This window comes from Novosphingobium sp., from assembly GCF_036803765.1.
Taxonomy (GTDB): domain Bacteria; phylum Pseudomonadota; class Alphaproteobacteria; order Sphingomonadales; family Sphingomonadaceae; genus Novosphingobium.
In genome coordinates this window covers 1-54430 of record NZ_DAIRTS010000013.1, presented here as the reverse complement: position 1 = coordinate 54430, position 54430 = coordinate 1, and the positions used below count along the sequence as shown (strand labels likewise).

Sequence of the window (54430 nt, the reverse complement as noted above, 5' to 3'; positions counted from 1 at the left end):
CAGGCCGGCGAAGACGGCGCGACCGGCTTCATCAAGCGTTCGGACCTCGGCCGCGACCGCGACGAACAGCGTCCGGACCGCTTCCAGGTCGGTCAGAAGATCGACGCCATGGTCACCGGCTTCGACCGTTCGAAGAAGCCCAACTTCTCGATCAAGGCCCGCCAGCTGGCCGAAGAGAAGGAAGCGGTGGAACAGTACGGTTCGTCGGACTCGGGCGCTTCGCTCGGCGACATCCTCGGCGAAGCCCTCAAGGCTCGCGGCTGATCCTGCTGGCCGGCGCGCCGGAGCATCGCGCTCAGACCGCACCGGCCACCGGTTCGCAAACCATCGAAAGGCCGTCCGGCGCATGCCGGGCGGCCTTTTGCTTGCCCGCACCGACAGGGCTGCCTATGCGCGCGGCCATGGTCCTGCCGCTCTCTCCCGCCGTAACCGAACCATCGCGCGCCCTGCGGCTGCGCGAGGCAACGCGCGAGGCCCATGCCGAGCTCGACCAGGCATTGATGGACCGCGGCAGCTTCGCCAGCGAGGCCGGCTATCGCCCGTTCCTCGCCATGCAGCACGCCTTCCACCACGATATCGACGCGCTCTATCAGGACCCGGCGCTGGCGCGCCTCATACCCGGCCTGTCCACGCGCCGCCGCCTGCCCGCGATCGCGGCCGACATGGCCGACCTTGGCCTTGATGCCGCGACGCAGGTCACACCGCTGTTCGGGCCGGGTCACATGCCGACGCCGGCGGCCGCGCTGGGCTGGCTCTACGTGGCCGAAGGCTCTACCCTCGGCGCGGCGGTCCTGCGCAAGCTCGTCGCAGGCTTCGGCCTCGGCGATCACTTCGGCGCACGCCATCTCGCCCCCGCCGGCGCCGGGCCGGCGCGCCACTGGCAGCAGTTCGTCGGCGCGCTCGATGCAGCCGAACTGGACGAGGATGGGGAAGCCGAAGCCATCTCGGGGGCCAGGGAGGCCTTTGCCCACGTGGCCGCGCTGGCGGACCGGGAAACGCACCGCTCCTGATGCGCCTCTTTTGCTTTGCAGCATTTGCGCTATGAGAGAGGCGGAGGAGCTTGGGCCATGATCGAAGTGCACCAGTTTGCGTGCCTGTCCGACAATTACGGGTACCTCGTGCACGATCGTGCGAGCGGCGAGACGGTGTGCATCGACACGCCCGATGCCGAGGCCTGCCTGGCAGCAGCCCGTGCGCGCGGCTGGACGATCACGCAGGTCTGGAACACGCACTGGCATCCCGACCATGCCGGCGGCAACCTGGCGGTCAAGGCGGCCACCGGCTGTACGATCACCGCGCCGGCCGGCGATAGCGCCAGGATCGAGGGCATCGACCGCACTGTCGATGGCGGCGACACCGTCACGATCGGCGCGCTGACTGCAGAGGTCATCGCCGTCGGCGGGCATACGCTGGGGCATGTGGCCTATCACCTGCCCGAGGCCGGGATTGCCTTCGTCGGCGATGCGCTGTTCGCGCTGGGCTGCGGGCGCATGTTCGAGGGCACGCCCGAACAGTTCTGGGCCAGCCTTGCCCGGCTCAAGGCCCTGCCGCCCGAGACGCGCATCCATTGCGCGCACGAATATACCCAGAGCAACGCGCGCTTCGCCGTTCACGCCGACCCGGACAATGCTGCGCTCGCCGCCTATGCCGCCGAAGTGACCGAACGCCGCTCGATCGGCCTGCCGACCGTGCCCATGCCGCTCGACCGCGAACTGGCGTGCAACCCGTTCCTGCGCGCCGACGACCCGGCGCTGCAGGCGCGCTGGGGCTGCGGCGACGCGGTGGCGACCTTTGCCGCCCTGCGCGCCGCCAAGGATGGTTTTCGATGAGCGCGTCGGACAGCCCCGCCCCCGCCCGTGCGGCTGCGTCGCGCGGCACATCGCCGCGGCGGCTGGCGCGCGTGACCTCGTTCGACGTGGCCGAGGCGGCGGGCGTCAGCCAGTCCACCGTCAGCCGCGCGCTGGCCGGCGATCCCTCGATCAGCGCGCCGACGCGCGAGCGGGTGACCGAGGCGGCACGGCGGCTGAACTACCAGGTCGACGAGAACGCCGCCCGCCTGCGCCGCGGCAAGACCGGGACGCTGGCCGTGGTCATGGTGTGCCGCCCCGGGCAGGACCGCAAGGATCTCAATCCGTTCTATTATGCCATGCTCGGCAGCACATGCGCGGCGGCTTCGGCGCGCGGCTACGAGGTGTTGGTGTCGTTCCAGGACAGCCAGGCCAATTTCTGGGGCCATTACCAGGAGCGCCGCAAGGCCGACGGCATGATCGTCATCGGCACGAGCGAGAACACCGAGGCGTGGGACTATTTCGGCAAGCTGCCCGAGGGCACCCACTGGGTCTGCTGGGGCGCGACGCACGACGACTTCCCCTGGGTGCGCAGCGACAACCATGCCGGCGCGGCGCTCGCCACCCGGCACATGCTGGTGCGCGGCTATCGCCGCATCGTCTGCCTGGGTTCGGAGACCTCGCCGCAGCGCCAGTTCAAGGAACGCTATGACGGCTATGCCGCGGCGATGGAAAGCGCCGGCCTCGAGCCGGTCCTGCAGCGGATCGAACGTGGCCTGCCGCGCGAGGAACAGGGCCGCCGCGCGACCGCGGCCCTAATCGACAGCGGCCAGCCGTTCGATGGCCTGTTCGGCGTCAGCGACGAGATCGCGCTGGGTGCGCTCAAGGAACTGGCTGTGCGCGGCATCGCGGTGCCCGACCAGGTCGGCGTGGTCGGCTTCGACGGCGTGCGTGCGGGGGCCTGGTCGACGCCGCCGCTCACCACCGTGGAGTCCGACTTCGAGGTCGCCGGCTCGCTGCTGGTCGATCGGCTGCTTGGCGTCATCGCGGGCGAGACCACCACGGCCCGGCGCGTGCCGGTGCGTATGGTCGTGCGCGGCTCGACCCGGCCCTGATCGCCAGCCGCCTGTGAGGATCGCCCCGTGACGTCCGCTTCCGACGCCCCGATCGAGCCGCTCGACCGGATCGACGCGCGCATCGTCGAGGAACTGCGCGTCGACGGACGGCTCTCAATCAGCGAGCTGGCGCGGCGCGTCGGTCTCAGCAAGACGCCGTGCCAGGCGCGGCTCAAGCGGCTGATGGCCGATGGCGTGATCCGCGGGTTTCGCGCGGTGATCGACCCGCAGAAGCTGGGCCTGGCGCATATCGCCTTCACCCAGGTCAAGCTGTCGGACACTCGCGAAAAAGCGCTCGAGGCGTTCCGCCGCGCGGTGCTGCAGGTCGAGGAAGTCGAGGAGTGCCACATGATCGCGAGCAACTTCGACTACCTGCTCAAGATCCGCACCGCCGACATCCTCGCCTACCGCCGCGTGCTGGGCGAGCATATCTCCAGCCTGCCCAACGTCGCCAGCACCTCCACGTACGTGGCGATGGAGACGATCATCGAACACGGCGCCTGAAGGCGCCAGTCAGCCGCGCTCGCGGTCGAGCAGCGCCTGTTTGATCGTGAGGCCATAGGCATAGCCGCCCAGCGTGCCGTCACTGCGCACCACGCGGTGGCACGGGATCAGCACCGCGACATTGTTCGCCCCATTGGCGCTGCCCGCTGCGCGCACCGCGCCCGGCCGCCCGACCGCCGCCGCGATCTGCGCGTAAGACCGCGTCTCACCGCGCGGGATCCGCTGCAATTCGCGCCAGACTGCCTCCTGGAACGCCGTGCCCTGCACATCGAGCGGGATGTGATCCATTGGCCCTGGCGTCTCGACCGCCGCGATCACCTGATCGAGCAGCGCAGCAAAGTCCGCACCGCCCTCCACCAGCGTCGCGCGGGGGAAGCGTTGGGCAAGCGCCTCGCACCCTTCGTCGAACGAGAGGCGGCAGACGCCCTTGTCGGTGGCCGCGACGAGCATCGGCCCGAGCGTGGTCGCAACCACCGCCCAGCGGATCGTCACCCCTGCCCCGCCGCTGCGCCAGGCCGAAGGCGCCATGCCCAGCCGGTCGGCTTCGGCATAGAACCGCGAGGCGGCGCCGTATCCCGCATCGTGGATCGCCGCCGTCACGCTCGGCGCGCCGGTCAGCTCGCCCGCCATCCGCTCGCGCCGCCGCGCGCGGGCATAGGCCGCAGGCGACAGGCCGGTATGGCGCGTGAACAGGCGCTGGAAATGTGCGGGGCTGTATCCGGCCGCCGCCGCCAGGGCCGAGAGCGCCGGGGCGACCTCTGCTGCGTCGATGGCCGCGATCGCGCCGGCAACGGCGGCGGCATCGCGCGCCAGATCGTCGGGGCGGCAGCGCAGGCAAGCGCGCAAGCCGGCGTTACGCGCCGCTTGCCCGTCGCCGAAGAACCGCACGTTGGCCCGCGCCGGGTGCCGCGCCGCGCACGAGGGGCGGCAATAGATCCCGGTGGTGAGTACCCCGGTGACGAAGTGCCCGTCCCACGCCCGGTCGCGCGCCTGCACCGCCTGCCAGCAGGTGTCCGGATCGAGGGTGGAGACGGGATCGAAAAGCGAAGCCTGGGCCATGGGGCATATCCTACACGGGTCTGGCCCCGTCATGCCACTGCCTTGGCGACGGTGCATCCCGCGCCTTGCGATCAAACCAAAACCCGGCAATGACCATGCCCATGTCGACGCCCCGCCGCTTCGTTGCCCTGATCCTCGCTTCCTTGTGCATTCTGGCCGGGGCCACGCCTGCGTGTGCCGACCCGGCGGACATCGCCGCCGCCAGCCGCGGCGTGGTGCGCGTGGTGATCGTCCAGACCAATGGCCGCAGCTCGACCATGATCGGCCATGGCAGCGGCTTTGCCGTCACGCCCGAATATGTCGTCACCAATGCCCATGTCGTCGAGGCGCTGCGCCAGGACGACACGCTGATCGCCGGCGTCGTCCCGCCCGAGGGCCGCGGGGGCTTCGAGGCGCGCGTCGTCGCCTATTCCCCGCGTAACGACCTTGCCCTGCTCAAGATCCAGGGCGGCGGACGCCTGCCGCCGCTGGCGCTCTATGCCGGCCAGGTCAGCGATGGCGCCGACGTCAGCGCCGTCGGCTATCCCGGCAATGTCGATCTGGCGCAGGGCCTGTCGCTGTCGGACCTGGTCAGCCCGCAGGCCGCGGTCAAGACGCGCGGCTACGTCTCGGCAGGGCGCAGTTCCAGGGAATTCGACACGATCCTGCACACAGCGCCCATCGGCTCGGGCAATTCGGGCGGGCCGCTGCTCGACGCCTGCGGCCGCGTCGTCGGGGTCAATTCGTTCGGCACGGTCAGCGACAACGGCACCGATTCGGCCTTCTACTTCGCCATCTCGATGCGCGAGCTGTCGCGCTTCCTACAGCAGGCGGGCGTACCCGCCCATGCCAGCGACCTCCCCTGCACCTCGATCGCCGACCTCGACCGTGCCGAGACCGAGCGCGCGGCGAGCGAACAAGCCCGCCAGAGCGCCGAGATCGAGGCGAAGCAGAACGCGCGGCTGCGGGCACTCGAACTGGCGCGGCGCCAGGCCGAGATCGACATCCTGACCGAGCGCGACAACGGCATGGCCATCGCAGTGCTGCTCCTCGTCGCCACGCTCGGCGCGGGCGGCGCGGCGTTCATCTATGCCCAGCGCGGGCAGACCCGCACGACCCGCATCGCCGGTGGCGCCGCGCTGGTCTTGCTGCTGGGGTCGGTTGCTGCCTGGGCGCTGCGCCCCGGGCTCCAGACGATCGACAGCCGCGCCGAGGCGATGGTCGCGGCAGCGCCCGCCCCGGGGGTCAAGCCGGGCACTGCGACGGCCCAGGCGGGAAGCGGCAAGTTCATCTGCGTGTTCGACCCGCAACGCAGCCGCGTCACCGTGTCGGACATCACCGATGTTCCGCTGCAATGGAGCGCCGATGGCTGCGTCAACCAACGCAGCCAGTACGGCCTTGCCTCCGACGGTTGGTCGCGCGTGCTGGTGCCCGGCACCGAGGACACGATCGCGGTCACGCATTTCGATCCCGCCACGCGCGCCTATACCGTCGAGCGCTACCTCATGGGCCTCGACGCGATGAACAAGGCCCGGGCCGCGCGGCAATCGATCGTCGCCCCGGCCTGCGGCGCCGGCGAGGCCGAAGCCCGCCGATTCGGCGAAGCCCAGCAAGCGATCCGCGCACTTCTGCCTGCCGAGCCCAACGAACGCATGCGCTACAACTGCCAGCCGCAGCCCTGACATCCGCCACCACCTAAGTGCCGATTCACGACGTCGGGAACCCGATGCGGGTTCGTGCGTAGCGAGGCCGGTGGAACCGATCCGGTTCCCACCACAGGGGGGCCTGTTGACGTGAAGAAGGCGGTCTGGCCGGTCGTGCTTGCTGCATCTGCCATGCCCAGCGCGGCGTGGGCGCAACAGGCCGATTCAACGCCGATGGCATCGCCCCCCTTGGCATCGGCGCCTGTGCAATTGACCTTCGCCGATGCCCAGGCCCGCCTCGACCGGACCTCGCCGGCCATCTCCGGGCTCGAACATGGCGTCGACGCCGCGCGCGAGGCGCAGGCGGCCGTGGCGACGCTGCATCGCCCGATCATCAGCGCCTCGGCCCAATACATCGCCTACCAGAAGACCCTGAGCGTCGACCTGAGCGGCCCGAAACAGCAGGCGCGTTCCGACGTCGACGGGTTTCTCACCGCACTGCCCGGGCAATTGCCGCCCGCATTCCAAGACATCGCCAGCGGCATCGTCGGGCGCATCTCGCAGGCGCTGCCCGGGCTCTTTGCCGCGATCCCCGACACCCTGTCGTATCGCTATCGCGACGAGCTTTTCCATCCGACCGTGCAGGGCGTGCTGCCGATCTATTCCGGCGGCGCCTTCCCCGCGGTCCAGCGCGCCGCGGCGGCGGGGGTCGACCTGGCGCAGGCGCGGGTCGCCAGCGCGCGCGACACCGCGCGGATCAACCTCGTCCGGCTCTACTTCGGCCAGCTCGCCGCCGCCGCCCTGGTGGATTCGGCGCGCGAGACGCGCGAGGCGTTGGGCAGCCTCGCCGACGATGCCGCCAAGTCCGAGCGCGCCGGCGTGACCCCGCATTCAACCACGCTCGAGGCGGCCGTGGCGCGCGACACCGCCGAACGCGCCTATCAGCGCGCCCTGCTCGAGGAGAGCGCCGCGCGCGACGAACTGGCCCTCGCGCTCGACGCCGATGCGGTGCAACCGGTCACGCCGCTGTTCGTGCGCAGCCGGCCGCTCGATCCGGTCGAGGCCTATGTCGATGCCGATCGCCTGCCACGCACGCGCGAGGCCGATGCCGCGACCCGCCTGGCCGGAGCCGGCGTCGACCTGGCGCGCTCGCGCTATCGTCCGCAGGCCTTTGCCTTCGGGGAATACAACCTCAACCGCGATCAGGCGCTGCCGACCGAGCCGGACTGGATCGTCGGCGTCGGCGCACGCATCACGCTGCTCTCGAACGTCGATCGCGGCCACCTGCTGGCCTCGGCGCGTGCGCAGGAGGCCGCCGCCCGCGACGGGGCGCGCGAGGCGCGGCGGATCGGCGAGACGACCGTGCATCGGGCCTGGACGCTTGCCGAGGGCGCGCGTCGCTCGTTCCTGCTGCTCGAGACCAACCTTGCCGCCGCGCGCGAGAACCTGCGCGTGCGCCGCGTCGCCTTCCGCGAGGGCGAGAGCAACCTGACCGCGGTCCTCGGCGCCGAAGCCGCGCTGGCGACGGCGCGCACCCAGCGCATCGCCACGGCCTACGAATACGACCTCGCGCTGGCCGGGCTGCTCGCCGCCGCCGGGCGCCTCGACCGCTTCGACGAGGCCATTGCCGGGGCCGACATCCGCCTGCTGCCCGAAACCGCATCCGCCGGGAACACGACGCCATGACCGACCACCCCGCCCAGTTTGACGTTGGTCCGGTCGCCCCGCGCACCCGACGCCGTAACCGGCTGTTCCTGCTCGGCGGGCTGGTGGTGGTCATCGTCCTGCTCAGCATCGGCCTGTGGCTGGCGGCGCGGCCCTCGGACCCGCCGCTGCAGGGCGAGGTCGATGCCGACACCATCAATGTCGCGACCAAGGCGCTGGCCCGCGTCGAGGCGATCACCGTGGAGGAAGGCGACCGCGTCACCGCAGGGCAGGTTCTCGCACGCCTGTCGAGCCCCGAGATCGCCAATGGCCGCCGCCAGGCCGAGGCGGCGCTGGATGGCGCCCGTGCGGCACAGGCGCTGGCCGACGAAGGCGCCCGCGCCGAGGACATCGCCTCGGTTCGCGCAACATGGCTCGCCGCACAGGCCGCCGCCGACCTCGCCCGCACCTCGAGCGCGCGCGCCGACCGGCTCTTTGCCGAAGGGGTGATCGCCGCGCAGCGCCGCGACGAGGCCCACGCCGCGCGCGACAGCAGCGCGCAGGCCGCCGCCGCCGCACGTTCGCAATACGACAAGCTGCTGGCCGGCCCGCGCCCCGCCACACGCGCCCTTGCCGCCGCACAGGTGCGCATCGCCGCTGCGGGTGCCGCCACGGCCGGAGCGCTGGGAGCCGAAACCCAGCTGGTCTCGCCGATCGGCGGCGAGGTCGTGCGCCGGCTGGTCCAGCCCGGCGAACTGGTCAGCCCGGTGCTGCCCGCGCTGCAGGTCATCGACATCGACCATCCCTGGGTCAGCGTGAACCTGCCCGAGACCGTCTATCGCGGCATGGCCGCCGGGCGCATCCTCAATGGCGAGGTGCCGGCGCTCGGCCGGACCGTGCGCTTCCGCGTCGCACGGATCGCCCCACAGGCCGAATTCGCCACCTCGCGCGCCACGCGCGCCACCAGCGGCTACGACGTCCGCGCGATCGAGGTTCGGCTGCGCCCCGCGGAAAAAGTCGCTGGCCTTCGCCCGGGCATGACCGTCCTGTTTGCCTGGCCGCAATGAACGGCCGGCCACAATGAACGGATGGCCGACGTGAGCTGGGCTGCATGAGCGTGCTGGCGGGGCTCGACGCCGAGATCGCGCGGCTCGGGCGCAACCGGCTCGACCTCGCGCTGCTCACGATCGTCCCGGTGATCATGCTGGCGCTGATGGCAGCGATGCTGTTCGGCGGCTCGCCCAAGGGCCTGGGTGTGATCGTGGTCGATCGCGATCACGGACCGCTCGCCCGCGCCATCACGCGCGAGCTGGGCGCAAGCGAGCAGCTCCGCCTCGTCGGCGTGACCGGGCAGATCGCCCCGGCCCTCTCCGCGCTGCGGCGCGAGGAGGCCATCGCCATCGTCGTGGTGCCCCGCGGCGTGGGAGACCGCCGCCCCGGGATGCCGCCGGTCGAGGTGTTCTATTCTGCCCAATTCCTCGCCACCGGCGCTTTGGCGCAGACCGCCGCCGAACTGGCCGTCGCAGGCGCGCTGGCGCAGCGCCCGGTCGAGCGCCTCGGCCTCGACCCGTCGCGCCTGCCCGGAGTCCACGTCGCGCTGCTCGGCAATCCGGGTGCCAGCCTCGAGTGGTATCTCGGGCTTCTGCTCGGCCCCGGCATCCTGCACCTCGCCATCGCCGTCACCGCGATCGGCGCACTCGCCCCGCTGCTGCGCGACGGCTCGTTCGCATCGTTCGTGCGCGAGACCCCCGGTGCGGCACGGCAGATCGTCGGGCGCCTGATACCCCACGTCGTGGCCGGCACGATCCTCGCGACGGCGTGGATCCTGTGGCTGACACTGGCGCGCGGCTATCGCGTCGAGGGCAGCCTCCTGGCCCTGGTCGGGGGCTATGCCCTGCTGTTTGCCGCCACAGTGTCCATCGCCCTGTTCCTGCTGGCGCTGGTGCGCGAGCCGGCGACGGCATTGTCGGGCGCGGTGATCGTCGCGGGATCCGCCCTCGCCTATTCAGGGGCTTCGCTGCCGATCGAGGGGGCCCCGCTGTTCGCGCGCATCTGGAACGCCGCGCTGCCGCTGACGCATGGGCTGCGCCTGCAGATGGACGCGGTGATGGGGGCCGCCCCGCGTCCCCTGCTGGTCGAGGCCGGTGCGCTGCTGCTCTATCCTCTGCTGCCCGGCGCGCTGGGGCTCTGGCTCGTGGCGCGTTCGCGATGAGGGCGTTCCTGCGCGCCGCCGAGGCGACCCTCTGGGAGATCCTCACCACCCGCGAACTGCTCTCGCTCGCGATCGTATCGGTGCTGTTCTACGCGTTCTATTACCCCGCCCCCTATTCGCGCCAAGCCGCCGTGGCCGTCCCCCTCGTGGTGGTCGATGCCGACGACAGCGCCCTGTCGCGCGCGGTCGTGCGGCGGCTCGACCAGACCGAAGCGGTCAGGGTCGTGGCCCATGTGCCGAGCATAGCGGCAGCCCGCGTTGTGGTCGAGGAGCGCCGCGCCGTGGGCATGCTGGTCCTCTCGCGCGGGCTGTCATCCGCGCTGCAGACCCAGCGCCCCGGCGCCGGGATCGCGCTGGTGGTCAACGCCAGCTATTTCGTGCGCGCCGAGACGATCGCCAAGGCCCTGGCCGAGGTCGCCGCCGGCGTCGCGCGCGATCTTGGCCTGTCGCGCGGCCTCAGGGAAACAGCCGTGCCGATCAAGGTGCAGGCGCTGTTCAACACCACCGGCGGCTACCGCGACTATGTGTTCCCCGCCGTCGCCAACGTCATCCTGCAACAGACGCTGATGTTCACCGCCGCGCGCCTCGCCGCCGAGCGCCGGCGGCGGGGGCATCGGTGGGGCGGCCCGGCGGGGACGCTGGGAACCTGGGCTGCCCTCGTCCTGGTGGGCCTGCTGGCCGGCGCCTTCGTGTTCGGATTCGCCTATTGGCTGCAGGACGTGCCGCGGGGCGGAAACACCGTCGGCCTGCTCCTCGCGCTGCCGCTGTTCGCCGCTGCCGTGGCCGCGCTCGGCCTGCTGCTGGGGAGCGTGTTCCGTAACGGCGATGACGCGCTCAAGCTGCTCATGCCGACGTCGGTGCCGCTGGTCTTCCTCGCTGGATTTGCCTGGCCGCTCTCGGCCATGCCGAGCTGGCTGGCCACGCTCGCCTGGCTTTCCCCGGCAACGGCGGCGATGCACCTGTTCATCCGTTTCAACCAGATGGGCGCGTCTCTGGCCGAAGCCGCCATGCCGCTGGCCGTGATGGCGCTGCTCGCACTCTGCTATGGCGGGGCATGGCTCTGGCGCGGGTCGCGGATGCCCGTGACCCCGGCCTGAGCATCATAGAACAGGCCCGATCGTCCCGCCCGCGATACGATTCCGGTGGCCCTCGCGCATACGTTTGCGGATCGATCAACAGGGCTTGCCATGTCTTGGCTTGTCATATGGCGGTGACGTTGCTAGGCGCGCCGGGACTGCGGGCCGTCACGTGCAATTATTGCGCGTCATGTGCCTTGCTTGCAATCCTTGGACGAAGGGGACTGAGGCGCGTGGAGAATTCCGGCGGCATCACGGCCAGTTTGGCGGGGCGTTACGCTTCCGCGCTTTACGAACTGGCGAATGAACAGGGCCAGGTGGCAACTGTCGAGGGCGATTTCGAGCGCCTTGCCGATGCCCTGCGCGAATCGGCCGATTTCGGCGCACTCGTCCGCAACCCGCAGATCGGCCGCGACGAAGCGGCTCGTGCGGTCGCGGCGGTCGGCCAGGTCCTCGGCGTCTCGCCGCTGACCGGCAACTTCCTCGGCGTGCTGGCGGGCAACCGTCGCCTTGCCTCGCTCGCCGATGTCGCTCGCGCATTTGCCGCGATCGCGGCTGCCGCGCGCAACGAAGTCACCGCCGAAGTCACCAGCGCTCACCCGCTGGACGACGCGCAGGTCACAGCGCTTACCGAGAAGCTGGCCGCTCGCGCCGGCAAGTCGGTCAAGCTGCGCACGTCGGTCGATCCCGAGATCCTCGGCGGGCTGGTCGTCAAGATCGGCAGCCAGATGATCGACAGCTCGATCCGCACCCGTCTCAATTCGCTCGCCCAGGCCATGAAGGGCTGAAGCCAAAAAGTTTGCACGAAAGGCTGAACGATGGAAATCCGCGCCGCTGAAATCTCTAAGGTCATCAAGGACCAGATCGCCAGCTTCGGCACCGAGGCCCAGGTCTCGGAAGTCGGCTCCGTGCTCTCGGTCGGTGACGGCATCGCCCGCATCCACGGCCTCGACCAGGTCCAGGCCGGCGAGATGGTCGAATTCGCCAATGGCGTGAAGGGCATGGCCCTCAACCTCGAAGCCGACAACGTCGGCGTCGTGATCTTCGGCTCGGACGCCGAGATCAAGGAAGGCGACACCGTCAAGCGCACCGGCACCATCGTCGACGTTCCCGTCGGCCGTGGCCTGCTCGGCCGCGTGGTCGACGCGCTGGGCAACCCGATCGACGGCAAGGGCCCGATCGAGGGCGCCGAGCGCCGCCGCGTCGAAGTCAAGGCTCCGGGCATCATCCCGCGCAAGTCGGTGCACGAACCCGTGCAGACCGGCCTCAAGGCGATCGACGCGCTCGTGCCCGTCGGCCGTGGCCAGCGCGAGCTGATCATCGGCGACCGCCAGACCGGCAAGACCGCCGTCGCGATCGACACCTTCATCAACCAGAAGGCCGCCAACGCCGGGACCGACGAAGGCAAGAAGCTCTACTGCATCTACGTCGCCGTGGGTCAGAAGCGCTCGACCGTCGCGCAGATCGTGCGCCAGCTCGAGGAAAACGGCGCGATGGAATACTCCATCGTCGTCGCCGCCACCGCGTCGGAGCCCGCTCCGCTGCAGTACCTGGCGCCCTACACCGGCTGCACCATGGGCGAGTTCTTCCGCGACAACGCGATGCACGCCGTGATCGTGTACGACGACTTGTCCAAGCAGGCCGTCGCCTATCGTCAGATGTCGCTGCTGCTGCGTCGCCCGCCGGGCCGCGAAGCCTATCCGGGCGACGTGTTCTACCTGCACAGCCGCCTGCTCGAGCGCGCCGCCAAGATGAACGATGACAACGGCAACGGTTCGCTGACCGCCCTGCCGATCATCGAGACCCAGGCCGGTGACGTGTCGGCCTACATTCCGACCAACGTGATCTCGATCACCGACGGCCAGATCTTCCTCGAAACCGGCCTGTTCTACCAGGGCATCCGCCCGGCCATCAACGTCGGCCTCTCGGTCTCGCGCGTCGGTTCGGCCGCACAGACCAAGGCGATGAAGAAGGTCGCCGGCTCGATCAAGCTGGAGCTGGCGCAGTACCGCGAAATGGCGGCCTTCGCGCAGTTCGGTTCGGACCTCGACGCCTCGACCCAGAAGCTGCTCAACCGCGGTGCGCGCCTGACCGAGCTGCTCAAGCAGCCGCAGTTCGCCCCGCTGGGCTTCGAGGAGCAGACCTGCGTGATCTTCGCCGGTACCCAGGGCTACCTGGACTCGGTGCCGGTCAACCAAGTGACCGAGTACGAGGCCGAGCTGCTCAGCTTCCTGCGCACGCAGAAGGCCGACCTGCTCGCCGAGATCCGCGACACCAAGGACCTGGGCGACGGCCCCAAGGCCAAGCTGAAGGAAGCGCTCGACGCTTTCGCCAAGCAGTTCGCCTGATAACGCATGACTCGTCCCCCCTGCCGGCGCGCCACGCGTCGCAGGGGGAGATGAAGTGGAGATAGACGAGTGGCCTCGCTCAAGGAACTCAAGCTGCGGATCAACTCGGTCAAGTCGACCCAGAAGATCACCAAGGCCAAGCAGATGGTCGCCGCGGCCAAGCTGCGCAAGGCGCAGGCCGCCGCCGAGGCCGCCCGCCCCTATGCCGGTCGCCTCGCCGACGTCATGGCCAGCCTCGCCAGCAAGGTGCAGGTCGGCGAAGGCAGCCCCAAGCTGCTCGCCGGCACCGGCAAGGACCAGGTTCACCTGCTGGTCGTCGCCAATTCGGACCGCGGCCTGTGCGGTGCGTTCAACGCCAACATCGTCAAGGCCGCCAAGGCCGAGGCGCATGCGCTAATCGCCCAGGGCAAGACCGTGCTGTTCTACCTGATCGGCCGCAAGGGCCGCGCGCCGATCCGCCGGGAATTTCCCAACGCGATCGTCGGCGGGTTCGACACGACGACCGTGCGCGAGGCCGGCTTCGCCGAAGCCGAGAAGATCGCGAACGAGCTGCTCGCCATGTACGAGGCGGGCAAGTTCGACGTGGCGCATCTGTTCTACGCGCAGTTCCGCAGTGCGCTGGCCCAGATCCCGACCGATCAGCAGATCATCCCCGTCCCCGCCCCCAAGGCGGTTGCGGACAAGCCCGATGGCGGCGCCGTGGTCGACTACGAGCCCGACGAGGAAGCGATCCTCGCCGACCTGCTGCCGCGCTACCTGCGCGTCCAGCTGTTCGGTGCGCTGCTCGAGAACATGGCTTCGGAACAGGGCGCGTCGATGACCGCGATGGACAACGCCACGCGCAACGCCGGCGACCTGATCAAGAAGCTGACGATCCAGTACAACCGCAGCCGCCAGGCCGCGATCACCACCGAACTCATCGAAATCATCGCCGGCGCCGAAGCGCTTTGACGACGACACAGCAGGCAAGGAAAGACTAGAATGGCAACCGCACCTGTCATCACTTCGACCGGCAAGATCAGCCAGGTCATCGGCGCCGTCGTCGACGTCAGCTTCGACGGCGAACTTCCGGCCATCCTCTCGGCCCTGGAAACCACCAACAACGGCAACCGCCTGGTTCTCGAAGTGGCCCAGCACCTCGGCGAGAACACCGTGCGCACGATCGCCATGGACTCGACCGACGGCCTGACCCGCGGTCAGCCGGTGACCGCCACCGGCGCGCAGATCTCGGTGCCGGTCGGCCCCAAGACGCTCGGCCGCATCCTCAACGTCGTCGGTGACCCGATCGACGACAACGGCCCGGTCGGCGCCGACATGTTCGCACCCATCCACGCCAAGGCGCCCGAGTTCATCGAGCAGTCGACCGAAGCGGCGATCCTCGTCACGGGCATCAAGGTCATCGACCTTCTCGCTCCCTACGCCAAGGGCGGCAAGATCGGCCTGTTCGGCGGCGCGGGCGTGGGCAAGACCGTGCTCATCCAGGAACTGATCAACAACATCGCCAAGGGCCACGGCGGCGTGTCGGTGTTCGCGGGCGTGGGTGAACGCACCCGCGAGGGCAACGACCTCTACCACGAATTCCTCGACGCCGGCGTCATCGCCAAGGACGCCGAGGGCAACGCCACCTCGGACGGTTCGAAGGTTGCGCTCGTGTTCGGCCAGATGAACGAGCCGCCGGGCGCCCGCGCCCGCGTCGCGCTCTCGGGCCTGACCATGGCCGAGTACTTCCGCGACCAGGAAGGCCAGGACGTGCTGTTCTTCGTGGACAACATCTTCCGCTTCACCCAGGCCGGCTCGGAAGTGTCGGCACTGCTCGGCCGCATTCCCTCGGCCGTGGGCTACCAGCCGACGCTGGCGACGGACATGGGCGCGCTGCAGGAACGCATCACCTCGACCACCAAGGGCTCGATCACCTCGGTCCAGGCGATCTACGTTCCGGCCGACGACTTGACCGACCCTGCGCCGGCCGCCTCGTTCGCTCACCTCGACGCCACGACCACGCTGAACCGCGCGATCTCGGAACTCGGCATCTATCCGGCGGTGGACCCGCTCGACTCGACCAGCCGCGTGCTCGAGCCGCGCATCGTCGGTGCCGAGCACTACGAGACTGCCCGCCGCGTCCAGGAAACCCTGCAGAAGTACAAGTCGCTGCAGGACATCATCGCCATTCTCGGCATGGACGAACTGTCGGAAGAAGATAAGCTGACCGTGGCTCGCGCCCGCAAGATCCAGCGCTTCCTCTCGCAGCCGTTCCACGTCGCCGAAGTGTTCACCGGCATCCCCGGCAAGTTCGTGCAGATCGAAGACACCGTCCGCTCTTTCAAGGCGGTTGTCGACGGCGAGTACGACCACCTGCCCGAAGCCGCGTTCTACATGGTCGGCGGCATCGACGAAGCCGTCGAGAAGGCCAAGAAGCTGGCTGCCGAAGCCTGATCGGCGCACACCTCCCCTCCCGCTCGCGGGAGGGGTCGGGGGAAGGCTTGTAAGGGGCACCTTCCATCCGATGTGGTTACAGCCCCTCCCCAGCCCCTCCCGCATGCGGGAGGGGAGCTGAGAGATAGCCATGCTGCACTTCGAACTCGTCACCCCGGCTCGCCTCGTCCGCTCGGAAGCGGTGTGGCAGGTCGTCGTTCCCGGCACCGAAGGCGAATTCGGCGTGCTGGAAGGCCACGCGCCGTTCATGTCGACGGTCAAGGACGGCACCCTCAAGGTCTATCGCACCCAGGGTGCGGCGCCTGAGGAAATCCAGGTCCAGGGCGGCTTCGCAGAAGTCTCGGCCAAGGGCCTGACCGTGCTGGCCGAACACGTCGAAGGCTGATCGTCCTTCGTCACGAACGCCTGAAAAGGGCCGGCTCTCGCAAGGGGGCCGGCCCTTTTCGTTTCTTGCAGCTTCGCAGCTTCTCCCCTCCCGCATGCGGGAGGGGAGGTTGATTGTATGTAACACAAACTTTTTTACGCAATTCGCGCTTGTGAACTTTTCATGGAGGCGAATTTCGGGCATGGAGGCTCCCACAACCCATCGGGAGAGTCCTTGCCATGAGCGATAGCCTTGCCGGCGTGATCGGCGCCCAGCCCAACCTCGTCGATTTCCTGCGCAACCAGCAGGTTGGCCCCAACGTCTATCCGGGCGTTCCGGCCGAATACTCGAACTGGCGGGCCGAACAGTGGGCCTGGGGCCACACTGCGGTGCTCTACAACCAGAGCTATCACATGGTGGACCTGGCCGTGCGCGGTCCCGATGCGTTCAAGATGCTCGAGCACCTGGGCATCAACAGCTTCAAGAACTTCCAGCCCGAGCGCGCCAAGCAGTTCGTGCCGGTCACGCCCGACGGCTACGTCATCGGCGACGTGATCCTGTTCTATCTCGACGAGAACGAATTCAACCTCGTGGGCCGCGCGCCGACGATCGAGTGGGTGGAATACCACGCCGCCACCGGCAACTGGAACGTGACGGTCGAGCGTGACGAGCGCTGGGCGATGCGCAGCGACGGCAAGCGCAACAGCTACCGCTTCCAGATCCAGGGCCCCAACGCGATGAAGATCATCGAGAAGGCCACCGGCACCACCCCGCCTGACCTCAAGTTCTTCCACATGACCCGCATGACCATCGGCGGCAAGGAAGTGCGCGCACTGCGTCACGGCATGGCCGGCCAGCCGGGCTTCGAACTGTTCGGCCCCTGGGAAGATTATGGCGCGGTCCATGCCGCACTGGTCGAGGCGGGCAAGGAATTCGGTCTCGCCCTCGTCGGCGGCCGGGCCTACTCGTCGAACACGCTCGAATCCGGCTGGATCCCCTCGCCGCTCCCGGCGATCTACACCGGCGAAGCGCTGGCTCCCTATCGCGAGTGGCTTTCGGCCAACGCGTATGAGGCCAAGTGCTCGGTCGGCGGCAGCTACGTCCCCGAAACCGTCGAGGGCTACTACACCACGCCGTGGGACCTCGGCTATGGCCCGTTCGTCAAGTTCGACCATGACTTCATCGGTCGTGCCGCCCTCGAAAAGATGCACGCCGCCGGCAACCATCGCGTCAAGGTGACGCTGGCGCTCGACAACGAGGACGTGATGCGCGTCCAATCGTCGGCGCTGAGCAAGGGCGACCGCGCCAAGTTCATGGAATACCCCAGCTCGGTCTATGCGATGCACCCGTTCGACCAGGTGCTCAAGGACGGCCAGATGGTCGGCCTGTCGACCTGGATCGGCTACTCGGCCAACGAGGGCAAGTTCCTGACGCTGGCGATGATGGAGCCGGGCAACGAAGTCGTCGGCACCGAAGTCAGCTTGCTGTGGGGCGAGCCGAACGGCGGCACGACCAAGCCCACCGTCGAACCGCACGTCCAGACCGAGATCAAGGCCGTGGTCAGCCCCGTGCCCTACTCGGAAGTGGCGCGCGACAACTACGCCGACGGCTGGCGCACCCAGAAGTAAGCGTATGAACTAGCGAGCCGCGGCGCACCTGGTGCGCCATGGAACGCAGGCGCCGGTCTCTCCCCGACAGAGGCCGGCGCCTTTGCGTTTTTAAAGTGCAATTACAAAAAGTGGGAACCGGTTTTTGTCAAAAATTGCACGACCACAAATATCTAGAGCGTGATGGCGTTTCCTTGAAACGTCATCACGCTCAAAGGCAAAATTCGTTTGCCTTGCTAACAATTGATGGCATGATCGCGGCAGCCAACGAGAGGATGCCGTCATGGCCCAGAACAACACCATCACATTCTACGATCTCGCCATTTCCACCGGCGCGACGATCAGCCCGTTCGTCTGGGCGACCAAGTACGCACTCAAGCACAAGGGCTTCGACCTCGACGTCGTGCCCGGCGGCTTCACCGGCATTCTCGAGCGCACCGGTGGGAACACCGAGCGCCTTCCCGCGATCGTCGACGACGGCAAGTGGGTGCTCGATAGCTGGGGGATCATCGAATACCTCGACGCGACCTATCCCGACCGCCCTGCGCTGATCCCGCACGAGAGTGTGGCCGCCACGGTCAAGGCGCTCGACCACTGGTTCTGGGGCGCCGCGGTCGGGCCGTGGATGCGCTGCTTCTGCGCCGACTATCGCGACCTGTCGGTGCCTGCCGACCATGAATACATCACGCATTCGCGCGAGAAGATGCTGGGCCGCAAGCTGGAGGACATCCAGGCCGGCCGCGAGGATCGCCTGGCAGGCATCTCCGCCGCGCTCGAACCGCTGCGCTCGGCCCTCGGCCAGCACCAGTGGCTGGGCGGCAGCAGCCCCAACTATGCCGACTATCGCATTCTCGGCGGCTTCCTCTTCACCAGCTCGGTCTGTAAGACCCCGGTGCTGGTCAACGACGATCCGTTGCGCGACTGGCTCGACCGCTGCCTCGATCTCTACGGCGGCCTTGGCCGTCATCCCGGCCTGTTCCCGCTGTTCGGCCTGGTCGAGCGCGAGGGCGATGTGCCGGCCTTCAACCGCCAGGCCGGCCTCGGCGGAATCTACAAGCGCAACACCGGCCCGGCCTCGACCTCGGCCGAGACGCAGAAGATCACCGAAGGCATGAAGCAGCCGGCCTGACGCCCGCCAGATCAGGGTAGCCCCCGTCCCTCAGCTGCCACGCTTTCGCCCCCGCCCCCGGGTCATCGGATCGGGCTTGGGCGGTGGGCGCCAGCCGGGGGGCGGGGTCACGGCCTGCTGACTGGTGCCAAGACCCATCGCACCGGGTTTTTGCCGCGTCAGCCCCGCCGTGTCGGCCTGTGCCGCCGCGTCGGGCGCGGCACCGCCCCGCAGCAGGTTGATCCGGTCGCGCAGCCGCCGCGCCTCCTCGAAATCGAGCGCGGCGGCGGCAGCCTCCATCCGGGCGGTGAGCGTGTCGATCGTATCGGTCATGCCGCCACCTCGAGAAGCGCGAGCAGTCCGCGCTCGTCGCGGCTCAGCCAGCGGGTGTCGCGCGGCAGCTTGAGCGACGCGCGCCATGCGGCCTGGTCGGGCACCAGCGCGAGCACGGCAGGGTGGATATAGCTCTGGCGCGCGACGGTCGGCGTGTTGCCCAGCCGGTCGGACACCTCGGCCAGCAATTCCTTGAGCGAGACGTTTTCCTTGGCATGCGCAAGCAAGCCGAAGGCCAGGACGCTGGCGTGCCAGGTGCGGAAATGCTTGGCGGTGACCTCCGCGCCGCTCGTCTCGCGCAGCCAGGCGTTGACCTCGCCCGAGCCGACCGGGCACGGTGTGCCGTCGTCATCGAGGTACTGGAACAGGTGCTGGCCGGGTAGGTCCTGCATCTTGCGTACGAAGCGCACGAGCCCTTTGTCGGTCAGGCGCATGTCGCGGGCGATGCCCGACTTGGCCTTGAAGCGCAGACGCAGGGCATTGCCCTTCACCTCGGCGTGCCGCATGCGCAGCGTGGTGGCGCCGAAACTCGCGTTCGCGCGCGCATAGGCCTCGTTGCCCACCCGGATCGCACCGGTATCGAGCAGGCGCACGATCGAGGCGATGCACCGCTCTTCCCCCAGCCCGCGCTGGGCCATCGCCTCTTCGACACGCGCGCGGATGCGGGGCAGGACCAGCCCGAAGGCCGTGCAGCCCTCGAACTTCTCCGCCTCGCGCGCGCTGCGGAACTCGGGGTGATAGCGATACTGCTTGCGGCCGCGCGCATCGATGCCGGTTGCCAGGATGTGGCCGTGCGGCATGGGGCAGAACCACGCCTGCTGATAGGCTGGCGGCAGCGCGACCGCATTGAGACGGGTGATCTCGTCACGGTCGCAGATGCGCACGCCATCGGCGGTGCGATAGCACCACCCGCGCCCCGCCCGCCGGCGGGTGATGCCGGGCACGGAATCATCGACATAGACCAGACGGGACTTGCCCAGCGGCGACGGAACGGCTTTCCTCTCCATAGGCCGGGCAACGCCACAGGTGGCCTTGCAGTTCCGCGCGCGGCCCGGCACAATGGTAGGCAACCTAACAATTCATTGCAGAGGAACGATCATGTCCGAAGACTACGTGCCGCCCAAGGTCTGGACCTGGAGCAACGCCAACGGCGGGGCCTTCGCCAGCGTCAACCGCCCGGTCGCGGGTGCGACTCACGACAAGGACCTGCCGGTCGGCGAGCACCCGTTCCAGGTCTATTCACTGGCCACGCCCAACGGGCAGAAGGCGACCATCATGCTCGAGGAACTGCTCGAGGCCGGGGTGCGCGAGGCGGAGTACGACGCCTGGATCATCCGCATCATGGACGGCGACCAGTTCTCCTCGGGCTTCGTCGACATCAACCCCAATTCCAAGATTCCGGCGCTGGTCGACCGCAGCGGGGCCGAGCCGTTCCGCGTGTTCGAATCCGGTGCGATCCTGATGCACCTGGCGGAAAAGTTCGGAATGTTCCTGCCCACCAGCAACCCCGCGCGCGCCGAATGCCTGTCGTGGCTGTTCTGGCAGGTCGGGTCCGCGCCGTTCATGGGCGGCGGCTTCGGCCACTTTTACAACTACGCTCCGTTCAAGATCGAATATGCAATCGACCGCTATGCGATGGAGACCAAGCGCCTGTTCGACGTCGCCAATCGCCGCCTTGCCGAGGCGCGCTATCTGGGCGGTGACGAGTACACGATCGCCGACATCGCCGCCTATACCTGGATGGGCAACCTCTACCGCGGCGAGGCCTATGGCGATGCGGCGACATTCCTGTCGATGCACGAGTACGAGCATGTCGGCCGCTGGGTCGGCGAGATCGATCAGCGCCCCGGCGTGCTGCGCGGCCGCCTCGTCAACAGCGGCAAGGGCCTGGCCGAGCGCCACAGCGCGGCCGATTTCGACACCCTGCCGCCCGAGGCGCTGAAGGGTATCGTCAAGGGGTTCTGAAACCCGCAAGGCACCGGCCCGTCACGCCCACGCGCGACGGGCCAGACCGTTTTTACCAGCCGCAGTCCTGGCCGGCGTTCTGCTTCTTGAGCCAGGCCGAAAGCGGCGCGAAATAGCGCAGCATGGCCCCGCCGCTCATCTCGCGCGTGCCGGTGAAGACCTGCAGCGCATCGGGCCAGGGCTTGGACGCGCCCATCGTCAGCATCGCGTCGAGCTTCGCGCCGACCTTGGGGTTGCCGTAGAAGCTGCAGCGGTGCAGCGGCCCCTTCCAGCCGGCTTCCTTGCACGCCGCTTCATAGAACTGGAACTGCAGGATGCGCGCGAGGAAGTAGCGCGTGTAAGGCACGCTGGCGGGCACGTGGTACTTGGCGCCCGGATCGAACGCGTCGGCCCCGCGCGGCCCCGGCGGGACGATGCCCTGGTACTGCAGGCGCATGTCGTTCCACGCCTTTTCATAGGTATCGGGCGTGATCTTGCCGGCAAAGACGCCCCAGCGCCAGCGGTCGATCAGCAGGCCGAAGGGCAGGAAGGCGACCTTGTCCATCGCCTGGCGCAGCAGGAGGCCGATGTCCTTGTCGGGGCCCGGCACCTTGGCCTTGTCGAGCAGGCCCAGCTTCACCAGGTAATCGGGCGTGATCGACAGCGCCATGGTATCACCGATGGCCTCGTGGAAGCCGTCGTTGGCGCCTTCCTGATACCAGCGCGAGGGCTGGACGGCGTAGGCACGCTGGTAGAAATTGTGGCCCAGTTCGTGGTGGATCGTGACGAAGTCGCTCGCCTCGACCTTGATGCACATCTTGATGCGCAGGTCATCGCGGTTGTCGAGGTCCCAGGCCGAGGCGTGGCACACCACGTCGTGGTCCTGCGGCTTGGTGAACTGCGAGCGCTGCCAGAACGTCTCGGGCAGCGGCTTGAAGCCGAGCGAGGTGTAGAAGCCCTCGCCGGTCTTGACCATCTTGATCGGGTCGTAGTTCTGCGCGGTCAGCAGGCTGGTGAGGTCATAGCCGATATCGCCCGCGCCCTGCGGCTTGACGATGTCGTAGATGCCGCCCCATTCCTGCGCCCACATGTTGCCCAGCAGGTCGGCACGGATCGGGCCGGTCTTGGCCTGGACGGCATCGCCGTATTGCGCGTTGAGCTTGCCGCGCACGTAGCAATGCAGCTGCTGGTAAAGCGGGCGCACCTCGCCCCAGACCTTCTCGGTCAGCGCGGCGAAATCATCGGGCGACATGTCGTAGTTGGCGCGCCACAGCGCACCGGTATCGGCATAGCCCAGTTCGCGCGCACCCGCGTTGGCGATGTCGACCATCTTGGCATAGTCGGCCTTCATCGGCGTGCCCACGCTGTCATGCCACGACAGCCACATTTCCTTCAGCTGCGCCGGGTTGCGATTGGTGGCCATCGCCGCCTCGATGTCGCTGCCGTTGATCGGCTTGCCGTCGAGCGTGCCATGGCCCTTGCCGTAGATGCCCTGGATCTTGGCCTGGAGCGCGGAGAACTGCTCCGCCGCGCCGGGGGTCGAAGGCGCCGGGCTGGTGATCTGGGTGCGGATCATCGTCAGCTTGCGCAGCGTCTCGGGGCTAAGGCCCGGGACCTTGGCATAGTCGGCCGCCTGGGTCGCCTGCTGCACTTGCAGCTTGCTGAGCGCGGCGCCGGTGTCGGCGGTGATCTGCGCGGTGTCGTCGGTGATGAAGGTCTCATAGACCCACTCGGCGCGGCCCGACGTGACCGTCTGTGCGGCATAGGCCTTGTCGGCGGTGGCAAGCCAGGCGTCGACGTCAGCGGCTGTGGGGGCCGCAGCGGTGGTCGCGCCGGTCGCGGGGGCAACAGCGGCGGCGGGGGCCGCGAACGCCGGGCTGGCCAGCGCGGCCGTGGCCAGCGCGGCCGTGGCCAGCGCCAGCGAGGAAACGAGCATCTTCATGGGTCGGAACACTCCCTGATCGCAATGCCGCGCGCTGCATGGCGCGCGGATCGTGGCGCAGGGGTGCCGTCCTATCGGGGCGAGGTCAAGCTCAGCTGGTCAAAAACGAAACCAGTTCAGCGCCCATCTCGGGCCGCGTCACGCTGCTCATGTGCGTGCCCGGCACCGTGGCGCGCCGGGCATCGGGCAGCACCTCGGCCAGGCGATCGGCCGAGCCGTTGTCGTTGTCGAGGTCGCCGCACAGAACCAGCGTGGGCATGGTGATCGCCACGAGATCGGCCGGCGCCGTATCGGCCATCGAGCCGAGCAGGTGCCGCAGCGCGTGCTGATCGAGCCCGCTGCTCTTGAGGAACTGCTGCGAGATATAGTGCGGATCGCCGTGCCGGAACGTGCCGAAACCGTCGATCACCTCGCGGAAGAACGCGGCGCGATGGTTCCAGCCGGCCAGCCCTTCCAAACCCATGCCGCCCAGCACCAGCCGGCGCGGGGACAGGCCACCGATCACGCCGCGCGCCGAAGTGCGCGAGCCGAGCGAGAAGCCGACGAGATCGTAGTCGGTGACGCCGAGGTGCGTGACCAGCGCGCGCAGGTCCGCTGCCAGGGCATCCGGCGGATAGGCCGCCGCATCGTGCGGCGCCGCGCTCTGCCCATGGGCGCGCAAGTCCGGCATCAGGCACTCGAAGCCGGCGGCGGCGAGCTGTGCTGCGGTGCCGAACTTGATCCAGTTGACTTCGGCCGAGGAAAACAGCCCGTGCAGCATGATGACGGGGCGCCCTGCCCCCATGCGGTGCAGCGCGAGCCGGGCCCCGTCGAACCCTGCGTAAAATTCGGTCGTCTTGTCCATCACGTCAGCAACTTGATCCCGGAAACGAGCAGCACGGCGGCGAGCGCCGGGCGCAGGATACGATCGGGCGAGCGCGTCGACAACAGGCTGCCGACGATCACCCCGGGGACCGATCCGAGCAGCAGCGCCAGCAGCAGCGCGAAGTTGACATCGCCGATCACCCAGTGCCCGAAGCCGGCCACAAGGGTCAGCGGCACGGCATGGGCGATGTCGCTGCCGACGATGCGCGCGATGCGCAGGCCGGGATAAAGCAGCAGCAGCGCGGTCACGCCGATCGCGCCCGCGCCGACCGACGACAGCGTGACGGCAACGCCCAGCACGGCGCCGAGCAGGACGGTCGCCCAGGGTGCCCGCGCCTCGGCGGTGGTGCTGTCTTCGCGTGCCTGGGCGAAGGCGGCAATCTGCTTCTGGAACAGCGTGGCGACCGCGGTGACGATCAGCATGATGCCCAGCACCATCAGGACCACGCGGCTGGTGCCTTCGGGCGGGCGGCCGAGCTGCGACATGACGACCAGCGTCAGGACCGCCGCCGGCACGCTGCCCAACGCCAGCCGGCGCACGATCTTCCAGTCGACGCTGTTGCGCTTGCCGTGCACGGTCGAGCCAACGACCTTGGTGAGCGAGGCGAAAAGCAGGTCGGTGCCGACCGCCGTGCCCGCGTTGACCCCGAAGATCAGCACGAGGATCGGCGTCATCAGCGATCCGCCGCCCACGCCGGTCAAGCCGACCAGCAAGCCGACCAGCAGGCCGGCAACCGCATGCAAGGCGTCGAAATGTTCCAGCATCAACCCTCCGGCCGGCAAGGGCCCAACTCAGCCCGGTGCGCACGGCCATAAAGGCCAGCGGCACTGCTCGGCAATGCCTGATGCGCCAATCTCTAGTTTGGAACTAGGCATTCTTTCTTTTCGATCGGGCCGTGAAGGCCGCCTTCGCCTTCCGTCCACCGCAACGGCTGCACAGCGCCGGGATGGTGCGAGCCTGTGCGGCGCTGGAGCGAGTGGAGCGCGGAACGGGCTCCCAAGACGCGGGTTGCCGCAGCCAACAGGCCACATCCTAGGCCGCCTGACCCGATAGAACAGGAGCAATCCGATGTCACAGATCAAGATCGTCGCCCCGCTGCTCGCCGCCACCATGCTGGCCGCCGGCATGTCCGCCCCCGCCCACGCCGAGGGCAAAGCCGACCGCGCCCGCCAGGCGATCGCCGCCGCCGAAGCCAAGCTGCAGACCGCGGACTCGCTCGGCACCGCCGAAGCGCAGCCGGGCGAAACCGCACAGGCCCGCGCCGCGCTTGCCCACGCCAAGGAAAACCTCGCGGCCGGCCACAAGCCCGAGGCAATCGATGACGCGATCCATGCCTCGGCGCTGGCCGACACCGCGATCGGCACGATGCAGAAGCACAAGGAGCAGATGGCCAACCGCACCGCAGCCGATCACGCCGCCGCGGTCGCCGATGCCCAGACGCAGGCTGCCATGGCGCAGCAGCAGGCCGACGCCGCAAATGCCCGCGCTGATGTCGCCACGGCAGCCGCACAGTCGTCGGCCGCCGATGCCGCCGCGGCGCGTGAAGCCGCCGCCGTCGCCGCTGCCGCGCCCCAGCCTGCCACCGTGCAGACCACGGTGACCACCCAGAACGCGGCGAAGGTCCCGGTCCGTCAGACCACCGTGCGCAAGGTCACCCCGCGCAAGGTTGCCCGCCACACGACGCGCACCCCGGTCCGCACCGCTTCGGCCAGCGGCTCGGTCACCACGACGACGACCGTCACGCAGTAACTGCTCCGCACACAACCCCAGGGGCTCCCGGAAGACCGCCAAGGCAGTTTTCCGGGGGCCTTTTGCCGTCCACAACCTGCGCCTTCCTAGCCCCGGACTTATCCCCAAGTACCCCCTTCCCATTCACCACGCGCCCGCTATAAGCGCGCCTCCTGTTGGGGCGTCGCCAAGTGGTAAGGCACCGGTTTTTGGTACCGGCATTCGCAGGTTCGAATCCTGCCGCCCCAGCCAAGGATTTCCGCCGATTCGCGGACTTCCTCGACCCAGCACAGGTTGTGTTTTCCGCAGCATTTTCCGCAGTCACTGTGCCTTAGCCTCCAGTTTTGCCACCGCAGAATTGCTCTGGGTGGCGGTCATCGCTTGATAACGATCCATCATCTCCATGACCGTTTTTACGGTCCAGCCCAGCACCGCAGCAATCTCCGACGGGGTGCATCCGGCGTCGGCCAGCATGGTGCATGTGGTGCCGCGCAGATCATGGAAATGGAGACCATCCAGACCGGCCTTTAGTGCCACGTCGCGCCACTTGTGCATGAAGTAGATCGGCCGAGGCTTCACTGTCCAAGGCTTACCCTTGTCGGTGACCAAGATAGTGGCGGCACGCTTCGGCGTCGCGTCGAGCAGGACCTTGAGTGGCGCCGGCAGGGGCATGTCGACCTTGCGCCGGCGTTTGCCTTGGCGGAATGTGAGGCGGCCGTTCTTGATCGAGGTCCATGCCAGTTGCAGCACGTCGGACTGCCGCTGACCAGTCCATAGCGCCAGCTCGAGCGCCAGCCTCATTTCGGGCGTGGCATGCTGGCGGAACGCATCCAGATGCTCGGGCAGCCACAACTTGTCCGATCGGTCGGCCTTATAGACCTTCTTGGGCCGGGTGGCATGGTTGTGGGCGATCATCCCGCGATCGCGCGCCCACTCCAAGATGATGCGCAGCACGCCGAACGTAGCATCCGCCTGCCTGGGCGATGACAGCGCCATGTCGTCGCGCCAGTCGAGCAGGCGCTTACGGATCTTGGGATCCTCGATCACCGCCAAGGGATAGGTGCCGAATGCTGGCGCCTTGGGCGTGAGCTTTGCCGCGGCGATCTTGTCCAAGTGTCCGAGATAGTCGCTCTTGGTCCGGTCGGCCAAGGATTGGAACTGCGGGCTTTTGCGATACCCGTCGATGACCTCTTGCAAAGTGCCAGTGACGCGGGCGCGACGGGGTGCATCAATCGCAGCCTGGTACGAGCGCATGAAGGCCTGGCTACCGAGCGAAAAGTCCTCATCCTCGTCGCCCGGCAGCGGACTCAGCGCGCCGAAGCCGCGCAGGTAAAAATAGGTCTTCAGCCTTCCGAGCCGGTCCTTTTTCCGGCTCTGGTAGACGCCCTTCAGTTTAAGCTGCATGCCCGCATTCCCATTGCTCCAACGGCGACAGATGCGTCGCCGGCCCGGCAGCCCGATCGATGCCGGCGATGCGATCGAGCACGGCGTCATGCGCGCGCAGATCATAGCGATTTGTTCCAGGCACCGGGCCGGGCACGATGCCACGGTTGTGCCAGTTGTCATAAGTGGCGTGGCTGATCGCGCCGAGGTAGGCGCAGATGCCGTCCTTGGTCACAAGCCTGTTGGTCATACCGTCACCATTTCGAATAGGGGCCCTGCCGCCATGCGCTGGCAGGCTGCCGGGTTGAGCCAGAGGCATTCGGTGCGTTCAAGCGCGCCATCCGCAAAGGCTTTGCGCTCGATACGGGTCCACTTGGGCGCGAGAAGTCGGTCATAAATCGGCGCCGGATAGGCGCTGAGCACCACCATGCCTTCAAGCGAGTCGAGAGCCTGGATCAAGTCGACGTGGTCCTGCTCAGTCATTTCGTGCCGGTAGACGCCACCATTGTCAGGACGGCGCGCGGCGCGGGAGCGCGTAGAAACGAGATATGGCGGATCCACGTAATGGAGCGTGTCGGGCGCATCGTGCCTGGCCATGACCTGCAATGCCGGGCGATGCTCGATCACCACGCCGCGCAGGCGGTCGATGATTGCTCCAAGCGCAGGCGTGAAGTTGACCCAATCATGCGCTGGCGTGGTGCCGGAGCGGTTGGAGGCAGCACGGAATCCAGTCCGATAGACGCCTGAGCCGCCATCGCTGCCGTGGCCCATGAACGAACGCACCAGCAGCCGGCGCGCCCGCTCTACGGAATTGCGGCTTGAGCGATAGGCCTGCTCAAATTCCGCGCGCGAGAACGGGGTCAGTTCCAAGGCATGCACGAGGCGCTGCGCGCGGCGCGGATCCTTCAGGACCTGGAACAGATTCCAGAGTTCGTCATCGAGATCGTTCCAAATCTCTGCATAGGCGCGCTCCTTCTGGAAGCCGACAGACCACGCCCCCCCGAACGGTTCGACATAGACGCGGTGCGGAGGGAAATGGCTGATGATCCAAGGAGCAAGTAGCCACTTGCCACCGTGCCAGCGCAGGACTGGGCGCTCGGGCTTGGTGTCTCCTGTCATAGGAACATATCCCCCTGCTGTTCTTGCGTGACCGGGAATGGAGCAACGTGCGCTGCCAGCATCTCGGCGGGGTCAAGCCCAAGACGCACTGCGATGTCGCGGATGTGATCGGGGCTTGCCTCGATCGAGAGTGACTGCATTCCAAGTTTGCTGGCCGCCGCAGCCGTTGTGCCTGTACCTGCAAACGGATCGAGCACGAGGCCACCGGGCGGTGTGACCATGCTAACCAGCCATTCCATTAGGGACAGCGGCTTCACCGTGGGATGGGTGCGCATATCGGCATGGCCGCAATTCAGTTTGCCGATCTGGTGTGCGCCGCATTCGCGGCACTCAAAGATGCGTTCGCCCTGGCTGGCCTTGCTGCTGTAGAAAAAGCGCGCAGCTGTGCCGGTATCTCCCTGAAAGGTAGATCCGGCTTCATCAATGTTGCCCGCAAACGATCCGCGATAGACGTTGCGCAACTTGTCGGCGCTGCGCTGGTGGACAGGAGCTAGGGCGCCACGCTCACCATATTCAGCGAACGCCGACAGCACTTCGTCGCTGCCGTCGTGGCACACATTCGCCGGCCAGCGGCCTTTTTCATCGCCACCACGCGGGCCTGGTTTTGCTGAGAAGTTGGTTGCTCCCCGGTCAGCATAGCGGCGATCTGCAGAAGCCTCGCCGTCTCGGCCGCGGTAATGCGACCAGAGCTTTCCAGCGCCAACCTTGCCCTTTTCGCTGCCCGGTATCCGGCTTGCATCAATGTTGATGGCGCCGACACCCCAACGCGCAACATTTGCCGCGACGCTATCCTCGCTGCAGGGCTTCTGCGCGAACACGATCGGCTCGATCGCCGGCTTGAGCGCGGTCCCCCAGCCTAGCCATGGCCCTTCGTCGTCAAGGTTGTGAGACTTTGGAAAGCCGGTGCCATAGAGCCACGCAATCATGTCGCGGATCTCAAAGCCAGCATCCTCGATGGCGCAGGCCATGCGGTGGAAGCCCTTGGTCGCGGAAAATGCAACAAGGTGCGCACCGGGCTTCATCACATCGTACACGCGGCGCCACGTTTCAGCGCGAAAGGCGACATCCCCGCCGTCCCATTGCTGGCCCATGAAGCCCTGACTTGATCGAGCATAGACACCGGTGGCTCCCGACTGGATTGGCGCGGCACCCGGATGGCCGAGCCGAGCGACGATTGAGGCCAAATGATAGGGCGGATCGGTGCAGACGGAGTCGACCAACAGCCCTTCGCTTGCCAATTCGCGCAGCTTCACGATGCAGTCGCCATGGATGACGCGATGGGTCACAGCAGCCCCTCCCGCCGCAACTGCTCGGTCATCGCCGCCGGCACGCCATCCCGCATCATGCTCTCCGGCTTGCTCAGCAGGCGCACCGCCGCGTCCCACCGGCGCCAGAGGCAGCGCGTGGGTCGAACCTGATAAGCGTCTCCCAGGTGGAGGGTGGCTGGGCCGATGCTCACGATCATAGCCCTGCCACCCTCAGGAGTGAAATCCCACAAGAGGATCCACCAATCGGGATGGGCAAAATGGCGGCATGGCTATGAGAACCGCCCCGATCGACGATGTGGGTTGAGGTACCGGCATAGCCTCTCGAAAGGAGCAAAGCCCCCATGCCGAAATACCCGACCCGCCGATGGATAAAGCGCCAAAGTGAGCTCCAACGCTCGTGGACCCACTGCGAAATTCCAGTCATTGCTTCAGACCTCCTAAGAGACCCGCGACCGGATCAGGAGGAAGAAGCCTCCGGGTCTGGGTCTTGCGCCCGTCGAGCAGGGCGCGCACCATCGGCGCGCTGAAAATGATGAGGCGATCAGCCATGACCGATTCTTTCTTCGATACCCAGGTGAAGCTGGTCCGCGTGCCGGATGCGAAGCTGTCGCAGGGTTCGGCGAGCAACGCGCAGATTGTTCCGTTGCCGGAAACTTCCATTGCGCTTGGTTTCGCGATTGCGGAGATGCTCCGCGACGACCCGGCCAATGAATGGCGCTATCACGCAGTCGCGGAAGACAAGATCTTCGGGTTTTCCGAATTGCAGGATTTCGCCAAAACTGCGGAGTTTGCCGAGTGGGCAGCCAATAATCAGTGAACTGCAACTCGCGGCGCGTATGCCGTGTGTAAACGCGATCATGCGGCTTGCACCCCCAGTGCCTCAATCTCGTGCGCCATGTTCGCGCGCACCAACGCTTCGGCGATCGGAGGGCATACGCTGTTGCCGCAGCGGGCCACCTGAGCCGTCTTCGTGACGGACAGACCCTGGGCATCCCGGTCGATGATGTAGTCGGCCGGGAAGCCCTGTGCGGCAAAGAGCTCGCGCGGGGTGAGCATCCGCATTCCGATGTCGACGATGACGTATTCCGCGCCGGTGATCGTGACGGTGACCAAGCCGAACCGGTCTTTCGTGGTCACCGAGTGGAGCGGATCGTCAAGGCGCGGGTCCTGATCGGTGCCATAGTATTTCAGCAGGAAGGCCCGGACCTCGGCCATGTGGTTGCCCTTGGCGCTGACTGTTCCGAGCGGCTCGTCGGCGCCTTTCGCGCTCGCCTCTATGTGCGCGGCGCTGGTGCCGCGCAGCTTCACGAGGTTCGACGTTACGATGCGCTGCTGGCTTCCTGACGCGGTAGCGGTCGAGAGCGGCGTATCCGCCGCGCGTCCGGCCAGCGCTTCGTTGTTCGGGCCAGCGTTGGCCTGCTCAATGTGAGCGGCCATCAGCTTTGTCACGGCAACGCAGTTCTGGTCCTTGGCGTTGGCGCACACGGTGTGCAGCGGATTCTCAGCCGAACGGTTCGCGCCACCCTGCTGGGCATAGGTCACGATCGGCGCCAGTTCGGCCTCGACCACGCCGAGTGGCGCAGCGCCCCCAGGACGCTTCACGAAGCTGTTGGCGGTGACCGTCGCAAGAGGCTCGTCTGCGCCATGGCCGACTGCTCCATTTCGGAACTTGGTGATGTGCGGGACGATCAGGGCGCTATCCCCTGATTGCGTCACGGTCGGGAAAGGCTCTTCCGGCCCATGACACGGCTGCCCCCGCCGTTTGCCAGACTTGCTGACATCGCCATGCGCGGTTCGCGCAAAATAGGGCGTCACCATCGCATGCTCGCCACGGTTGGCCCCGGTGACAGTTGGCACAGGCTGGTCGATCGGCGTACCGCGGGCGCCAGCCTGGTGGTGCGTCAGCGGCACAATGAACGGCGCTGGGTTGTTGACCACAAACTTCATGATGCCGTGTGCGATCCGGCGCAGGGTCTTTTCGGCCAGCGGCTTCGGGCGCTCGAAGATCGACGGGCATGGGATCGACCAGTCGATAATCTCGGCCGCCGTGCGCCACGGCTTGCGCTTGCCGGAAAGAACCTCGGGAGACCCTGGCTTGCCGTGAGTTGGTTCCGGCCAGACGATCGGCCGGCCGTCGCAGCGCGCGATCATGAAGAACCGCTTGCGGATCGTCGGCGCGCCATAGTCGCAGGCGCGCAGCTCGCGGAACTGGAGCTTGTAGCCGGCCTTCCGCAGTTCCTTGCACCACTGCTCGAATGTCTCGCCGGCACGCTCCTTGATCGGACGACCCTCTTCGCAAAGCGGGCCCCATGTCCGGAACTCCTCGACGTTTTCGAGCATTATCACGTCCGGGCGGACGCGCTGCGCCCACAGCACCACGACCCAGGCAAGGTCGCGGATCGACTTCTCGCGGGGCTTCCCGCCCTTGGCCTTGGAGAAGTGCTTGCAGTCCGGCGAGAACCACGCGAGCGAAACCTTACGCAAACCCGACGGGTGCGATGCCACCGCGTCGCGGGGATCGATCTGCCAGATGTTGTTGCGAATGTGCATGGTGCATGGGTGGTTCGCCTCGTGCATGCGGATCGCTTCTTCGTCGTGGTTGATCGCGAGATCGACCGCGCGGCCAAGAGCTGCTTCGATGCCGGTGCTGGCACCGCCGCCGCCGGCGAAATTGTCGACAACGAGGCCCTTCATGACCAAAGCACCTCCTTCATCCGCTCGACCTGTTCGATCGGCAGGCCGGGGCACACCGCAACGCGCGCATGGTTCAGCAGCAGCGTCAGGGCGCCGGCGACATCTGGATCCTTGGCGTCGATGAAGTGATCGCCATTGCGGAGGACCTGCTTGCCGCAGTTGGCGTATGCGGGCCCGCTCACAGCAGATATGCCCGGATCACGAAGCCAGCGGCGGCACCGAAAGCCAGCATGAAGCAAACGGCAGATACGGTTTCGAGCCAGGTCAGGCCCAGCAATGCGCAAGCACGGGCCGCCAGAACGCACACCACCACCACCGCGGCAAAGATGATGAGCGGAATATCGAGTTGTTCGCGTGTCATAGTCAGATGACCTCGTAGAACTGGATGTCGGAATCGTGGGGTGGCGTGCTGATCGCCCAATTGGTGGGCGGCCTGCCCCCGCCCGCCGGCCACGGTGCATGGTCAGCTGCGCGGGTACTGAACCCGCGGAAGGTGACGACATGCACCTTGTGGAAGCCGGTGACGTTGCCCTCCTCGTCGAGAATGACGCAGTCGTCAGGCAGCCGACCAGGATTGGTCTGGAGCGGCATGTCACGCGCCCTGCCCTCGCTCGGCGAGCAGCTTCATGACCTCATGGCGGAATGCCCAGCCGAGATCCTGAAGCCCCTGTTCGAAGCGGACCGCCGTCTCGTGGTCGCCGCGGTCACGGCTGCGCTGGGCGCAGTTTGCCCGCGCCGCCGTGACAATATCGTCCGGCGCGTCGAGCGGTGGCAGAGCTGGAATGGGCCCGTGTGCCATTTCAGTCGACCAGCGCCTTGAAGGCCTTGTCGATTTCGGCCTGCATGGCCGCGCGTTCCTTTTCGGGGAACGTGCTGGCGAGCGAGAGGAATTCATCCTCGACGGCTTTCAGGGCAGCCTCATCGCCGGCCAGGAAGATCGCGTCACTCAGGCGGGTGGAGTGATCCATCCAACCGAGGTCCTGCTGGGCTGGCTGAGGCGCCGCATTGGCGGGTGCAGCATCCGGCTTGGCGTCATTAGCCTTGGCGCCCTTGCTGCGCGCGACGGACTTGCGCACCTCGTCCGTGACCGCTGAGGTCGTTTCAACCGGCGGGAATGCCTCGTCGGCGCTGTTCTCGCCCCGCTTGATTGACCGGAAAGCAATTTCCAAGTTGGCGATCTCGACGCCTGTCCACTTGCTGGTAGCGCCATGCTTGGCGATCAGCCGATCGAGATTGATGCCGATTCCGGCAAATGCCTCGATCGCGTGGGCAATGCGCTGCGGCAACGGAACATCGCCTTGCCCGCGCTCGAGGACCTCCCGACAGCGATCGGCGGCGGCATTCTTCACGTACGAAGGCAGCACGCGGAAAATGCATTCGCGCAGCCGGCGCGCGCCATTGTTGGCGTTGTTCTCGTAGATGTCGCGCATGTCGGTGAGCGCGCGCTTGCCGCTGCGCGTATCGCGAGCGTGCGGCACGATGAAGGTCTGGCTCGATCTCGTGTTCGTTTCGAGATCGCGGGCGAATGCCAGCATTTCGGTGTGGCCGGCACCGTCATCGCGGGCCAGTTCCATTATGCCGTAATCGATGTTGCCCCAGCACCGAGCGAGTTCGGTGGCCAAGACGATTGACTCGCCGGTTACGCTCTCGTTGCCGCGGGGAAACGAGAAGAAGGCCCGCGAAGCTACCGAGAATTCGGCGCATGCAGCCATAGCCCGCTGCATCGCTTGGCCTTCGTCGCGAGGCGCCTGCTTTGCCACCAGGAACATCGCCTGCACTTCGGCAATGGCGCGGGCCTGCTCGATGTTGGTGGCTTGGCTGCCGACCGGTACGCGGCCTGCCTGTTGGTGGATCTGCTGAGGGGTGACGGCGTTCATCGGACGAGCCTTTCCTTGATGGCAAAATAGACCCGCTTGCTGGCGCGAACGTCGGCCAGGGCGTCGTGGGCTTGGCTGTGGTCCTCATCGAAGAAGAACCGCATGCATTCGGTGAGATTGGGCGCCTTGGGCTTGAGGAAGCCGGCCGCCCGCATCCGCTCCGTCGGCGGAAGGTTCATGATCGGCGTAGCCATCTTCATCGTGCAGCGATGCGGCAGCGGGCAGTCCCACTTGATGCCAGTGGCGCGCGATCCAGCAATCCGCATGATGCGGATGTCGAACGGCACGTTGTGGCCGATCACGCCGTTGGCCGCTTCGACCATGCTGACAAAACGATCCCAGGCGTCAGCAAGGGTGACGCCCTCATCCCAGGCGCGCTCCAGCGAGATGCCATGCGCCTCGAAAGCCTTGGGGTGCATAACTGCGCCGACGCCGGGCGCCACCAAGGTCGACCACTCGTCGACCATATTGCCGACCTCGTCAGTCAGCATGCCGGCGATCTGCACTAGGTGCGGCTGTTCGGGGGCATCGGACGGAAGACGAAACTCGGGGAGCCCGGTCGTTTCGGTGTCGAAGAAAAAAAGGAGCATGTCAGCCCTCCCACGAGAGTTCGCCGGCATCGATGCGGCGGTTGATCTGGGCCTTTGCCCAAGGCGACATTTGAAGGGGCAGGATCGGGCTTTCGGCCGTCGAATATCCGGGCCAGACGCCGGTCCGCAGGCAGCGAGCGAACTTGTTCAGCGCGCTGCGATTGAGCATCCGGCCCATCTGGATGTCTTCGTCATCGAGATGGTAGATCTGCACGAGATGCGGCGGCGTGCTTTCGACCACGATCAGAACGAAGCGCCGCTTCCCGCCGGCAGGGCCGTAAAGCAGGTCGACGATGTCCATGTAGTGGGCAGCCGACTGGAAATAGCCCAAGCGCGTCGCCGCCTTTTCGAACGCTTCCGGGTGCGCCGAGATTGCCGTTTTCACATCGGGAATGATGTCCGTGGTGTCAGGCAGAATGTCGGGCTTGGAGCGGATCCAAACGCCGGTCTCGGGATCCTTGGCGGCCAGCGTCATTTCCGGGATGCCGGAGACGATGAGCGCCTTCGCGAGCTCATCTCGTTCGACCTGCTCGGCCATCGCATAGACAAGCCGCGCTTGCTCAGCGCTCAGCACCGGCACACCGGATCGCATCGCCTCGGCGCGCTCGTCCTTCGCGTCCCGCCACCGCGCCAACCGGCCGTCGTAGCCGTCCGGCAGGATCAGGTAGTGCTTCGGGAACAGGCCCTGAAGCAGAAGCAGGTCATGAACCCCCTTCCCCACGTTGAAATGGGTCTTCTGCTCCTGGACGGGTCGGTTAGGATTGAGCGGAGACTGGTGCCAGTAGTGCGCGCAGCTCTTTTCCTCGATCAGCTTCAAACCCGTGGAGCTGATCGACGGGGCGTCGCAGATCTCGACCCGGTGGTAGAGGTCGCCATCGATGTCGGGATACGCGCCGGGCTCGGTTATGAGCGGCAACTTCACCGATGCAGCAGGCTCCGGCTCTACCCATCCCTCATCGAAGGGCGAAAGGTTGTCCCCGCCGCCAAAGGGGAAAGGCGGCGGGGACGCCGGCGCCGGAGGCGTGGCGGCCGGATCGAAGTCTTCGGCAAAAGGGTTCTTGACGGCCACGGTCAGAATTCCACCATTGAGTGCGGAACCTGGCCGCCGACCAGCGCCTTGACGATGGCGGTGGCCTGGCCCTCGTCGATCGAGGCGACCTCGATCAGCTTGGTCTTGATGGCAGTCATCACCGACTGGCGATGCTTGCGGCTGCGCTCGCGGCGTTCCTGCTCGGCGCGCTCAGCCGCGGCCTGCTGCTCGCGCTCGGCCTTCTCCTGCTCCAGGGCACGCTTTTCATCGCCGCGGCGTTTGGTTTCGATCAGGTCAGCGAGTGCGTCCTTGCGAGCCTGTTCGACCTCAGCTGCAAATTCGCCGAAATCCTCTTCCGAAACGCGAACCTTGTGCTCCAGCTCGTGCTGGAGAAGGGCAAACGGATAAGGCTGCCCGCCGATAAAACCCCTGGCGCAATCGCGGCAATGCTGGATCACATTGCGAGCATATTCAGACTGCTGCTGAACACGCTTGGCCTGGGCTTCGGCTTCGTCAGCACGGGCGTTTGCCGCATCGATCTCGGCTTGCTTTGCAGCCTCGATCTTCTTGCGTTCGGCGTCGGCAGCATCTGCTTTCGCTTTCTCAATACGCTGGGCCTCAAGGGCTTCAGAGGCCTCTTGGTCTGCCTTGCGCTTAGCCTCGGCGGCCTCGGCCTCGCGCGCCTCCTGCTCGATACGGTCCTGCTCAGCGCGCGCAGCGGCTTCCTCGCGCAGGCGCTGCAATTCGGCCTGCTCGTCTTCGCGCTGAATGGCTGTCTCTAGCGCCACGCGCAGCGCCATCACGGCGACGTCCTTCAGCGCTAAGGCCTCGTCGTAGCGCTTGCCGAACTCGGCCTTCGTGATCTCAAGGCCGAACGCTTGATTGCCCCGCTTGCGAATGTCGGCAGATGTCTCGGCGATCCCGACAACGCTGGCATTCTGCAGCCATGTCAGGATCTCGGTGCAGCGCTGTTCGCGCGCCTTCTCTGCCGTTTCCCACTCAGTCAGCGGCAGGCGCACTTCGTCAGCCAGTGCATCGAGCTGGTCGACCACAACCTTGCCTGCCTCGTTGATGTCGGCCGTCTTCTTGCGATACTCAGCGGTCAGGTCCTTGCGGGCCTGATCGAGCATCGTCTTGGTGCGCGTGACCTTCGATGCCGCCTTCCGGATCTCGTCACGGCCCTTAGCGGTGCCGGCGTCCGGTTCGGCGATCCGCGATGCCTCGCGAACCTTCGCGACGAACGCGGCGCGGCGCTCGGGGTTTAGCAGCGCAATTTCAGGGTTGTCGAAAACGGCCTGAATGATGTCGGTCGCCGGGGGCAGAACCTCGGCTTGGGTCGTTTCGATCACCGGTTCGGCGGTGGCGACGGCGCTCATGCCCGGCCACCCTTGGCCATGCGCTGGTAGCGCGCCGCCCGCTCTCGCGACTGCGCGGCTGCCTCTTCATGAGCCTTCGGATCGGCCGCGCGCTCGGCCGAGAGCGTATCGTGAGCGCGCTTTATGGAAGCCTTGGCCTGGTCTTCCCGGTGGGTCTGTGGGGTGTAGGAATGCATGTCGCCTCCAGCGGATTGCTGAAGACGAAATTACGGAATGCGCAAATTTGCGCAAGACTATTTTTTACGTAACCCGCAATTTCTGCGGCTCCGACATCAGAGCGCGTTCCTCGCTGCGGAAATTTCTGCAGCCCGAACATCCATCAGCCTGTTAGAAACCGCGTCAAAATCTTCATTGGCCAGATAATCGATCGAGTGGACCATGCGATGAATACCGGTTCCTTCGCATGCCCGCGCTTCATCGCCATAGTACCCCAAGAGCGCTCCGGCTAACGGAGCAGCGCGAGGGGCGACGTAGGCCGGGAGTGGCCAGACCGCTCTGGTGAATGACTGGCGGTACATCACGGTCACGCCATTCCCGCGGAAAACTCGCCCTGCGATGGCTGGATGCTCGTCGGTCCCGTTTGCGTATGCGTCTGAAACCTGCTGCTCGTCCGACACCCCGAATTTGACCGGCGTTTCCGGGTACTTTTGACTCAGAATCAGCGCGAATTGTCTGAACTGTTGCCTGGCATAGTTAGCGCAGACAGACTGCGTCTGCAGGGTAACTCGCTGAAGCACACCCTTCTCAAAGACTGGCGTAACTTGAAAAGTCTGGTCGAGCACCTGAATGCCATAACCCGTATATTTTATATCGAGATGTACGTCCCCGGTCCGGCTCACCCGCTTAACCTTGACTGATTTTATCTCATTCTCGGACAATAGCTTCTGCGACACCTCTTCGGGGGTGTCTCCGACTGCAAGATGGTGCCAAATCTCCAACTTCGGCTGAGCTGCCGCAGGTTGTGAAAAGGCGAATACGAGTCCAGCAGCCAGCAGACGCATTTCCTTCTCCGATTATGAGAGCAGTTCAGTGTAAGGAATTACCCGATGGTATTTCAGAACGTCGGCGGTCGTCACTGTGAACTTCGCGCGAGGATTAAACTGCTCAAGCTCCAAGAATGAAGCCGATCGCTTCGTCAGGCGCTTAACAAGCACGGTCCGGGCAGACTCGCCATCATCGCCTTCCTGGTCCCCACCATTACGGCGCAGATAAACCAGCACGTACTCACCGACGCGGGGCTGCCTACGTCCTTCTACGAAGATCAGTTGTCCGTCTTCGAATGCGGGGTCCATCGATGAGCCTTGAACGTAAATGCCATACACATCAGCCCGGCCATCTAACACGACTGGCCGCTTTGCTCGGCCAATCACATCGTCGCTGTACAGGTACGTTTGCTCCACTGCGAGATCATCCACCATTCGATCTGATCCGAGCGCAGTGCCGAGAATTGGAACGTCTTGGTGCATGCGCTCATTCGATGCCCCTTCGAAATGAACTACCCTCGCGTTACTCTCAGGGGGAGACGCTTCCGGCACTGCCTCGTCGGCATTGAAGATCTCAGCGATCGTCACCCCATAGGCTTCGCATATGGAGCTAACGCGATGGCTCGGGATCCCATCATCGCCGGTTTCCCAGCGTGACACCTGGGCAATGGATATGCCCAGCCGCTCAGCCATCTTCTCCTGAGTGAGCTTGAGGCGCTTTCGCGCTTGGATCAGGCCGATTCGCTTCATCAGAACTCGATTGCGCGCTGCGCAACTATTTTCCATGCCCCAGTGCGTAAATTTCTTATTGCGCAAATTTGCGTCATGCGTAAATTTACGCTCCATGACCGACCTCAGATCCTACCTCGACGAGACTGGTGAGAAGCAGTCTGATTTCGCCAATCGCGTTCAGACCTCCCCCGCCACGATCTCTCGGTTTTGCGCCGGCACTTTGCGGCCTTCGCTGGATATGGCTCACCGCATCGAGCGGGCAACCAACGGTCGCGTTCCAACTGAAATATGGCTCCCGCCTGGCAGCGGCCAACCCGCTGTCGAGCAGCAGGTGCCCGCTTAGCACAGCCCGACGGGTCGCACCACGGGCCGGGGGCGGCGATCTCCTTCCACGAATTTGCCGTCCCCGCTTCCATTCCAATCACTCCTTCTTCGGATCGAACTAAACCATGTTGCAGAGCAAAAACGTCTCAACTGATGGGCTTGTCTCGGACGAGCGGCTTCAGGAATGGCTGCGGTCGCAGATCCACCGCGTCATCAACGTCGAGCGCGCGATGACGCGTGACGAGTTGGCCCGGGCAGCCGGGATCACCACGTCCGTTCTTGACGCCATCCGAAAAACTGACGGCGGGCGGCGCAAGGTCGGCGCCGGCGTCGCCCTGTCGCTCTGCTACGCCATGGGGACTTCGCATGTGAACGGCCTGTTGGCGCTGATCGGCTACGGCGGTGCGGCGCGGATCGACGATGTCGAAGAGGGCGACATCCGCAACCTAGTCGCCGACCTTCTGCCCGGTCTGAGCGTGATCGGCGAGGCGGCGAAGGATGGCCGCATCGATCACACCGAAGAGCCTGTCACGACCAAGGCGGCCGACGAAATGATCGCCCGCCTTCTCCCCCTTTCCAGTTTGCACAAGAGCTGAAGGAGCCAAACGATGATGGCACTTTACGTCGTGAGCGCTGCAGCTGTCGGCTTCACTCTCGCCGCCAGCTTCCGAACCGGCCGGCTGATCGAAGCGCGGCGGCAGAACCGATCGCTGCGCGCCGAGCACTATACGAGCCAGATCCACGTCAGCAACCTGCAGCAGGCCTTGGCCAAAGCGTACCAGGAAGTCGATGACAAGCGGGCGATCGTCTTCGAGCTGACACAAGAGATCGAAGCTCGCGATGCGCGGCTGGCTCAGCCGTCCGCGGATGCTGACGCCCGTAAGGCTGCGCGTCGTGCCGCGGCGCAGGCAAAGAGAGAAGAGATTGCGCAGGCGCGACGGATGAACACCGTCGCCGCGCTGGACAAAATCGTGCTGCGACCGCGCAACGAAGTGGTCGCCGGCACGCGCCGACACGCCATCACCTGAGATCCTGCGCGCGCGGGGGCGCGTCAAAGAGCGGCTGTGGGAAGGCGATACCCCATTGCAGCACCGGCTGGATCGGACCTCCCGAGGGTCCGCGGTGAAAGCCTCTCCCCCGAACCCTCTTGCAGAAGGAGGCCGAGATGGCCCGACCGAAGAAGAACGACCACGACAGCGGCGGCGAATTGAAATCGATGGACTTCGACAAGGCCGTCAGCCTTTACCGCCAAGACATCAAGCCGGCGATTTCCAAGGTGGGCGAGCATGCCCAAGAAGTCTCCACGGCCTACAAGGCTATCAAGAAGCACTGCAACATTCCCCCCTCGATCGCGCGCTTCTGCTTCCGCCTCGCGGAGGAAGAAGACACCAAGCGTGATGTCCAGCTGCGCGCGCTGAACGGCCTGCTGCAGAAGCTCGGCATCGGCGTGATCGCTGCGGATCTCGTCGACCAGGCACAGGGCAGTGCCGGGACTTCGGTGATTCCCAGCGCCCAGGCGAAGCCGCGGCCAAACCTGGTTGTCGTGCCGGCAGCGGATGCTCCGGTGGCAGACGGCACCGAAACCGACCTGACGGATGCAGCCAATACTGTGCCCAACCCGATCGGCACCGAAAACCCGTTCGAGGCGACGCCGGAAGAGCTCAACAAGCAGGCCGGGCGCGGCAAGGCGCGCAAGGCCAAGGACGATGGGGCCGAGCCCGCATACGGGAGCGGCGCGGCGGCGGTCAAAGCCATGAAAGATGCCGGCAAGACCAAGTGACCCTCGCATCCCAGCGGCGGTGGTGGGGCCCGTCCCCTCCACTGTCCTGATGACGCGAGGTACACCATGACCAAAATCTTTGCATTGGACCCGAGCAAGCGGAACACCGGCTGGGCCTTCTATGGCGCAGGCGACGTGAAGCCGCATCACGGGGTCTGGGATCGGATCGCCAGCGAATACTCATCGCGCGGCTCGATCTTCTACAACACCTACAAGGCGATGCTCGACGCGCATTCCGTGTTCGGCTTCGAGCAGGTTTTCGCCGAAGAGCCGATCAACCTGCTGCCGGGCACCGTGGCAACGCAGGCCGAAAACATCTGGACCGCCATCGGCATGGGCGCGTCCATCGAGCTGTTCTGCCACACCATGAGCGTCCGTCTAACCTGGGTCCATCAGGCGCGCTGGCGCCGAGAGTTTCTCGGCCGCATGCCGCGCGGCACGAAGTCGCCCGACCTCAAGCAGATGGCGCTGCAGCGTTGCCACCAGCTTGGGCTGAAGCCCCAGCGCCACGACGATGCGGAGGCGCTGGGGATCCTGACCTATGCCTGCCTGCGCGAGCAGGTGTTCATGCCTTGGATGGCGCAACTGCCAGTGGCGGGGGCGGTATGATGCGCGGGCCGGTGGTCATGGAGCATGTGGCGCGGACGAGGCGTCGCAAGGCGATCGCCGAAGCCTTGCGGGGCGGAATGTCGCGACGCGAAGCAATGGCACACTTCGGGGTGAGCTACAGCGTGGTGCACGAATCCGCGCGGGAATACGGTCTGCCCTTCACGGGACAGGGCCGACGGCCCAGGGCATGGCCTGACATTCCGGATCACCTCCGCACCAAATTCCGTCATCTGCGCCGGCATATGTCGGCCGCTGACGCTCGCGCCCTTCTGGAGGGCCAAGCCAATGGCCGTTGACATCGACCAGCGCCAGGATGGCTGCTGCCCAGACGAAGAACGCCTGGAGGGGCGCAAGACGGTCAATGGCCTGACGGTGGTGGATCTGCATCGTCACAGGGGGCTGTATCGCGGCGTCGTTCTCGAGACGGGCGGAGCAACCGGCATACGGCAGCGCGTGGTGTTCTGGCAGCGCGGTGGGAAGCTGAGCCGAAATGCTGATCATGCTTACGATCTCAGGAGGCGGGAACGGTGAACATTCCGGCGCCTTTTGAGGTGCACCGGCATCATGACGGCTGGCGCTGGCATCTGATCTGCTCGTGCGGTCGATCTTTGGCCTACTCGACTGATCCCTTCCCCACCGACTTGGCAGCTGCTGAGGCAGCTAAGGCCGCTCGCATGGACATGGCTCAGCGGGCCGCATTGATCGACGATCATGGTGATCCGCCATGGGCGTAATTGCGGCGGCCGTCGAACATCTCATTGCAGCCGGTGTGACCGGCAGCGCACTCGTGCAAGCCATTGCCGATATGGAGGCAGCTGGGTGCGATGCCCCACGAATTCAATTTGACGATCGGCGAAGGCATCCCAAGCCTTCCGGACCGCTTGAGCGATGGGGATACGCCGGCCCCCAAACCCCCAGGCTCCCGCATGAGGAATGGTTAGAATTACGCGCGAAAGTCTTGCGCCGCGATCACTATACCTGCGGCTATTGCCTGGCGAGCGACCCGGTCATGTGCGTCGACCATATCATTCCGTTGAGCCGTGGCGGCTCAAATCTGGATAGCAACCTCGTCGCCTGCTGCATCCCATGCAACTCCAGCAAGTCAGATCGGCTGCCCAGCGAATGGCACGGGCGGTGCCCATGACAACGTCCGAACTCATGGAGGCGATGGCGAAGGCCGGAGCGCCCTTTGAGGCCATTCTGATTGCAGTGCGCGCGATCGAGCATCGTGATGCCGCTTTGGCTGAAGCAATGGCCGCTATGCCTGTTTCGGAAGCGCGGAGGCGCTCCGCCGGGGCGTTACGCCAGCAGCGTTACCGCGAGAAGAAAAAGGCTGAAGAAACAGGGGTTGTGACGGTCTGTGACGTCACGCGTGACGCTGAAAGTGACGGTGGGTGTGACGCTGAGCATAACGGCGGCGCAACACCCGTCACGCCGGTCGCCCTTTCCCTCCCCCCCAATGAGAAAAACTCTAACCCCCCCACCCATACCCACCCGGATATTCTACCCGCACGCGAGGAAGTTCCGCTCGGAAGCGAATTCGGGCCGCAGCAGGTGCTCGAAATGTGGAACCGCGCAGCGGTCCAAATCGACCTGCCGAAGGCCGCGAAGCTGTCCGACGCTCGGCGTCGCCACGCTGCCAAGCTGATCCGGGAACACGGTGAGGAAGGGTTCAGGGCCGCGATCAGGGCGATCATGCGATCCCGGTTCCTGCGGGGTGAGAACGACCGAGGCTGGAAAGCCGACCTGGATTTCCTGCTGCAACCCAAATCCTTCTTGAAGCTCATCGAGGGCGCATATGACCGAAGCAACCGGGCAAGAACTGACCGCCGCCACGAGCCGGATGCCGCAATGGCCATCCTCCAGCAGCGTCTGGGGCTTGCGGGAGATCCGGACCCTTCCGGAGAGGCTGGACGATGGGATGATGCAGAAGCTGGAGGCGGTCATTTCCTGCCCGGCTATTCAGCCTGAGGCGTGCCCGCCGCAGCACCTGGATAAAGCGCTGATGGCCATGATGGCAGCTCTCCCCCGTCAGGGGAAGGACGCGGTCAGCAGCGCCGTCATGCTTCGCCAGTACGTGCTGAAGCTGTCGAAGCACCCCAAGGAAGCGATCGACCATCTCTGGAGCGCATCGATCGACCGGCTCAAGTGGTTTCCCACCGTGGCTGAGTGCAACGAAATCATCGCGGAATGGACTTCGCGCGCCGCGGAGCAGCGCCACGCCAAGGACATCGCCGGCAGCAGGATCAAGCGCGAGAAGCAGGCGCGGTTCGAGGATGCCATGCGGTCCTTGCGTAAGGGCGAGCTGTCGCAGGCCGAGATCGACGCCCTCCCCGACAAGTGGAAGCGTCACGCCGTCACAGCTGGCCATCTCTGGTTGCTGAAGGACGGAGCATATCGGGCCAGGCCCGACTTTCTCTGGATGAGCGACGAGCAGGTCGAAGAACATCGCCAGCTGGTGGCCGGCTGGCAGGCGGAGGGCTTGCTGTGAGCCGGGGCCGCACCAGCCTGACCCGCTTCGCGCATCTTATGGCGGAACCGGATCCTAACGGCGCAACGAAGGCGGCGCGCGAGGCCTGGGTCCACCATGGGATCGTCGTGCTCTTCCCAGAGCAGCTGAAGAAGATGGATGGCCTTGAGCGCCAGCTCATCCACGCGATCGCAGACAAGAAGTACGGCAAGCGAGCATAATACCCAGGGGGTCGACGATGAACGAGAACACCAAAGCACCCGATGAAGAGGCCTTCATCGAGCATTTCGAGGCCGTTTCGCTCCAGCGCGTCAGCGGGGAGATCGGCAAGAAATTCGTCGATGCGGGCTTGGTCGGCGTTACCGAGCCAGCGGGGATCGCCGCCGAGAAGGCCCGCGTTGCCGATCTCATCAAGCGCGACAAGGCCGAGCGCATCGCCGAGCAGGATCGCAAGGCGGCGGAGCTTGATGTGGCGTCCGGCCTGACGGTCAATATTGGCGAGGCCATCATCGATCCGACGCCCGAATGGATGTCGAAAGGTCCGGTCCGGACCTTCACGCCCCGCCTGGAAGATGGGACCGTCCGAACGGTGAAGGCATATCGCCGCGTCAGCGTGCCGATGGTGATGAAGTTCTGGTCGGCCGGCAGGATGAACGACGATCAAGTCGCCGCCTGCATGTGGTACCGCGACACGTGGGAAGCCGCGGGCCTCGTCGGCCGCGTCAATTCGAGCCACATCAGTCTCACCGGAAACACCGGCGGCGGCGGTGGCATGGGTCAGGCTCCGATGGCGATCCAGCAACGCGAAGCGGAGGCCCGTGACGCGTTCCGCCAAGCGTCGGCAGCCGTGGCGCCAGTCTTGCTGAAGATGTTCGATTCGATCGTTCTCCACGATATGCCGCTCAGCCGCGCACGACGGTTCATTCGGTGCCGCAATGGCCAAGAATTCCAGCGCTTCCTGGCAGCATGCCAAGACCTGCTGTCGCACATCGAAACTGCCAAGGTGGAGTTAGAGGAACGAAAAGAGGACATTGGCGTTTGACACGGGGAGAAAATCGATTCATTTGTGCCGACGGAACAGGTATGCCCAACGAACAGAGCCCCGCCACATGCGGGGCTTTTTCGTTCCGGCAAACGGCTGAAATCAGGGGTTTCTGATGGGTAGGCCAGGAACAAGCATCAACGCCCGCATCGCCAAACTGGAAGCCGCCAGCGAACGTGCGAAAAAAATTCCGAGGGGCAGCGTCCTGGCCTCTCGCCCGATGTGTGAGGTGCTGGGCGTCAGTTGGCCGACGTTGCGCGAATGGTGCAACGAATTCCACGAGCTTGAAGCTTCTGGCGCTGTCGTCCGCGGCGGCAACGGAATCGAGTGGGAATTTAAGCCGGCCCCGACCGTGCGCATCATCCTGAAGGCGATGAAGAGCCAGAGGGACGGACAGGCGCGCAAAAGCCGCGAAATCAGCAGGGCGATCGGCGTCAGCCTTTCGCCGGATGAGGCCGCGCCCAGCCTGGCTGAGACGAAGGATCTGGTGAACCTGACGCTGGCCGTGGTGGCCGCGCAGGAAAAGCAAGGCCGATACACGCCGACCGAGCAGATGCTCGACTTCATCGACCGCTACAACCGGCGCGTGGTGGAGGGGATCATGGGGGTGCGCACCCGCATGGATCCGAATGGAAAGCTGCCGCCCCAGGTACGGGCGGAAATCGACAAACACCTGCGCGCGGTTGCAACCGAAGTCCACGGTGAGGCCGAGCGCTTCATCGAGGAAAACCGTGCGGGTACTATCCAGGCAGGAGCTATCTGAGCAGGCACGAGTGCTGGCTGCAGATGGCTTTTGCAGGGCTCCGGCCGATCTGGCCAATACCAAGCTGGATAGCCTGCTGCCGCGCGAAAGCCTCAGAACGCTTGAATATTCGGAGAGCCGCCGCGTCATCCGGAAGCCGGATGGCACAAAGACAAACTGGTCCAAGGATCTGACGCCGTACCTGGTGCCGATCATGGACGCGCATGATGATCCCGAGATTCTTGAGATTATCGCGCCGAAGCCGGGTCGCTGCGGCGGCACGGTCGTAGCAGAGAACCATGCATTGAAGCGGCTCGAGAATGGACCGGCTGGCGATATCATGTGGTATCTGGCGGGGCCGGGAGAAGTCCGGTCCTATGCCGACCGAGTGCTCACGCCGCTGTTCGAGGACCACAGCGGCGTGGCGAGCCGGCTGGGCACATCGGCCAGCGACAACAAGAAAACCATGAAACGGGTTGCCGGTGCCACGCTCGAATTGATGGTCATGGGCAAGGCAACGACGACGAACCGGCAGGCCGCCTACATCGTCTTCGATGAGCCTGACAGCTACCACCGAGACTTCCGCTCCAACTTCCTGGAGCAGGGCCGGCAGCGCCAGCGCATGCTGGGCAATGACCGCCTGATCTATGCTTGCGCGCACCCCGACATCGGGTGGACGGGAGGGATAGCCCAGGCGTGGACGCTCTCGACGCAGGGCATATTCGTGATGCAGTGCCCGGAATGCGGCGACCACGCCTCGCCCTACCCGACCAAGTATTGGCCGGAAGTACGGCGGTTCCGGCTGGGCTACACGAAGGCCCCTGAAGGCACGCCGCTCGATGAGCGCCTGGCACTGGCAGAGGGTACGGCGTGCATGGCCTGCCCTCATTGCGGTGCCGGGCTGGACGAGACGCAGCGTGCCAAAATGGTCGATGAGGGGCGCTACATGCACAAGGGCCAAGCGCTCGACATTCGCGCAGGCATTGTTGGCGATCCGAACCGCAGCAAGACCTGGGGCTTCTGGATCCACGTCCTGATGTCGAAGCAGGTCGGCCTGGGCGAGCTAGCCAAGGAACTTGAAGGGGCGATCGAGCACAAGGATCGCACCGGCAAGACCGACAAGCTCAAGCAGGTCATGGTTCGCACCTTCGGCGAGGTGTTCGAGGGCGCCGGGGAAGCGCAGGGCCTGGACGCCCAGAACCTGAGCATGCGGACCAAGGACCTGGCGCACGCGCGGGATGGTGCCGAACCGGTCGCCTACCGCATGGGTGAAGTGCCCGATGGCGTGCTTTTCATCACGGTTGCGATCGACGTTGGCGATCACAAGTTCGACATCCTCGCCCGAGGTTGGGATCTGCAGAGACGGTCATGGTTGATTGATCGCCGTACGATCCGGCAGCGGTGGGACGGGCCCGTCCTGCGCGATATTGCGCCGGCCCACTCGCAGGAAGACTGGCAGGTTCTGGCCGACGAGATCGAACGGCTTTACCCGCTGCAATCCGATCCCGGCTTGGCGCTGCGGCCGGCGGTGGTCACGATCGACGCATCGAGCGGCAAGCACACATGGAAGGCCTACGAGTTTGCCCGCCGGATGGACGGCATGCGCTGGGCTGCCTGGAGGAAACTGCGCTGCATCAAGGGATCGACCAGAGCCACTGCGGAGCCGCTGCCGCCGGCGCCCGCCAAGATTTCGAAGGACAGCAACGGCAAACCAGTGTTGCCGGTGGTCACTCTCCACACCCTAGGCGTCCACAAATTGAAGGAAGATACGGTCGCTGACCTGGCCATCGAGGATGGCAGCCCCGGCCAGTGCTACTTCGCGCTCAACACGCCGGACGCAGCCTACCAGGAGCTGTTCAACGAAGTTCTGATCGACGGCAGTTGGGTCCGAAATGGGCCGAACGAAACGCTCGATCTTTACGGTTACACCGAAGCCGGCCGCCTGATGCTGCAGCCGGATCGGAAAGGTATTTGCTGGGATGACCCGGCAAAGTTCCCGCCATGGGCACGTCCGGTTTCCCTCCATTCGGAAGGAGGTGATCCAGCGGTCGAGGCAAAAGCGGCGCAGCCACGAGCGGGAACGAATGAGCCGAAGCCGAAGGGCTTCTTCGCCAAGCACAAGGCACTGGAAGGAGACGATTGATGGCGCAGTCAGCCGCGGAGATCCAGTCGGAGCTGACCGACCTCTACGCCGCGCGTCAACAGCGTGCGACGGGCAAGATGGTCGAGCAGGCTGGCCGCGGCAACCGGTTCATGCGCTTCGCCGTGATGACGCTTACGGAACTCGATGCCTATATCCAGCGCCGCGAAGAGGACCTGGCCCAGGCCCAAGCCGCCGAGAACGGCAAGCCGCGCCGGCGCGCGATCGGGACGTTCTTCTGATGCAGCCGCAAGACTATCAACGCCAGTTCGGCGCCAGCAAGCGCCCGATGGCATTGGCCACCGGCGGCACCGGCCGGTGGGGCGCCTATGATGCCGGCCGGGCGAGCAGCCGTGAAATGGCCTCGTGGCACCCCCCGCATTCCTGGGTGAACACCGACATTCTGGACAACCGGGACAAGGTGCAGGACCGGGCGCGTGACATGGCGCGCAACCATCCGGTTATCGCCGGGGCGATCGACCGCCGCGCCGAGACGGTCGTCGGACCGGAGATCCGGCTCGAGGCGCAGCCCGCCTTCGAGGTTATGGGCAAAAGCCCGGAATGGGCCGACGATTGGGCCACCAACACGGAAGAGCAGTTCCGGGTCTGGGCACAGAACCACCGCTTCACGGCCGACGTCGAAATGACGACGACGTTCGGTGGTGTGGTGGAGACCGCCTATCGACATTGGTGGACCGATGGCGACGCGCTTGGCGTGGTCAAGTTGCTCGAGCGCGGCGCAAACTACCAGACCTGCGTCGAGGTCATCGATCCGGATCGGCTGTCGAACCCCGACGGGGTGGCCGATAACATGACGCTGGGGAACGGAAACCGTGTCATCGGCGGCGTCGAAATCCACCCCGATGGCTACCCAGTCGCCTACCACATTCGCTGCGCGCACCCGGCCGAGTGGGGCCGTGCCGATGCCGAGACGATGCGGTGGGAGCGGGTTCCGCGTTACGACAAGACCGGGCGTCCCGTCGCGGTCCATGCCTTCAAGCGCAACATTGGCGGCCAGCGCCGTGGCATCAGCCGCTTTGTAGCCGCGATCAAGCGCATGAAAATGTTCGATCGCTACGATGACGCTGAAGTGGAAGCGGCGCTGCTCAACGCCGTCATGGCGGGCTTCATGGAAAGCCCCTTCCCCACTGGCGATGTGCAGGGGGCAATGCAGGCGCCGACAGGTGCCGAGGGCAGCGACGATGCCTGGTCTTTCGACAAGCAGCTCAATTACCGGATGGAGAATTCGGTCAAGGTCGACGGCGTCCGAATCATTCACGGGCTGCCCGGCGAGAAGCTGACTTTCGCGCGCGCCGAGCGCCCAAGTGCCAACTACCCCGAGTTTCAGAAGACCGGACTTCGCAGCATGGCGGCCAATTTCGGCCTGTCTTATGCCCAAGTGTTCCAAGACTGGTCCGACATCAACTATTCCTCTGCCCGTGCGATGCTCAACGAGATCTGGCGCGGTCTGCTTCACGATCGCTACGAGTTCGTCACTCGCTTCTGCACCCCGGTCTATGCCGCGTGGCTGCAGGAAGCTGTCGCCATCGGCCGAGTGAAGGTGCCGGGCGGGCCGCTGGCGTTCTTCCGGTGGCGAGACGAGCTGACGATGTGCGAGTGGAAGGGCCCTGGCCGCGGCACCGTCGATCCTCTCAAGGAAGCGCAGGCCAACGAGTACGAGATGAACGCCGGCACGACCAATCTGGGCATGATTGGCGACGACAACGGCGTCGACCACCGCCGGGTTCTGCTGGGCCAAGCTCGTGACAAGCGCCTGCGCGAACGCATGGGGCTCGATCCGTTCGTGCCGCTCAAGGGCGGAAAGGGCGCCGACAGCCAGCCGCAGGATCCGGCGCAAATGGCAGGAGCCGAAGCATGAGCAAGTTCGCCCACGTTGCCGGTCGCCTCTTCAACGCGCCCCTGATGCTGCGGCCTGAGAAAGCCGAGATGCTCTGCGCGGCCCTCGTCGATCGCCTTGGCATCGCCAAGCTGGACACGATCGACGGGCGCTCGCTCGGCGCCTCGCAGCTGCGCCAAATGGCGATGGATGACGACGGCTGGTACTCGAAGCCGAAGACGGCGCGGGATATGTACGAAGTTCGCCATCGGGTCGCGACGGTCTCGATCTCAGGAACGACGGTGCACAAGCTCGGCGGCGTCGAACCCTACTCCGGAATGGTGGGCTACGATCAGATCGAACGGATCGTCGCTGATGCCCAAGCCAACGAAGAGGTCGGCGCCGTCTTGGCAGAGATCGATAGCGGCGGCGGTGAGGTCGCCGGGTGCTTCGATTTCTGCCGAAAGTTGCGTGGCATGGGCGCGCGAGGTGGTGGCAAGCCGATCATCGCTTTTGCCAATGAGATGGCATGCTCTGCAGCATACGCAATCGCCTCTTGCTGTGATGCGATCATGACCACGGGTACCGGCATTACCGGTTCGATCGGCGTCTGGACCATGCTGGTCGATATGACCAAGGGCCTCCAGAAGGGCGGCATCGAGGCGACGATGATCCGAGCCGGCGAACGCAAGGCGCGCGGCGGTCCCTACGAGCACGCCGACAAGGAAACGGTCGATAAGCTTCAGGCCTGGGTCGACGAGACCTGGCACATGTTCGCCGCCCTCGTCGCAGAGGGGCGCCCAATCTCCGAGAAGGCCGTGCTGAGTCTCGAAGGGGATTGGTTCACTGGTCACGACGCACTCGGCCTTGGTCTCGTCGATGCGGTCGATTCCTCCGAGGCCATTTTCGATGCGGTCGCGAAACTCGCCCGCTGAACACACTCAATAAGGAGAAGACAATGTCCGAAGCCTCAAACGGGCTGCGGCAGGCGCTCGCGCGCTCTGCGAGTGGCACCGTCGTCGCGCTGGGCGAGATGGCGGCAACCGACATTCTGGCGAGCCTGAACGACGAGCAGAAGGCCGGCCTACTTGCCCAGCTTGGCGCCGCGCCTGCGCCGGCACCCGCCCCCGGCGCCAACGCCAGCGACATGGAACCGGACGGAAACGCTCCGGGCGAGCCGGGCGAAGACGAGAAGTGCTCGAAGTGTTCCGAGCCGATGAAGGACGGAAAATGCCAGAAGTGCGCACCGGACTCGAGCGCATCGGCCGCCGCCACGGATCCTGTCGCCCAGGCTCGCGCTGAAGAGCGTGCCCGCTACACCGCCGTCATGTCGAGCGAGCATTACGCGGGGCGCGAAGCCCTCGCCGCCAAGATGCTGGCGAACGACAAGCTGAGCGCCGACGACATCGTGGGCATGCTTGCCGCTGCCGCGCCGTCGGCGGCCGGCGATGAAGGCGACGCCGCCGCCGGGGCTGCGATGCTCGCGGCGATGAAGTCGCTCGGCAATCCCGACACCAGCCATGCCGGCGGCGGCAAGCCCAAGGCCGAAGCCAACCATGGCTGGGACAACATCCACGCTGAAATCCGCGAGCGCCGCGGCCGGTAAGCCCAAGTCCGAAGGAAGGACCTTTCCATGACCACCCTGACCGAAGGCATTTACCCGACCGAATCGCTTATCAGCGAGGCTCCCGGCGAGCAGAGCCGCGAATCCGTGACCGTGAAGTCGGGCCAGAACCTGAAGTCGTGCGCCATCCTGGCCACGATCGTCTCGGGCGCCGTCGCCTCGGCTGCCAAGTCGGGCGGCAACACCGGCAACGGCACCTTCACCCTCGACGGCACCACGCCCCTGCTGCTCGGTGCCAAGCTGGGCATCTACACCCTGCGGTGCATCGCTGCCGCCGCCAACAACGGCACCTTCCGCCTGGAGGATCCGGACGGCGTGGTGTTGGGCGACATCGTCATGGCCGCCGGCGCTGGCGCCGTTGCCGAACACATCAAGGGTGTGCTTGCCGACGGGGCCACGGATTTCGTGGTCGGCGACGGCTTCGATGTCACCGTCTCGGCAATCGTCGAGAAGGAAGTCGAATACAATCCGGCCGGCAGCGATGGCTCGCAGATCGCCACCGGCATCCTCTATGGCGCGGTCAATGCCGCCTCGGCCGATGCGCGCGGCGTCGCGTACAAGCGCAACTGCGAGCACAACGCCGACATCGTGGTCTGGAAGAGCGGTATCACCGCTACCCAGAAAGCGAAGGGCACTGCCGACCTGAAGCGCCGCGGCATCATCCTGCGCTGAGCCAAGCAACGTCGAGCGCCCGATAGGCGCCGGGGCATGGCTCCGGCGCCTTTTCTGCGTCGATACTCTGAAAGGACTGAGTTCCCATGCTTACCATGGACGTTTTCAAGCAGGACGCCTTCTCGGCGATCTCGCTGACCGAGGCCGTTCGCCGCTCGCAGACCATCCCCGGTCTTCTCGGCACCCTGGGCCTGTTCACCCCCAAGCCGGTACGCACGCGCACCGTTGCGGTCGAGGTCAAGGGTAACACCCTCAACATCATCCAGACGAGCGAGCCGGGCGCGCCGCGCACTCGCCGCGCCAACAACAAGGGCGACATCCGTGACCTGCGCGTGCGCCGCATCGAGGAAGCGAGCACCATCACGGCGGAGCAGCTGCAGGGCATTCGCGCCTTCGGATCGGAAACCGAACTGAAGACGCTGCAGAAGGAGGTCGCCGAACGGCAGCAGGACATCATCGATGACCTCTCCACCACCAAGGAGCGCCTCTACCTCTCGTGCATCGACGGCGTTCTGCGCGATGCCGACGACACGGTGATCTACGATTACTACCAGACCTTCGGGTTCTCGCAGCCGGCCGAGATCGACTTCAACTGGTCGGCCCGCACTGGCTGCAAGAAGTTCGTCGCCAACAATGTGAAGCGCCCTATCCTTCGCGCGCTCGGCGGGGTCGCTCCTGCAGGAATGCGGATCATGGCGCTGTGCGGCGACGACTTCTTCGACGACTTGCAGGAAAACGGGGAATACCGGGACACCTACAAGAACACCGAAAAGGCGTCGAAGCTGCTCGAAGACACGGCATTCGAGTCGGTGGAAGCCTGGGGCGTCACCTGGGTCAACTACCGCGGCACCGACGACAATTCGAAGGTGGCAATCGGCGTCGACAAGGTGAAGTTCATTCCGGTCGGCGTCCGCAACCTGTTCCAGGAAGCGTTCGCGCCGGCGCCGACGTTCGGCTTCGTCAACACGCTGGGCCAGGAATGGTACAGCCGCATCGTGGTCGACAAGGATCGCGAGGAATGGGCCGACGTCGAAATCGAGTCCCACCGCCTCCCGATCTGCACGCGCCCTGAAGCGCTGCTTCAGGGCAATAAGTAACATGGCGGTCCCTGACGGGTTCCGCCGGGTCCGGGCGCTTAGCGCCCGCACCCACTTCGTGCCGGGCGTCGGCCAAGTGCATTTCGACCCCGAGAACAGCAAGTTCGAGACGCGCAACCCGGCGCTGCCGGAAGACCAGATCGAAGTGCTGGTAGGCCGGGGCTGGGTTGCCGACGATCTCGACGAGGCAGATGTCACGGCCGCCGCCGATGCGCCGCCCGTCCTGCCCAAGGCCGCGCGAGGCGGGCGCCCGGCGAAAGCTGGAAAGGCCGCGGTCAAAAACAAACCGGCCGCTGCGCCCACGAGCAGCCCGCCCTCGCCCGACGGCACCGGGCCGAATGGCGACGCCAACACCAATGAGAGCAGCGACGAGGCTCCGACGTCGTGACCTGGACAGGCCCTCGCCTCGAGGACATGCTGGATGACTTGGCGACCAGCAGCGCCGACATTCTTGGCGATGGCCTGTTCTACGCCGCTCCCGGCGGGCAGCGACTGCCGATGCGCGGGTACGTCGATTTCGGCGAGCAGCAGCAGGACATACAGACCGGCAAGGTCATCGCCCAAGACATCCGCGTCGAGCTGCCGATCGCGACTTGCCCCGCCCGACCCACTGGACTTGCTCGCCTGACCATCAATGCCCTGCCCGGCCTGGTCTTCAAGCCGATCGACATCGTGCGCAGCGAAGACGGCCGGCATTGGGCGTTCAACCTGGAGAAGGTCGTTGCCTGATCCTGCTATCGCCAAGGTCGAAGACGCGATCGCAGGCGTCCTGCGCGCTTGGCCCGCACTTTCCGGTTTCACGGTTCTGACCGGTCAGAGCAGCGATGTCGCCTTGGAGGAAGGGACCAACGACACCATCGTCATCGCGAGCGTCGCCTATAAATTTGATGTGGCAGACGAGAACTGGATGACGCTCCACACCGCGCAGATCGATGTGGAATCAGTCAGCCAGGTCCGAGCCGTCGGTACGATCAACCGCGCAAACCAGGCGGCCCTCGCTCACGTCGTCGGCGCGATCGGCGCAGATAGGACCATCGGCGGCATCGTGCAGGACATTCAGGAAGTGGATGTCGCGCCAGCCGGGGCCATGGGCCGCGATGTCGGCTCAGCGTCGATCCAGTTCTTGGTCCAGTTTTTCACGCCCCGGAACGATCACTTCACGATCGTTGGCCCCGGCGGCAACACCTTCTGACCCCGAAGAAAGGATAGCCAGATGGCTGACAGTGTTTGCCCGCCGCTCGGTACGGGCAGCGTGGACATGAACGCGCTCTCCGAAGCCGCACGCAAGAACAAGGATCTCGATGTGGCGCTGGCCGCGGCCACCACGCGCGCGGAAGCCCCGCCCTCGAT

66 protein-coding genes and 1 tRNA gene (1 of these 67 cut by a window edge) are annotated in these 54430 nt (G+C 65.8%); 43 read left to right on the top strand and 24 right to left on the bottom strand.

Features of this window, described 5'->3' with window-relative positions; genetic code table 11:
- The 5 genes from rpsA to V7Q48_RS10485 form a co-directional block, all read left to right on the top strand.
- Positions 1–264 carry the end of a 30S ribosomal protein S1 gene (gene rpsA / locus V7Q48_RS10505; RefSeq protein ID WP_333838002.1) on the top strand. The gene continues 1437 nt to the left of window position 1, outside the view, so 264 of the gene's 1701 nt are visible here — the last part of the coding sequence; its start codon lies off the left edge, out of view; it ends in the stop codon at positions 262–264.
- A gap of 137 nt (positions 265–401) precedes the next feature.
- Positions 402–1010, top strand: a complete 609-nt coding sequence (locus V7Q48_RS10500) for a biliverdin-producing heme oxygenase (RefSeq protein WP_333838001.1) — start codon at positions 402–404, stop codon at positions 1008–1010.
- 57 nt (positions 1011–1067) lie between these two features.
- Positions 1068–1829, top strand: coding sequence for a hydroxyacylglutathione hydrolase (gene gloB, locus V7Q48_RS10495; protein WP_333838000.1), 762 nt, complete (start codon positions 1068–1070; stop codon positions 1827–1829).
- Positions 1826–2902, top strand: a complete 1077-nt coding sequence (locus V7Q48_RS10490) for a LacI family DNA-binding transcriptional regulator (RefSeq protein ID WP_333837999.1) — start codon at positions 1826–1828, stop codon at positions 2900–2902. Before gloB ends, V7Q48_RS10490 begins: the two co-directional genes overlap by 4 nt.
- Positions 2903–2929: 27 nt before the next feature.
- Positions 2930–3406: an Lrp/AsnC ligand binding domain-containing protein gene (locus V7Q48_RS10485; RefSeq protein WP_333837998.1), complete on the top strand. Its 477-nt coding sequence runs from the start codon at positions 2930–2932 to the stop codon at positions 3404–3406.
- 9 nt (positions 3407–3415) lie between these two features.
- On the opposite strand, the gene V7Q48_RS10480 is transcribed toward V7Q48_RS10485, so the two are convergent.
- The gene (locus tag V7Q48_RS10480) at positions 3416–4465 is read right to left on the bottom strand and encodes a bifunctional transcriptional activator/DNA repair enzyme AdaA (protein ID WP_333837997.1); all 1050 of its coding nucleotides are present in this window, start codon (positions 4463–4465) and stop codon (positions 3416–3418) included.
- A 101-nt stretch (positions 4466–4566) separates the two neighbouring features.
- Here V7Q48_RS10480 and V7Q48_RS10475 point away from each other — a divergent pair, with 101 nt between their 5' ends.
- The 12 genes from V7Q48_RS10475 (at position 4567) to V7Q48_RS10420 (ending at position 18900) form a co-directional block, all read left to right on the top strand.
- Positions 4567–6126, top strand: a complete 1560-nt coding sequence (locus tag V7Q48_RS10475) for a S1C family serine protease (protein WP_333837996.1) — start codon at positions 4567–4569, stop codon at positions 6124–6126.
- 225 nt (positions 6127–6351) lie between these two features.
- Entirely contained in the window at positions 6352–7773 is a 1422-nt protein-coding gene (locus V7Q48_RS10470; protein WP_333838064.1) for a TolC family protein, read from the top strand.
- Positions 7770–8798, top strand: a complete 1029-nt coding sequence (locus tag V7Q48_RS10465; protein ID WP_333837994.1) for an HlyD family secretion protein — start codon at positions 7770–7772, stop codon at positions 8796–8798. Before V7Q48_RS10470 ends, V7Q48_RS10465 begins: the two co-directional genes overlap by 4 nt.
- Positions 8799–8842: 44 nt before the next feature.
- Positions 8843–9943, top strand: coding sequence for an ABC transporter permease (locus V7Q48_RS10460; protein ID WP_333837993.1), 1101 nt, complete (start codon positions 8843–8845; stop codon positions 9941–9943).
- Positions 9940–11040, top strand: coding sequence for an ABC transporter permease (locus V7Q48_RS10455; protein ID WP_333837992.1), 1101 nt, complete (start codon positions 9940–9942; stop codon positions 11038–11040). Before V7Q48_RS10460 ends, V7Q48_RS10455 begins: the two co-directional genes overlap by 4 nt.
- Before the next feature lie 212 nt (positions 11041–11252).
- Positions 11253–11807: a F0F1 ATP synthase subunit delta gene (locus V7Q48_RS10450; RefSeq protein WP_333837991.1), complete on the top strand. Its 555-nt coding sequence runs from the start codon at positions 11253–11255 to the stop codon at positions 11805–11807.
- A 30-nt stretch (positions 11808–11837) separates the two neighbouring features.
- A complete protein-coding gene (gene atpA, locus V7Q48_RS10445) occupies positions 11838–13367 on the top strand; it encodes a F0F1 ATP synthase subunit alpha (RefSeq protein ID WP_333837990.1) in 1530 nt (509 codons plus the stop codon).
- Between the two features lie 69 nt (positions 13368–13436).
- Entirely contained in the window at positions 13437–14318 is an 882-nt protein-coding gene (locus V7Q48_RS10440; RefSeq protein ID WP_333837989.1) for a F0F1 ATP synthase subunit gamma, read from the top strand.
- A 30-nt stretch (positions 14319–14348) separates the two neighbouring features.
- A complete protein-coding gene (gene atpD / locus V7Q48_RS10435; RefSeq protein ID WP_333837988.1) occupies positions 14349–15800 on the top strand; it encodes a F0F1 ATP synthase subunit beta in 1452 nt (483 codons plus the stop codon).
- Positions 15801–15930: 130 nt separating this feature from the next.
- Positions 15931–16185 (top strand): ATP synthase F1 subunit epsilon, encoded by a 255-nt coding sequence (locus V7Q48_RS10430; protein WP_333837987.1) that lies wholly within the window; start codon positions 15931–15933, stop codon positions 16183–16185.
- 218 nt (positions 16186–16403) lie between these two features.
- A complete protein-coding gene (gene desA, locus V7Q48_RS10425; protein WP_333837986.1) occupies positions 16404–17792 on the top strand; it encodes a syringate O-demethylase in 1389 nt (462 codons plus the stop codon).
- A 262-nt stretch (positions 17793–18054) separates the two neighbouring features.
- Complete coding sequence (locus tag V7Q48_RS10420) at positions 18055–18900, top strand: beta-etherase (RefSeq protein ID WP_333837985.1); 846 nt, start codon at positions 18055–18057, stop codon at positions 18898–18900.
- A gap of 30 nt (positions 18901–18930) precedes the next feature.
- Here the strand turns inward: V7Q48_RS10420 and V7Q48_RS10415 are convergent, their stop codons facing one another.
- Positions 18931–19212 (bottom strand): UvrB/UvrC motif-containing protein, encoded by a 282-nt coding sequence (locus V7Q48_RS10415; protein ID WP_333837984.1) that lies wholly within the window; start codon positions 19210–19212, stop codon positions 18931–18933.
- Positions 19209–20219, bottom strand: a complete 1011-nt coding sequence (locus V7Q48_RS10410; protein ID WP_333837982.1) for a DNA topoisomerase IB — start codon at positions 20217–20219, stop codon at positions 19209–19211. The genes V7Q48_RS10415 and V7Q48_RS10410 overlap by 4 nt, the downstream gene beginning before the upstream one ends.
- A gap of 91 nt (positions 20220–20310) precedes the next feature.
- Here V7Q48_RS10410 and yghU point away from each other — a divergent pair, with 91 nt between their 5' ends.
- Positions 20311–21177, top strand: coding sequence for a glutathione-dependent disulfide-bond oxidoreductase (yghU, locus tag V7Q48_RS10405; protein ID WP_333837980.1), 867 nt, complete (start codon positions 20311–20313; stop codon positions 21175–21177).
- 52 nt (positions 21178–21229) lie between these two features.
- Here the strand turns inward: yghU and V7Q48_RS10400 are convergent, their stop codons facing one another.
- The 3 genes from V7Q48_RS10400 to V7Q48_RS10390 all read right to left on the bottom strand — a co-directional run bounded on the left by V7Q48_RS10400 (position 21230) and on the right by V7Q48_RS10390 (position 24727).
- Entirely contained in the window at positions 21230–23098 is a 1869-nt protein-coding gene (locus tag V7Q48_RS10400; protein ID WP_333837979.1) for a M2 family metallopeptidase, read from the bottom strand.
- Positions 23099–23189: 91 nt separating this feature from the next.
- Positions 23190–23942, bottom strand: a complete 753-nt coding sequence (locus V7Q48_RS10395) for an alpha/beta fold hydrolase (RefSeq protein ID WP_333837978.1) — start codon at positions 23940–23942, stop codon at positions 23190–23192.
- Positions 23942–24727 (bottom strand): sulfite exporter TauE/SafE family protein, encoded by a 786-nt coding sequence (locus V7Q48_RS10390; protein ID WP_333837977.1) that lies wholly within the window; start codon positions 24725–24727, stop codon positions 23942–23944. Before V7Q48_RS10390 ends, V7Q48_RS10395 begins: the two co-directional genes overlap by 1 nt.
- 304 nt (positions 24728–25031) lie before the next feature.
- On the opposite strand from V7Q48_RS10390, the gene V7Q48_RS10385 reads away from it, so the two are divergent.
- The gene (locus tag V7Q48_RS10385; protein ID WP_333837976.1) at positions 25032–25712 is read left to right on the top strand and encodes a hypothetical protein; all 681 of its coding nucleotides are present in this window, start codon (positions 25032–25034) and stop codon (positions 25710–25712) included.
- 156 nt (positions 25713–25868) lie between these two features.
- Positions 25869–25943: transfer RNA gene (locus tag V7Q48_RS10380), tRNA-Gln, on the top strand.
- A 69-nt stretch (positions 25944–26012) separates the two neighbouring features.
- Here V7Q48_RS10380 and V7Q48_RS10375 read toward each other — a convergent pair.
- The 6 genes from V7Q48_RS10375 to V7Q48_RS10350 form a co-directional block, all read right to left on the bottom strand.
- Positions 26013–27095, bottom strand: a complete 1083-nt coding sequence (locus tag V7Q48_RS10375) for a tyrosine-type recombinase/integrase (protein WP_333837975.1) — start codon at positions 27093–27095, stop codon at positions 26013–26015.
- A complete protein-coding gene (locus tag V7Q48_RS10370; protein ID WP_333837973.1) occupies positions 27085–27324 on the bottom strand; it encodes a hypothetical protein in 240 nt (79 codons plus the stop codon). Before V7Q48_RS10370 ends, V7Q48_RS10375 begins: the two co-directional genes overlap by 11 nt.
- Positions 27321–28193: a DNA adenine methylase gene (locus V7Q48_RS10365; protein ID WP_333837972.1), complete on the bottom strand. Its 873-nt coding sequence runs from the start codon at positions 28191–28193 to the stop codon at positions 27321–27323. Before V7Q48_RS10365 ends, V7Q48_RS10370 begins: the two co-directional genes overlap by 4 nt.
- Positions 28190–29479, bottom strand: coding sequence for a DNA methyltransferase (locus V7Q48_RS10360; protein WP_333837971.1), 1290 nt, complete (start codon positions 29477–29479; stop codon positions 28190–28192). The genes V7Q48_RS10365 and V7Q48_RS10360 overlap by 4 nt, the downstream gene beginning before the upstream one ends.
- A complete protein-coding gene (locus tag V7Q48_RS10355) occupies positions 29476–29658 on the bottom strand; it encodes a hypothetical protein (RefSeq protein ID WP_333837970.1) in 183 nt (60 codons plus the stop codon). Before V7Q48_RS10355 ends, V7Q48_RS10360 begins: the two co-directional genes overlap by 4 nt.
- 223 nt (positions 29659–29881) lie before the next feature.
- Positions 29882–30010 carry a hypothetical protein gene (locus V7Q48_RS10350; RefSeq protein WP_333837969.1) on the bottom strand — a complete coding sequence of 43 codons (129 nt, stop codon included), beginning with the start codon at positions 30008–30010 and terminating at the stop codon, positions 29882–29884.
- Here V7Q48_RS10350 and V7Q48_RS10345 point away from each other — a divergent pair.
- Complete coding sequence (locus tag V7Q48_RS10345; protein ID WP_333837968.1) at positions 30009–30278, top strand: hypothetical protein; 270 nt, start codon at positions 30009–30011, stop codon at positions 30276–30278. The two genes, V7Q48_RS10350 and V7Q48_RS10345, sit on opposite strands and share 2 nt — an antisense overlap.
- A gap of 38 nt (positions 30279–30316) precedes the next feature.
- On the opposite strand, the gene V7Q48_RS10340 is transcribed toward V7Q48_RS10345, so the two are convergent.
- The 12 genes from V7Q48_RS10340 to V7Q48_RS10285 form a co-directional block, all read right to left on the bottom strand.
- Positions 30317–32155: a DNA cytosine methyltransferase gene (locus V7Q48_RS10340; protein WP_333837967.1), complete on the bottom strand. Its 1839-nt coding sequence runs from the start codon at positions 32153–32155 to the stop codon at positions 30317–30319.
- A complete protein-coding gene (locus tag V7Q48_RS10335) occupies positions 32152–32337 on the bottom strand; it encodes a hypothetical protein (RefSeq protein WP_333837966.1) in 186 nt (61 codons plus the stop codon). The genes V7Q48_RS10340 and V7Q48_RS10335 overlap by 4 nt, the downstream gene beginning before the upstream one ends.
- Entirely contained in the window at positions 32334–32516 is a 183-nt protein-coding gene (locus tag V7Q48_RS10330) for a hypothetical protein (protein ID WP_333837965.1), read from the bottom strand. Before V7Q48_RS10330 ends, V7Q48_RS10335 begins: the two co-directional genes overlap by 4 nt.
- 2 nt (positions 32517–32518) lie before the next feature.
- Positions 32519–32746, bottom strand: a complete 228-nt coding sequence (locus tag V7Q48_RS10325; RefSeq protein WP_333837964.1) for a hypothetical protein — start codon at positions 32744–32746, stop codon at positions 32519–32521.
- A gap of 1 nt (position 32747) precedes the next feature.
- Positions 32748–32954, bottom strand: a complete 207-nt coding sequence (locus tag V7Q48_RS10320) for a hypothetical protein (RefSeq protein ID WP_333837963.1) — start codon at positions 32952–32954, stop codon at positions 32748–32750.
- Position 32955: 1 nt separating this feature from the next.
- On the bottom strand, positions 32956–34032 hold the full coding sequence (locus V7Q48_RS10315) for a hypothetical protein (protein ID WP_333837962.1): 1077 nt from the start codon (positions 34030–34032) through the stop codon (positions 32956–32958).
- Positions 34029–34652 carry a 3'-5' exonuclease gene (locus tag V7Q48_RS10310; RefSeq protein ID WP_333837961.1) on the bottom strand — a complete coding sequence of 208 codons (624 nt, stop codon included), beginning with the start codon at positions 34650–34652 and terminating at the stop codon, positions 34029–34031. Before V7Q48_RS10310 ends, V7Q48_RS10315 begins: the two co-directional genes overlap by 4 nt.
- Positions 34624–35691: a PD-(D/E)XK nuclease-like domain-containing protein gene (locus V7Q48_RS10305; protein WP_333837960.1), complete on the bottom strand. Its 1068-nt coding sequence runs from the start codon at positions 35689–35691 to the stop codon at positions 34624–34626. Before V7Q48_RS10305 ends, V7Q48_RS10310 begins: the two co-directional genes overlap by 29 nt.
- Positions 35692–35693: 2 nt before the next feature.
- Positions 35694–37028, bottom strand: a complete 1335-nt coding sequence (locus V7Q48_RS10300) for a hypothetical protein (protein WP_333837958.1) — start codon at positions 37026–37028, stop codon at positions 35694–35696.
- On the bottom strand, positions 37025–37204 hold the full coding sequence (locus tag V7Q48_RS10295) for a hypothetical protein (RefSeq protein WP_333837956.1): 180 nt from the start codon (positions 37202–37204) through the stop codon (positions 37025–37027). The genes V7Q48_RS10300 and V7Q48_RS10295 overlap by 4 nt, the downstream gene beginning before the upstream one ends.
- Before the next feature lie 96 nt (positions 37205–37300).
- The gene (locus tag V7Q48_RS10290; protein ID WP_333837955.1) at positions 37301–38029 is read right to left on the bottom strand and encodes a hypothetical protein; all 729 of its coding nucleotides are present in this window, start codon (positions 38027–38029) and stop codon (positions 37301–37303) included.
- Between the two features lie 12 nt (positions 38030–38041).
- A complete protein-coding gene (locus tag V7Q48_RS10285; protein WP_333837954.1) occupies positions 38042–38857 on the bottom strand; it encodes an XRE family transcriptional regulator in 816 nt (271 codons plus the stop codon).
- Here V7Q48_RS10285 and V7Q48_RS18290 point away from each other — a divergent pair.
- The 22 genes from V7Q48_RS18290 to V7Q48_RS10185 all read left to right on the top strand — a co-directional run bounded on the left by V7Q48_RS18290 (position 38796) and on the right by V7Q48_RS10185 (position 54272).
- On the top strand, positions 38796–39086 hold the full coding sequence (locus V7Q48_RS18290; RefSeq protein ID WP_442947122.1) for a helix-turn-helix transcriptional regulator: 291 nt from the start codon (positions 38796–38798) through the stop codon (positions 39084–39086). The genes V7Q48_RS10285 and V7Q48_RS18290 overlap by 62 nt on opposite strands.
- 106 nt (positions 39087–39192) lie before the next feature.
- Complete coding sequence (locus V7Q48_RS10280) at positions 39193–39663, top strand: hypothetical protein (RefSeq protein ID WP_333837953.1); 471 nt, start codon at positions 39193–39195, stop codon at positions 39661–39663.
- 12 nt (positions 39664–39675) lie between these two features.
- The gene (locus V7Q48_RS10275) at positions 39676–40095 is read left to right on the top strand and encodes a hypothetical protein (RefSeq protein WP_333837952.1); all 420 of its coding nucleotides are present in this window, start codon (positions 39676–39678) and stop codon (positions 40093–40095) included.
- A gap of 188 nt (positions 40096–40283) precedes the next feature.
- Positions 40284–40847: a hypothetical protein gene (locus V7Q48_RS10270; RefSeq protein WP_333837951.1), complete on the top strand. Its 564-nt coding sequence runs from the start codon at positions 40284–40286 to the stop codon at positions 40845–40847.
- Positions 40848–40913: 66 nt separating this feature from the next.
- Positions 40914–41456: a hypothetical protein gene (locus V7Q48_RS10265; RefSeq protein WP_333837950.1), complete on the top strand. Its 543-nt coding sequence runs from the start codon at positions 40914–40916 to the stop codon at positions 41454–41456.
- A 285-nt stretch (positions 41457–41741) separates the two neighbouring features.
- Positions 41742–41987, top strand: a complete 246-nt coding sequence (locus tag V7Q48_RS10260) for a hypothetical protein (protein ID WP_333837949.1) — start codon at positions 41742–41744, stop codon at positions 41985–41987.
- Between the two features lie 193 nt (positions 41988–42180).
- Entirely contained in the window at positions 42181–42600 is a 420-nt protein-coding gene (locus V7Q48_RS18285) for an HNH endonuclease (RefSeq protein ID WP_442947121.1), read from the top strand.
- Entirely contained in the window at positions 42597–43427 is an 831-nt protein-coding gene (locus tag V7Q48_RS10255) for a hypothetical protein (protein WP_333837948.1), read from the top strand. Before V7Q48_RS18285 ends, V7Q48_RS10255 begins: the two co-directional genes overlap by 4 nt.
- Positions 43378–43947: a hypothetical protein gene (locus V7Q48_RS10250; RefSeq protein ID WP_333837947.1), complete on the top strand. Its 570-nt coding sequence runs from the start codon at positions 43378–43380 to the stop codon at positions 43945–43947. The genes V7Q48_RS10255 and V7Q48_RS10250 overlap by 50 nt, the downstream gene beginning before the upstream one ends.
- Positions 43944–44147 (top strand): hypothetical protein, encoded by a 204-nt coding sequence (locus tag V7Q48_RS10245; protein ID WP_333837946.1) that lies wholly within the window; start codon positions 43944–43946, stop codon positions 44145–44147. The genes V7Q48_RS10250 and V7Q48_RS10245 overlap by 4 nt, the downstream gene beginning before the upstream one ends.
- Positions 44148–44164: 17 nt before the next feature.
- Positions 44165–44968 (top strand): hypothetical protein, encoded by an 804-nt coding sequence (locus tag V7Q48_RS10240; RefSeq protein ID WP_333837945.1) that lies wholly within the window; start codon positions 44165–44167, stop codon positions 44966–44968.
- Between the two features lie 115 nt (positions 44969–45083).
- Positions 45084–45731: a hypothetical protein gene (locus V7Q48_RS10235; RefSeq protein ID WP_333837944.1), complete on the top strand. Its 648-nt coding sequence runs from the start codon at positions 45084–45086 to the stop codon at positions 45729–45731.
- 10 nt (positions 45732–45741) lie between these two features.
- Positions 45742–47853 (top strand): terminase gpA endonuclease subunit, encoded by a 2112-nt coding sequence (locus V7Q48_RS10230; RefSeq protein WP_333837943.1) that lies wholly within the window; start codon positions 45742–45744, stop codon positions 47851–47853.
- Positions 47853–48092, top strand: a complete 240-nt coding sequence (locus tag V7Q48_RS10225; protein WP_333837942.1) for a hypothetical protein — start codon at positions 47853–47855, stop codon at positions 48090–48092. The genes V7Q48_RS10230 and V7Q48_RS10225 overlap by 1 nt, the downstream gene beginning before the upstream one ends.
- A 53-nt stretch (positions 48093–48145) precedes the next feature.
- Entirely contained in the window at positions 48146–49729 is a 1584-nt protein-coding gene (locus V7Q48_RS10220; RefSeq protein WP_333837941.1) for a phage portal protein, read from the top strand.
- The gene (locus V7Q48_RS10215; RefSeq protein WP_333837940.1) at positions 49726–50622 is read left to right on the top strand and encodes a S49 family peptidase; all 897 of its coding nucleotides are present in this window, start codon (positions 49726–49728) and stop codon (positions 50620–50622) included. The genes V7Q48_RS10220 and V7Q48_RS10215 overlap by 4 nt, the downstream gene beginning before the upstream one ends.
- Positions 50623–50645: 23 nt before the next feature.
- Positions 50646–51293, top strand: coding sequence for a hypothetical protein (locus V7Q48_RS10210; protein WP_333837939.1), 648 nt, complete (start codon positions 50646–50648; stop codon positions 51291–51293).
- Between the two features lie 27 nt (positions 51294–51320).
- The gene (locus V7Q48_RS10205) at positions 51321–51983 is read left to right on the top strand and encodes a head decoration protein (RefSeq protein ID WP_333837938.1); all 663 of its coding nucleotides are present in this window, start codon (positions 51321–51323) and stop codon (positions 51981–51983) included.
- A gap of 86 nt (positions 51984–52069) precedes the next feature.
- A complete protein-coding gene (locus tag V7Q48_RS10200; protein ID WP_333837937.1) occupies positions 52070–53080 on the top strand; it encodes a major capsid protein in 1011 nt (336 codons plus the stop codon).
- Position 53081: 1 nt separating this feature from the next.
- Positions 53082–53468: a hypothetical protein gene (locus V7Q48_RS10195; protein ID WP_333837936.1), complete on the top strand. Its 387-nt coding sequence runs from the start codon at positions 53082–53084 to the stop codon at positions 53466–53468.
- 38 nt (positions 53469–53506) lie between these two features.
- Complete coding sequence (locus tag V7Q48_RS10190) at positions 53507–53809, top strand: hypothetical protein (RefSeq protein ID WP_333837935.1); 303 nt, start codon at positions 53507–53509, stop codon at positions 53807–53809.
- Complete coding sequence (locus V7Q48_RS10185; protein ID WP_333837934.1) at positions 53802–54272, top strand: hypothetical protein; 471 nt, start codon at positions 53802–53804, stop codon at positions 54270–54272. The genes V7Q48_RS10190 and V7Q48_RS10185 overlap by 8 nt, the downstream gene beginning before the upstream one ends.
- Positions 54273–54430: the final 158 nt, after the last annotated feature.

Coding starts and splice junctions, on each gene's coding strand:
- V7Q48_RS10500 (WP_333838001.1), top strand. CDS start 402: ATGGTCCTGCCGCTCTCTCCCGCCGTAACCGAACCATCGCGCGCCCTG.
- gloB (WP_333838000.1), top strand. CDS start 1,068: ATGATCGAAGTGCACCAGTTTGCGTGCCTGTCCGACAATTACGGGTAC.
- V7Q48_RS10490 (WP_333837999.1), top strand. CDS start 1,826: ATGAGCGCGTCGGACAGCCCCGCCCCCGCCCGTGCGGCTGCGTCGCGC.
- V7Q48_RS10480 (WP_333837997.1), bottom strand. CDS start 4,465: ATGGCCCAGGCTTCGCTTTTCGATCCCGTCTCCACCCTCGATCCGGAC.
- V7Q48_RS10475 (WP_333837996.1), top strand. CDS start 4,567: ATGTCGACGCCCCGCCGCTTCGTTGCCCTGATCCTCGCTTCCTTGTGC.
- V7Q48_RS10465 (WP_333837994.1), top strand. CDS start 7,770: ATGACCGACCACCCCGCCCAGTTTGACGTTGGTCCGGTCGCCCCGCGC.
- V7Q48_RS10460 (WP_333837993.1), top strand. CDS start 8,843: ATGAGCGTGCTGGCGGGGCTCGACGCCGAGATCGCGCGGCTCGGGCGC.
- V7Q48_RS10455 (WP_333837992.1), top strand. CDS start 9,940: ATGAGGGCGTTCCTGCGCGCCGCCGAGGCGACCCTCTGGGAGATCCTC.
- atpA (WP_333837990.1), top strand. CDS start 11,838: ATGGAAATCCGCGCCGCTGAAATCTCTAAGGTCATCAAGGACCAGATC.
- atpD (WP_333837988.1), top strand. CDS start 14,349: ATGGCAACCGCACCTGTCATCACTTCGACCGGCAAGATCAGCCAGGTC.
- V7Q48_RS10430 (WP_333837987.1), top strand. CDS start 15,931: ATGCTGCACTTCGAACTCGTCACCCCGGCTCGCCTCGTCCGCTCGGAA.
- desA (WP_333837986.1), top strand. CDS start 16,404: ATGAGCGATAGCCTTGCCGGCGTGATCGGCGCCCAGCCCAACCTCGTC.
- V7Q48_RS10420 (WP_333837985.1), top strand. CDS start 18,055: ATGGCCCAGAACAACACCATCACATTCTACGATCTCGCCATTTCCACC.
- V7Q48_RS10415 (WP_333837984.1), bottom strand. CDS start 19,212: ATGACCGATACGATCGACACGCTCACCGCCCGGATGGAGGCTGCCGCC.
- V7Q48_RS10410 (WP_333837982.1), bottom strand. CDS start 20,219: ATGGAGAGGAAAGCCGTTCCGTCGCCGCTGGGCAAGTCCCGTCTGGTC.
- yghU (WP_333837980.1), top strand. CDS start 20,311: ATGTCCGAAGACTACGTGCCGCCCAAGGTCTGGACCTGGAGCAACGCC.
- V7Q48_RS10400 (WP_333837979.1), bottom strand. CDS start 23,098: ATGAAGATGCTCGTTTCCTCGCTGGCGCTGGCCACGGCCGCGCTGGCC.
- V7Q48_RS10395 (WP_333837978.1), bottom strand. CDS start 23,942: ATGGACAAGACGACCGAATTTTACGCAGGGTTCGACGGGGCCCGGCTC.
- V7Q48_RS10390 (WP_333837977.1), bottom strand. CDS start 24,727: ATGCTGGAACATTTCGACGCCTTGCATGCGGTTGCCGGCCTGCTGGTC.
- V7Q48_RS10385 (WP_333837976.1), top strand. CDS start 25,032: ATGTCACAGATCAAGATCGTCGCCCCGCTGCTCGCCGCCACCATGCTG.
- V7Q48_RS10375 (WP_333837975.1), bottom strand. CDS start 27,095: ATGCAGCTTAAACTGAAGGGCGTCTACCAGAGCCGGAAAAAGGACCGG.
- V7Q48_RS10370 (WP_333837973.1), bottom strand. CDS start 27,324: ATGACCAACAGGCTTGTGACCAAGGACGGCATCTGCGCCTACCTCGGC.
- V7Q48_RS10365 (WP_333837972.1), bottom strand. CDS start 28,193: ATGACAGGAGACACCAAGCCCGAGCGCCCAGTCCTGCGCTGGCACGGT.
- V7Q48_RS10355 (WP_333837970.1), bottom strand. CDS start 29,658: ATGATCGTGAGCATCGGCCCAGCCACCCTCCACCTGGGAGACGCTTAT.
- V7Q48_RS10345 (WP_333837968.1), top strand. CDS start 30,009: ATGACCGATTCTTTCTTCGATACCCAGGTGAAGCTGGTCCGCGTGCCG.
- V7Q48_RS10350 (WP_333837969.1), bottom strand. CDS start 30,010: ATGGCTGATCGCCTCATCATTTTCAGCGCGCCGATGGTGCGCGCCCTG.
- V7Q48_RS10340 (WP_333837967.1), bottom strand. CDS start 32,155: ATGAAGGGCCTCGTTGTCGACAATTTCGCCGGCGGCGGCGGTGCCAGC.
- V7Q48_RS10330 (WP_333837965.1), bottom strand. CDS start 32,516: ATGACACGCGAACAACTCGATATTCCGCTCATCATCTTTGCCGCGGTG.
- V7Q48_RS10325 (WP_333837964.1), bottom strand. CDS start 32,746: ATGCCGCTCCAGACCAATCCTGGTCGGCTGCCTGACGACTGCGTCATT.
- V7Q48_RS10320 (WP_333837963.1), bottom strand. CDS start 32,954: ATGGCACACGGGCCCATTCCAGCTCTGCCACCGCTCGACGCGCCGGAC.
- V7Q48_RS10315 (WP_333837962.1), bottom strand. CDS start 34,032: ATGAACGCCGTCACCCCTCAGCAGATCCACCAACAGGCAGGCCGCGTA.
- V7Q48_RS10310 (WP_333837961.1), bottom strand. CDS start 34,652: ATGCCGGCGAACTCTCGTGGGAGGGCTGACATGCTCCTTTTTTTCTTC.
- V7Q48_RS10300 (WP_333837958.1), bottom strand. CDS start 37,028: ATGAGCGCCGTCGCCACCGCCGAACCGGTGATCGAAACGACCCAAGCC.
- V7Q48_RS10295 (WP_333837956.1), bottom strand. CDS start 37,204: ATGCATTCCTACACCCCACAGACCCACCGGGAAGACCAGGCCAAGGCT.
- V7Q48_RS10290 (WP_333837955.1), bottom strand. CDS start 38,029: ATGCGTCTGCTGGCTGCTGGACTCGTATTCGCCTTTTCACAACCTGCG.
- V7Q48_RS18290 (WP_442947122.1), top strand. CDS start 38,796: ATGCCCCAGTGCGTAAATTTCTTATTGCGCAAATTTGCGTCATGCGTA.
- V7Q48_RS10285 (WP_333837954.1), bottom strand. CDS start 38,857: ATGGAGCGTAAATTTACGCATGACGCAAATTTGCGCAATAAGAAATTT.
- V7Q48_RS10280 (WP_333837953.1), top strand. CDS start 39,193: ATGTTGCAGAGCAAAAACGTCTCAACTGATGGGCTTGTCTCGGACGAG.
- V7Q48_RS10275 (WP_333837952.1), top strand. CDS start 39,676: ATGATGGCACTTTACGTCGTGAGCGCTGCAGCTGTCGGCTTCACTCTC.
- V7Q48_RS10270 (WP_333837951.1), top strand. CDS start 40,284: ATGGACTTCGACAAGGCCGTCAGCCTTTACCGCCAAGACATCAAGCCG.
- V7Q48_RS10265 (WP_333837950.1), top strand. CDS start 40,914: ATGACCAAAATCTTTGCATTGGACCCGAGCAAGCGGAACACCGGCTGG.
- V7Q48_RS10260 (WP_333837949.1), top strand. CDS start 41,742: ATGGCCGTTGACATCGACCAGCGCCAGGATGGCTGCTGCCCAGACGAA.
- V7Q48_RS18285 (WP_442947121.1), top strand. CDS start 42,181: ATGGGCGTAATTGCGGCGGCCGTCGAACATCTCATTGCAGCCGGTGTG.
- V7Q48_RS10255 (WP_333837948.1), top strand. CDS start 42,597: ATGACAACGTCCGAACTCATGGAGGCGATGGCGAAGGCCGGAGCGCCC.
- V7Q48_RS10250 (WP_333837947.1), top strand. CDS start 43,378: ATGATGCAGAAGCTGGAGGCGGTCATTTCCTGCCCGGCTATTCAGCCT.
- V7Q48_RS10240 (WP_333837945.1), top strand. CDS start 44,165: ATGAACGAGAACACCAAAGCACCCGATGAAGAGGCCTTCATCGAGCAT.
- V7Q48_RS10235 (WP_333837944.1), top strand. CDS start 45,084: ATGGGTAGGCCAGGAACAAGCATCAACGCCCGCATCGCCAAACTGGAA.
- V7Q48_RS10225 (WP_333837942.1), top strand. CDS start 47,853: ATGGCGCAGTCAGCCGCGGAGATCCAGTCGGAGCTGACCGACCTCTAC.
- V7Q48_RS10215 (WP_333837940.1), top strand. CDS start 49,726: ATGAGCAAGTTCGCCCACGTTGCCGGTCGCCTCTTCAACGCGCCCCTG.
- V7Q48_RS10210 (WP_333837939.1), top strand. CDS start 50,646: ATGTCCGAAGCCTCAAACGGGCTGCGGCAGGCGCTCGCGCGCTCTGCG.
- V7Q48_RS10205 (WP_333837938.1), top strand. CDS start 51,321: ATGACCACCCTGACCGAAGGCATTTACCCGACCGAATCGCTTATCAGC.
- V7Q48_RS10200 (WP_333837937.1), top strand. CDS start 52,070: ATGCTTACCATGGACGTTTTCAAGCAGGACGCCTTCTCGGCGATCTCG.
- V7Q48_RS10195 (WP_333837936.1), top strand. CDS start 53,082: ATGGCGGTCCCTGACGGGTTCCGCCGGGTCCGGGCGCTTAGCGCCCGC.